This window comes from Achromobacter sp. ACM01 (assembly GCF_014851745.1).
Classification (GTDB): Bacteria; Pseudomonadota; Gammaproteobacteria; order Burkholderiales; family Burkholderiaceae_B; genus Achromobacter; species Achromobacter aegrifaciens.
Genome location: NZ_JACVAF010000006.1, coordinates 1 through 54534 on the forward strand (window position 1 = coordinate 1; position 54534 = coordinate 54534).

At 61.5% G+C, this 54534-nt stretch carries 61 protein-coding genes and 1 pseudogene; 41 read left to right on the forward strand and 21 right to left on the reverse strand.

From position 1 onward, the window contains the following. Positions 1-541: 541 nt before the first annotated feature. The 4 genes from IB268_RS24825 to IB268_RS24840 form a co-directional block, all read right to left on the reverse strand. On the reverse strand, positions 542-1408 hold the full coding sequence (locus tag IB268_RS24825) for a hypothetical protein (RefSeq protein WP_192354958.1): 867 nt from the start codon (positions 1406-1408) through the stop codon (positions 542-544). A gap of 23 nt (positions 1409-1431) precedes the next feature. Further along, positions 1432-1758 (reverse strand): hypothetical protein, encoded by a 327-nt coding sequence (locus IB268_RS24830; RefSeq protein ID WP_192354959.1) that lies wholly within the window; start codon positions 1756-1758, stop codon positions 1432-1434. Then, on the reverse strand, positions 1751-3091 hold the full coding sequence (locus tag IB268_RS24835) for a hypothetical protein (protein WP_192354960.1): 1341 nt from the start codon (positions 3089-3091) through the stop codon (positions 1751-1753). Before IB268_RS24835 ends, IB268_RS24830 begins: the two co-directional genes overlap by 8 nt. Positions 3092-3327: 236 nt before the next feature. Next, positions 3328-4011, reverse strand: coding sequence for a S24 family peptidase (locus tag IB268_RS24840; protein WP_192354961.1), 684 nt, complete (start codon positions 4009-4011; stop codon positions 3328-3330). Positions 4012-4040: 29 nt separating this feature from the next. Between IB268_RS24840 and IB268_RS24845 the strand changes: the two genes are divergently transcribed. Beyond that, positions 4041-4277: a carph-isopro domain-containing protein gene (locus IB268_RS24845; protein WP_192354962.1), complete on the forward strand. Its 237-nt coding sequence runs from the start codon at positions 4041-4043 to the stop codon at positions 4275-4277. 190 nt (positions 4278-4467) lie between these two features. On the opposite strand, the gene IB268_RS24850 is transcribed toward IB268_RS24845, so the two are convergent. Continuing rightward, entirely contained in the window at positions 4468-4953 is a 486-nt protein-coding gene (locus tag IB268_RS24850) for a hypothetical protein (protein ID WP_175214210.1), read from the reverse strand. A gap of 118 nt (positions 4954-5071) precedes the next feature. Continuing rightward, positions 5072-5554, reverse strand: coding sequence for a hypothetical protein (locus IB268_RS24855; protein ID WP_118934019.1), 483 nt, complete (start codon positions 5552-5554; stop codon positions 5072-5074). A 300-nt stretch (positions 5555-5854) separates the two neighbouring features. On the opposite strand from IB268_RS24855, the gene IB268_RS24860 reads away from it, so the two are divergent. The 8 genes from IB268_RS24860 to IB268_RS24895 all read left to right on the forward strand — a co-directional run bounded on the left by IB268_RS24860 (position 5855) and on the right by IB268_RS24895 (position 10284). After that, positions 5855-6298: a phage regulatory CII family protein gene (locus IB268_RS24860; RefSeq protein WP_118934020.1), complete on the forward strand. Its 444-nt coding sequence runs from the start codon at positions 5855-5857 to the stop codon at positions 6296-6298. Positions 6299-6592: 294 nt separating this feature from the next. Continuing rightward, positions 6593-6892: a hypothetical protein gene (locus IB268_RS24865; protein WP_118934022.1), complete on the forward strand. Its 300-nt coding sequence runs from the start codon at positions 6593-6595 to the stop codon at positions 6890-6892. Then, the gene (locus IB268_RS24870; protein WP_192354963.1) at positions 6889-7383 is read left to right on the forward strand and encodes a nuclease domain-containing protein; all 495 of its coding nucleotides are present in this window, start codon (positions 6889-6891) and stop codon (positions 7381-7383) included. Before IB268_RS24865 ends, IB268_RS24870 begins: the two co-directional genes overlap by 4 nt. Continuing rightward, positions 7380-8216, forward strand: a complete 837-nt coding sequence (locus IB268_RS24875; protein ID WP_118934024.1) for a helix-turn-helix domain-containing protein — start codon at positions 7380-7382, stop codon at positions 8214-8216. Before IB268_RS24870 ends, IB268_RS24875 begins: the two co-directional genes overlap by 4 nt. After that, on the forward strand, positions 8188-8946 hold the full coding sequence (locus tag IB268_RS24880; RefSeq protein ID WP_124260397.1) for a replication protein P: 759 nt from the start codon (positions 8188-8190) through the stop codon (positions 8944-8946). Before IB268_RS24875 ends, IB268_RS24880 begins: the two co-directional genes overlap by 29 nt. Further along, positions 8943-9392 carry a VRR-NUC domain-containing protein gene (locus tag IB268_RS24885; protein ID WP_118934026.1) on the forward strand — a complete coding sequence of 150 codons (450 nt, stop codon included), beginning with the start codon at positions 8943-8945 and terminating at the stop codon, positions 9390-9392. Before IB268_RS24880 ends, IB268_RS24885 begins: the two co-directional genes overlap by 4 nt. A gap of 44 nt (positions 9393-9436) precedes the next feature. Then, complete coding sequence (locus IB268_RS24890) at positions 9437-9910, forward strand: hypothetical protein (protein ID WP_156337365.1); 474 nt, start codon at positions 9437-9439, stop codon at positions 9908-9910. Positions 9911-9924: 14 nt separating this feature from the next. Then, positions 9925-10284 carry a hypothetical protein gene (locus tag IB268_RS24895; protein WP_054453617.1) on the forward strand — a complete coding sequence of 120 codons (360 nt, stop codon included), beginning with the start codon at positions 9925-9927 and terminating at the stop codon, positions 10282-10284. Between the two features lie 381 nt (positions 10285-10665). On the opposite strand, the gene IB268_RS31120 is transcribed toward IB268_RS24895, so the two are convergent. After that, complete coding sequence (locus IB268_RS31120; RefSeq protein ID WP_082400924.1) at positions 10666-11103, reverse strand: hypothetical protein; 438 nt, start codon at positions 11101-11103, stop codon at positions 10666-10668. Positions 11104-11543: 440 nt separating this feature from the next. On the opposite strand from IB268_RS31120, the gene IB268_RS24900 reads away from it, so the two are divergent. Then, positions 11544-11750, forward strand: a complete 207-nt coding sequence (locus IB268_RS24900) for a cold-shock protein (RefSeq protein ID WP_054453614.1) — start codon at positions 11544-11546, stop codon at positions 11748-11750. Positions 11751-11788: 38 nt separating this feature from the next. Further along, positions 11789-12046: a hypothetical protein gene (locus IB268_RS31125; RefSeq protein ID WP_082400922.1), complete on the forward strand. Its 258-nt coding sequence runs from the start codon at positions 11789-11791 to the stop codon at positions 12044-12046. Positions 12047-12487: 441 nt separating this feature from the next. Here the strand turns inward: IB268_RS31125 and IB268_RS24905 are convergent, their stop codons facing one another. Beyond that, the gene (locus tag IB268_RS24905; RefSeq protein WP_124260398.1) at positions 12488-12730 is read right to left on the reverse strand and encodes a hypothetical protein; all 243 of its coding nucleotides are present in this window, start codon (positions 12728-12730) and stop codon (positions 12488-12490) included. Positions 12731-13058: 328 nt separating this feature from the next. Continuing rightward, positions 13059-14501 carry a DUF1254 domain-containing protein gene (locus IB268_RS24910; RefSeq protein ID WP_118934027.1) on the reverse strand — a complete coding sequence of 481 codons (1443 nt, stop codon included), beginning with the start codon at positions 14499-14501 and terminating at the stop codon, positions 13059-13061. A 363-nt stretch (positions 14502-14864) separates the two neighbouring features. Here IB268_RS24910 and IB268_RS24915 point away from each other — a divergent pair, with 363 nt between their 5' ends. From IB268_RS24915 to IB268_RS25040, 26 genes are all read left to right on the forward strand, one after another. Next, positions 14865-15653, forward strand: a complete 789-nt coding sequence (locus IB268_RS24915; RefSeq protein ID WP_175214208.1) for a hypothetical protein — start codon at positions 14865-14867, stop codon at positions 15651-15653. Continuing rightward, positions 15650-16147: a terminase small subunit gene (locus IB268_RS24920; RefSeq protein WP_054453595.1), complete on the forward strand. Its 498-nt coding sequence runs from the start codon at positions 15650-15652 to the stop codon at positions 16145-16147. The genes IB268_RS24915 and IB268_RS24920 overlap by 4 nt, the downstream gene beginning before the upstream one ends. Then, the gene (locus IB268_RS24925; RefSeq protein WP_175214207.1) at positions 16147-18213 is read left to right on the forward strand and encodes a phage terminase large subunit family protein; all 2067 of its coding nucleotides are present in this window, start codon (positions 16147-16149) and stop codon (positions 18211-18213) included. The genes IB268_RS24920 and IB268_RS24925 overlap by 1 nt, the downstream gene beginning before the upstream one ends. Before the next feature lie 31 nt (positions 18214-18244). After that, complete coding sequence (locus tag IB268_RS24930) at positions 18245-18451, forward strand: phage head-tail joining protein (RefSeq protein WP_043544039.1); 207 nt, start codon at positions 18245-18247, stop codon at positions 18449-18451. Beyond that, a complete protein-coding gene (locus IB268_RS24935; protein ID WP_175214206.1) occupies positions 18448-19968 on the forward strand; it encodes a phage portal protein in 1521 nt (506 codons plus the stop codon). Before IB268_RS24930 ends, IB268_RS24935 begins: the two co-directional genes overlap by 4 nt. Positions 19969-19979: 11 nt before the next feature. Further along, positions 19980-21068 (forward strand): head maturation protease, ClpP-related, encoded by a 1089-nt coding sequence (locus tag IB268_RS24940; RefSeq protein WP_175214205.1) that lies wholly within the window; start codon positions 19980-19982, stop codon positions 21066-21068. Positions 21069-21079: 11 nt separating this feature from the next. Continuing rightward, positions 21080-21430, forward strand: coding sequence for a head decoration protein (locus tag IB268_RS24945; RefSeq protein ID WP_054453587.1), 351 nt, complete (start codon positions 21080-21082; stop codon positions 21428-21430). A 75-nt stretch (positions 21431-21505) separates the two neighbouring features. Then, positions 21506-22507, forward strand: a complete 1002-nt coding sequence (locus IB268_RS24950) for a major capsid protein (protein ID WP_054453580.1) — start codon at positions 21506-21508, stop codon at positions 22505-22507. Positions 22508-22529: 22 nt separating this feature from the next. Continuing rightward, positions 22530-22817 carry a hypothetical protein gene (locus IB268_RS24955; protein WP_124260411.1) on the forward strand — a complete coding sequence of 96 codons (288 nt, stop codon included), beginning with the start codon at positions 22530-22532 and terminating at the stop codon, positions 22815-22817. Then, positions 22814-23233, forward strand: a complete 420-nt coding sequence (locus IB268_RS24960; RefSeq protein WP_054453576.1) for a hypothetical protein — start codon at positions 22814-22816, stop codon at positions 23231-23233. The genes IB268_RS24955 and IB268_RS24960 overlap by 4 nt, the downstream gene beginning before the upstream one ends. A 257-nt stretch (positions 23234-23490) precedes the next feature. Beyond that, positions 23491-24429 (forward strand): phage tail tube protein, encoded by a 939-nt coding sequence (locus tag IB268_RS24965; RefSeq protein WP_225591490.1) that lies wholly within the window; start codon positions 23491-23493, stop codon positions 24427-24429. Between the two features lie 81 nt (positions 24430-24510). Continuing rightward, complete coding sequence (locus tag IB268_RS24970; protein WP_175214203.1) at positions 24511-24924, forward strand: hypothetical protein; 414 nt, start codon at positions 24511-24513, stop codon at positions 24922-24924. Positions 24925-24992: 68 nt separating this feature from the next. Next, positions 24993-25310, forward strand: a complete 318-nt coding sequence (locus IB268_RS31360) for a DUF1799 domain-containing protein (protein ID WP_370540037.1) — start codon at positions 24993-24995, stop codon at positions 25308-25310. 20 nt (positions 25311-25330) lie between these two features. Continuing rightward, positions 25331-28333, forward strand: a complete 3003-nt coding sequence (locus IB268_RS24980; RefSeq protein ID WP_175214201.1) for a phage tail tape measure protein — start codon at positions 25331-25333, stop codon at positions 28331-28333. 426 nt (positions 28334-28759) lie between these two features. Next, the gene (locus IB268_RS24985; RefSeq protein WP_175214200.1) at positions 28760-29296 is read left to right on the forward strand and encodes a DUF1833 family protein; all 537 of its coding nucleotides are present in this window, start codon (positions 28760-28762) and stop codon (positions 29294-29296) included. Continuing rightward, the gene (locus tag IB268_RS24990) at positions 29293-29682 is read left to right on the forward strand and encodes an NlpC/P60 family protein (RefSeq protein ID WP_175214199.1); all 390 of its coding nucleotides are present in this window, start codon (positions 29293-29295) and stop codon (positions 29680-29682) included. The genes IB268_RS24985 and IB268_RS24990 overlap by 4 nt, the downstream gene beginning before the upstream one ends. Next, positions 29675-33469, forward strand: coding sequence for a host specificity factor TipJ family phage tail protein (locus tag IB268_RS24995; protein ID WP_175214198.1), 3795 nt, complete (start codon positions 29675-29677; stop codon positions 33467-33469). Before IB268_RS24990 ends, IB268_RS24995 begins: the two co-directional genes overlap by 8 nt. After that, positions 33470-33754: a hypothetical protein gene (locus IB268_RS25000; protein WP_125471450.1), complete on the forward strand. Its 285-nt coding sequence runs from the start codon at positions 33470-33472 to the stop codon at positions 33752-33754. It abuts the gene before it with no gap. A 2-nt stretch (positions 33755-33756) separates the two neighbouring features. Continuing rightward, positions 33757-34419, forward strand: a complete 663-nt coding sequence (locus tag IB268_RS25005; RefSeq protein WP_175214197.1) for a hypothetical protein — start codon at positions 33757-33759, stop codon at positions 34417-34419. Between the two features lie 13 nt (positions 34420-34432). Beyond that, positions 34433-34600: a hypothetical protein gene (locus IB268_RS25010; RefSeq protein WP_175214196.1), complete on the forward strand. Its 168-nt coding sequence runs from the start codon at positions 34433-34435 to the stop codon at positions 34598-34600. 67 nt (positions 34601-34667) lie between these two features. Next, on the forward strand, positions 34668-35345 hold the full coding sequence (locus IB268_RS25015; RefSeq protein WP_175214195.1) for a hypothetical protein: 678 nt from the start codon (positions 34668-34670) through the stop codon (positions 35343-35345). Then, the gene (locus IB268_RS25020) at positions 35342-35662 is read left to right on the forward strand and encodes a hypothetical protein (protein WP_175214194.1); all 321 of its coding nucleotides are present in this window, start codon (positions 35342-35344) and stop codon (positions 35660-35662) included. Before IB268_RS25015 ends, IB268_RS25020 begins: the two co-directional genes overlap by 4 nt. 76 nt (positions 35663-35738) lie before the next feature. Next, a complete protein-coding gene (locus tag IB268_RS25025) occupies positions 35739-36182 on the forward strand; it encodes a hypothetical protein (protein WP_175214193.1) in 444 nt (147 codons plus the stop codon). Between the two features lie 2 nt (positions 36183-36184). After that, on the forward strand, positions 36185-36715 hold the full coding sequence (locus IB268_RS25030; RefSeq protein WP_175214192.1) for a hypothetical protein: 531 nt from the start codon (positions 36185-36187) through the stop codon (positions 36713-36715). Next, on the forward strand, positions 36712-37245 hold the full coding sequence (locus IB268_RS25035) for a DUF2514 family protein (RefSeq protein ID WP_225591492.1): 534 nt from the start codon (positions 36712-36714) through the stop codon (positions 37243-37245). Before IB268_RS25030 ends, IB268_RS25035 begins: the two co-directional genes overlap by 4 nt. Before the next feature lie 657 nt (positions 37246-37902). Continuing rightward, positions 37903-38139, forward strand: coding sequence for a hypothetical protein (locus IB268_RS25040; protein ID WP_054453741.1), 237 nt, complete (start codon positions 37903-37905; stop codon positions 38137-38139). A gap of 50 nt (positions 38140-38189) precedes the next feature. On the opposite strand, the gene IB268_RS31260 is transcribed toward IB268_RS25040, so the two are convergent. Continuing rightward, complete coding sequence (locus IB268_RS31260) at positions 38190-38414, reverse strand: CrpP-related protein (protein WP_082400914.1); 225 nt, start codon at positions 38412-38414, stop codon at positions 38190-38192. Between the two features lie 227 nt (positions 38415-38641). Continuing rightward, a pseudogene (locus IB268_RS31130) lies at positions 38642-39079 on the reverse strand (hypothetical protein). A 585-nt stretch (positions 39080-39664) separates the two neighbouring features. Here IB268_RS31130 and IB268_RS25045 point away from each other — a divergent pair. Both IB268_RS25045 and IB268_RS25050 read left to right on the forward strand, forming a co-directional pair. Next, positions 39665-39952 (forward strand): hypothetical protein, encoded by a 288-nt coding sequence (locus IB268_RS25045; protein WP_175214191.1) that lies wholly within the window; start codon positions 39665-39667, stop codon positions 39950-39952. After that, the gene (locus IB268_RS25050) at positions 39949-40227 is read left to right on the forward strand and encodes a hypothetical protein (protein ID WP_054453545.1); all 279 of its coding nucleotides are present in this window, start codon (positions 39949-39951) and stop codon (positions 40225-40227) included. Before IB268_RS25045 ends, IB268_RS25050 begins: the two co-directional genes overlap by 4 nt. A gap of 844 nt (positions 40228-41071) precedes the next feature. Here the strand turns inward: IB268_RS25050 and IB268_RS25055 are convergent. The 3 genes from IB268_RS25055 to IB268_RS25065 all read right to left on the reverse strand — a co-directional run bounded on the left by IB268_RS25055 (position 41072) and on the right by IB268_RS25065 (position 45037). After that, a complete protein-coding gene (locus tag IB268_RS25055; RefSeq protein ID WP_054453543.1) occupies positions 41072-42598 on the reverse strand; it encodes an FAD-binding oxidoreductase in 1527 nt (508 codons plus the stop codon). 7 nt (positions 42599-42605) lie between these two features. Further along, on the reverse strand, positions 42606-43973 hold the full coding sequence (gene glcF, locus IB268_RS25060) for a glycolate oxidase subunit GlcF (RefSeq protein ID WP_192354964.1): 1368 nt from the start codon (positions 43971-43973) through the stop codon (positions 42606-42608). Between the two features lie 107 nt (positions 43974-44080). Continuing rightward, positions 44081-45037: a helix-turn-helix domain-containing protein gene (locus IB268_RS25065; RefSeq protein WP_054453540.1), complete on the reverse strand. Its 957-nt coding sequence runs from the start codon at positions 45035-45037 to the stop codon at positions 44081-44083. A 147-nt stretch (positions 45038-45184) separates the two neighbouring features. On the opposite strand from IB268_RS25065, the gene IB268_RS25070 reads away from it, so the two are divergent. Then, complete coding sequence (locus tag IB268_RS25070; RefSeq protein WP_192354965.1) at positions 45185-46150, forward strand: tripartite tricarboxylate transporter substrate binding protein; 966 nt, start codon at positions 45185-45187, stop codon at positions 46148-46150. A 303-nt stretch (positions 46151-46453) separates the two neighbouring features. Here the strand turns inward: IB268_RS25070 and IB268_RS25075 are convergent, their stop codons facing one another. From IB268_RS25075 to IB268_RS25085, 3 genes are read right to left on the reverse strand one after another with little or no spacing between them, the layout of a single operon-like run. After that, positions 46454-47494, reverse strand: a complete 1041-nt coding sequence (locus IB268_RS25075; protein WP_192354966.1) for an XdhC family protein — start codon at positions 47492-47494, stop codon at positions 46454-46456. A 2-nt stretch (positions 47495-47496) separates the two neighbouring features. Further along, positions 47497-49788 carry a xanthine dehydrogenase family protein molybdopterin-binding subunit gene (locus IB268_RS25080; RefSeq protein WP_192354967.1) on the reverse strand — a complete coding sequence of 764 codons (2292 nt, stop codon included), beginning with the start codon at positions 49786-49788 and terminating at the stop codon, positions 47497-47499. Further along, on the reverse strand, positions 49785-50258 hold the full coding sequence (locus tag IB268_RS25085; RefSeq protein ID WP_054453532.1) for a (2Fe-2S)-binding protein: 474 nt from the start codon (positions 50256-50258) through the stop codon (positions 49785-49787). Before IB268_RS25085 ends, IB268_RS25080 begins: the two co-directional genes overlap by 4 nt. 396 nt (positions 50259-50654) lie before the next feature. Between IB268_RS25085 and IB268_RS25090 the strand changes: the two genes are divergently transcribed. Continuing rightward, positions 50655-51044, forward strand: coding sequence for an OsmC family protein (locus IB268_RS25090; protein WP_054453530.1), 390 nt, complete (start codon positions 50655-50657; stop codon positions 51042-51044). Positions 51045-51083: 39 nt separating this feature from the next. Here IB268_RS25090 and IB268_RS25095 read toward each other — a convergent pair whose 3' ends face one another. From IB268_RS25095 to IB268_RS25110, 4 genes are all read right to left on the reverse strand, one after another. Next, positions 51084-51689 (reverse strand): hypothetical protein, encoded by a 606-nt coding sequence (locus IB268_RS25095; protein WP_119449602.1) that lies wholly within the window; start codon positions 51687-51689, stop codon positions 51084-51086. Positions 51690-51753: 64 nt separating this feature from the next. Next, positions 51754-52872, reverse strand: a complete 1119-nt coding sequence (locus IB268_RS25100) for a glycosyltransferase family 4 protein (protein WP_125472932.1) — start codon at positions 52870-52872, stop codon at positions 51754-51756. Continuing rightward, positions 52847-53803, reverse strand: a complete 957-nt coding sequence (locus IB268_RS25105) for a glycosyltransferase family 9 protein (protein ID WP_125472931.1) — start codon at positions 53801-53803, stop codon at positions 52847-52849. The genes IB268_RS25100 and IB268_RS25105 overlap by 26 nt, the downstream gene beginning before the upstream one ends. A 183-nt stretch (positions 53804-53986) precedes the next feature. Beyond that, positions 53987-54337: a hypothetical protein gene (locus IB268_RS25110; protein WP_054453523.1), complete on the reverse strand. Its 351-nt coding sequence runs from the start codon at positions 54335-54337 to the stop codon at positions 53987-53989. Between the last annotated feature and the right edge of the window lie 197 nt (positions 54338-54534).

Here is a 54534-nt window from a genome sequence, read left to right on the forward strand (position 1 = left end):
AACACCGAACGCCCGCATAGCGCGCTGGGATACTTAACGCCGGAGCAGTTTGCTCAGGCGCATCGGCAACAACGGTTTTTAACCCTGGACTCTATGTCGGTGCCGTACTAAGTCTGGGGGCAGGTCATAGGTAGAGCGCGGCGCGCAACAAAAAGCCACCTGGAGGTGGCTTTGATTCAGAATTTGGTGGACGTAGGAAGCTTCTGGATCTCGCAGACGGCTTCGTCAGTGCATGTGCTGCGCGTGGACTCACTGTACGTTCGTCGATCGAACTTAAGATCGATTCTGCTGATGGTGTTTTTGAATGTGTACGCCGTGGTTTTGGAGGTCCACATAACTGCCTCCGAGCCGAACGCGGCTTTGTACTTACCAGAGTTGCCGCCGCCCCGAATCTCGGCCACTGTCCCATTCGCCTCGTCCATCGCAATCTCCCATGATGGCGAAACCTGGAAGATAGGACACTTCAGACGAATAACTTTCCCTTGGGCCCAGGTGTTGGCAGTCGCGAGGGCTCACTTCGATCCGTTTCTACCAGAATGCTCTACATGTTGTATTGCCAGGTCCGCAACGCTCCTACCATCGCTCCCCGCTGCACCTGCAATGCTGCAAGCATTGAACGGTAGTCCTCTCCAGACGCCTCATTCTCAGCCCGGGAAGCCAAGTAGGTAATCACCGCGTCCTCAATGGCGAACACGCACTCTTCAAATTCACTGTCAACACCCTTTTTTCTCGAGAGAGGCGCATGATCGTTGATCACCGAAGCGTTATCGGTAGTTCGCGCGGGCATCGCGCCTTGTAGTCGCGTACGACAGCGGGTCACAACGGCTTGCAGCACCCCCGGGGCTTCTGGCATCGACATCGCTTGTAGGGTGCCAATTCTATTCATCATGGCTCCCTTCTTTTCTCGAAATGTCGATCGAAGCGTGTCATTGTCTGGCCCTTGGGTGTTATCTGGCGGCGGTAGGGCGGTGCACCAGTCAATGAACTCCATGCCAGGTTGCAAGACGTACGGATATGCAACTTGCCGGATCCAAAACTCATCCTTCACCGAGCGTTCGCGCGCGCGGCGAAACTGAATTTGGCTGAGAAGTAAGGTTCCTAGCGAGACGATGATCGCCAGCACTGATCCCCAATGTTTTTCAAATGGTGATGACTCGGGTTGCGGCCTTTCCGTGACATTTATTACGACCGGCTCTTTGGACGAAACATCGAGTCTCGCGCCGTAACGGGCATAGTGCTCCGTCTTGCTCAGGTCCCACGCAGTGGCGTACCAGCGGGAGACCAGGCATTCACTGTGCACGGTCAGCGAAAGGAATTCGTTGCAGTAGCCTGATGGAAGCTGTTCGGGCGACAAGCGGGCGTTGGCCTCAGCGCTAAATTGCGACGCGAGTACGATGACGAGAATCAAACGTAAGCAAGACAAAGCCGCGCTCACCGCGATTGGTTGCGCCGTAGCTCGGTCTCAATGTACTCATCAATCTCTTCCATGATTGGCCTGGAAGCAATGATCTTGTACTTCTTTTGAAAAGCCTCTTTCGATCCAAAAAAGTTCAAGCTTGGGCCAAACAATCCGAGGAAGAACGAACTGGTCAACCCATACAACTTATCGGGCACTCGCACTTCCACGTCCACATTGGTCGCCGCATCCAGCCTATCTATGCCCAATTCGCGACGCGCGAGTTCGCCCCTAGGCCGGCCCGAATAGACCCTACCTTCATAGCCGCGCTGTTGGAAGTCGATGATCACTGTTTCACTCATTTCTTGTTTCCTCCTCCTGCACCATCGCGGTGGTTAGAGGAAATCTGATGCTAATGATTGTACCTGGGAAATGGCACTTTCCTAGGCTTCGAACGTAGTCGTTATCTGGTTGATCTGTAAGGGAATTTCGATCATTGAATGCTATTGTAGCCTCTTGCTCAGGGCTCTCAGATAGCAAGTGTTTGCCGTCGAAGCGGATGAATGTACTGCCCGTGACAAGAGCCATCTGAGCACCGAGAGCGGACCCGGTGCATGCTTGGTGGACCTTGCTGAAAAAGCGCAAAAGCTGAACCGTCCCATGTCCTCGACTGTGAGACGCATCGTGATTTTTGGAGCTAATGTGGGGCTGTAAGGCCATGACGGTCAATAGATCCTCGTCGCGGCAGCCCCCGAGGAGCTTGGACTTTGATGAGTGGCGGTCAACATAAGGACGGACAGAGTCCCATGAAAAGTGGTCGGCCTCGAGCTCTTGGAACGTCTCGGCGAATGAGCGCCCGAAGTTGATGATTGCGATCTCAACTTTAGGTTGCTCACAGTCGAGGTCAAGGTAGCCTAGAAGAGACCAGTCTGAGAATCGAGCGTGTTCTTCCGCGTTGTCCAGCAACTCGCCCAAACATCCAACCAAGCGGCTTGCGCCAGTCGGAGTGAGTTTTTTTTCTTGGGTGGCGAGGCAGTCGTTAAGATGAGAGACAAAGCCGCCAGCAGCGAGTTCCTTCCTAGTCGCCGTTTTCGCGCTCTTGGGTGGGTGGTAGTGTCTATTTCGTCGATCAAACACCCTGAGCTTCTGCATTTCGGTCCACGTTGGCATGTGGCCGCGAATGCCGAGATGCCTCACGATTCCAATCGCTTTAATGAACCTCGCTACGGGCCCGTACTTCTGGAAGGCGCCTTCAAATCGCCCAGGGCGATTGTTCAGTTGCAACTCCTTTTTTAGCTCGACCGCCGCTAGATCAAGCAGGGCACTCGCAGCTAAGTCGTAAGTTTCCATTGCGGTCTGGTCGATGTAGATCGAGGTCGGGCGCTTCCCAGATGCTTTGACTGCTGCAAATTTATTGATCGTGTCTACAACAACTTCGGGAGCGTCAAGAATGGAGAAGACCTTTGGAACGGTCACACGGATACCTTGCTCGACATTGATCTTTTTCGACGCACGCGCCTCAAGCAAGGTCAGGATCTTCGACTTCTGCCCAAAGTGGTGGGCTAAGGCAATTCGGCTGGATTGAAATCGCTGGAACTTTCGGCGAAATCGATTTGTGCGTCGAAGCGCGTGCTTAGCGCGCCGTAAACGCATTTGGTTCAATAGTCTCAGATCTGTCGAGGACAATCGTTTCATGTGTAAATGAAATTGGATATCGGACTTAAGGATGGGAATGCTTTAGCCTGCCGGATGGGGGAGTGTCGGCTTGGTCAACGCGCTAGCGGCGATGTGCGCCACGTGGATCAATCCCTCCTCAGCCGGAGCAGATAACGGCCGTCGCTCTAGCGCCTTGGTCTAGAGATATCACTATAGGCGAGTCCACTGCCTCGCCTTATCATCTCGCAGCCTGGCGCCAGCCCAGGAAGAGAGGATCACAGCCTGAACCCGACCCAAAAGACCCTGCCGATGATCTCGATCTCAGGGTCTTCGAAGTCCAGGTGTAGGTCAGGGTTCCCCACGAGGTTCTCCGACCTGGCGATAAAGCCGCCGTTGCCTTTGTGCAAACGCTTGACTCTGACCTCGTCACGCTGGCGAAAGGCATAGACCTTCCCGTTGACGATTGAAGTCGCCGCTCGGTTCACAAGGACCGTCGCCCCGTCGGGGATCAGCGGCTCCATGCTGGATCCCGTTACCGACACAGACACGGTTTGCTCCGGTGCAGCTCCAGCCGTGCGCAGAAAGTCCGCGCGGAACGAGAGGCGGCTCTTCTCATCTTCGGACAAGACGATCTCACCATGGCCGGCAGAGAGGCGTACGTCCAGGCGACGGACCGCAACGAACTCGTCGGTGTCTGGATCCGTGACGGGCCCCACGGCCAAATACTCTGGAGTCGTGTTCAAGGCTTTGGCGACGGCTTCCAGCCTAGCGCGCTTGGGAGCTGTCTTGCCGTTCTCCCACTGTTGAACCGTCTGCCAAGAAACGGGCACGCGCTCCGCGAGCTGTTCCATGGACAGCCCGAGCTTCTCTCTCAGGTCTTTGATTCGTTTGTGGATCGTTGGCATGCGCGCGAGATTACCCACAAGAAAGGCTTGTGTCATTGCAGGAATTTCTTGCATTGCTAGTTTTTCTTGTATAGAGTGGGCGAATGGACAAAAACCCTCATATCGCTCAAGCCATCGCCAACGCCGGCGGACCGGTGGCAACGGCTAGGAAGACCGGCGCGAACAACTACCAGACCGTCCAGCAATGGGAGAAGTCTGGAAATGTTCCTGCCGAGTACGCGACCGCTCTTGAGACGGCTTCCGGCATATCGAAGCGACTCTTGTGCAAGCAATGGGCGAAGGTATGGCCCGAGTTGGCCGAAGAGGCGAGGGCGGCATGACATCAACTCTCCGCCATCCGCGCTTTGGCTTTCACGTCCATCAGGAGCCCTCCCATGCATAGGTCGGTGCAGACGCTTGAGCTGCTTCCCACCTCCTTGGTTTTTCACAACGGCCAGTGCGTCATGGAGGTATCAACCGGCGTTGACGGATTCTGGGTCGAACTTGGCCCAGAAGCTGGATTCGCGCTGTTCATGAGGTCATCCCCAGCAGGGTTCCGACTGCAGCAAGTGCAGCCGGTCCCGACTCCAGGCCTTTATCAACGAGCTTCAGTACGAGGTGTTTTGTGGTCTCGGCGGGCAGCGATCGAAGCTGATCGAGCCATCTCTTCTTTTCTGGCTGCGGGAGGTCCGATTGCAGGATCGTAGATTCAATCATCGCCTTGATGGTGTCGTCATGGAGCCGCACGGTCACTACACCGAGGATCGCGCCGAGGCCTCCATCGTCGGCAAGGAAATCCATCCCTTGCGCGGTGATGCAGGCAGCAACGACCTGAGCAGGCCCGGACATGGGGCGCACGATGGTTGCGTTGATCAAGCCGTGTTCATGCAGGTACGCAAGGTTCACCGAGCAGTCAGGGAACTCGTTTTCCCAGGAATCTACATCAACCTCGTTCGGATACTCCGCGGCCAGGCGTTGAAGGCAAATCAGCTGAGTCTCGCGATTGAGCGTCGCCATGGCAATTCCTTTTCAGAGGGTGTGTGGATTGAGGGCGCAAGTCATAGCAGTCGGGAGCTGCTCACTCCGCTTCGGGAGCCCTCCTATGCGTAGCCACGACGCTAGCAGACGCGCTCAATCATTTGTCGAAGGCCCATCCCATATTGCAGCCGGCGCAGTGCCAGTACGAATTCCGGCCTCCGGTGCGGAACCGGCGTTGCAGGACAACCTTGTTCTTACCTGGGCCGTCAAAGCACTTCTGACAGATGTAGTGATCAGGCTCCGGGGAGCTTGGGTCGCTGGCCCCGCAAAGTGTTGGGGAGGGATTTATCCGATAAGTCAGCTGGCCGTTACTGATCTCGACAAGCGAGTAGCGGCCGCGCTCTGCGAGGGCTTCTCTAACTTCTCGGAGTTCTTGTGTGGCATGGAAGTTCTCATGTTGCAGCGCGTTGATGGCAGCGCTGAGTTCGAAAAGACGCTGTTGGGCATCGAGCAGCTTTTCGTTCATGGCCCGGACTATGTCCATCGCTTTGGCCTCGTCTCTGACGGACATAGCCCCCTTGCCGAGGTCGATGGCGCCATTGATGGCAGCGACTGCGCTAGTGATGAGAGAAAAGTCCAAGAAGGTTCCCCCAGGGTAGGAAACGGTGGCGTAGGAACCACTGATTCTACGTTGCGTGGAACCGAGAAGATCCCGAACACAGAGCACTCGCCGTTGCCGGTGCCTCCGCCCGATTCTCGCGCGAGGCCCGGTGAGTAGCGTGCCGGTGCAGATATCGCTGACACCTGAACCAACAGGTCCCAAAAGAGCGTGGGGCGACGTCCAGCCAGTGGCGATTGATGGGCGGGGCGAGATTCTTGTTTCCATGCTGCGAAGCGTAAGGCCGCTGCGCAGCAATTAATACGTTCAGGAATTCATGAGATGAACATCACTACTGCGGCCGATCTGACGGTGCATGAATACAAGGGTGGGAGTGAGTCCCTGGGGCCGCTGGTTGGCATCTCAGCGGCCGTCCTGCGCAACAAGGTCAACCCCAACAACACCACGCACCACCTGACCCTTACCGAGGCGGATCGCATCGTCCGCATGACGGGCGATCCTCGGATCTTGGCCGCATTCGCGCACAGCAACGGGTATCTGCTGGTGAAGGCCCCAGAATCCTGCGGTGAAAGCGACATCTCCGTGCTGGAACAGGTCGCCGGCCTGATGGTCGCCCATGGCAAGTTTGGCCATGAGGTGTACGACGCCCTGGCCGACGGCGGCGTGGACCAGCAGGAGGTTGCACGCGTCACCGCGGCTGGACGCGTGGTCATGGAGGCTGTGGCGAGTGTTGCGAACCGTCTGAGCGGGATGGCCGAAGAATGATGCAGCGCGGAACATCGGGTGTACCCGTGCGGGCGCGTGTCCCGTCCGCGGAGCGTAAGGGGGCGGCGCTGTCGCGCACGGCTGCAATGATGTGCAGCAGCGCGAAGTTCCAGCGGTGGGTTGTTTCCCGCATCGGTGCCGCCCCTGTGGGCGTGTCCCCGAGCCAGCATGCAGCGCAGTACGTGCGCGACATGTGCGGGGTCATCAGTCGCGCGGAGTTGGACCACAACGCTACGGCAGCAGGGCTGTTTCATACGGCCATCCGCAAGCCGTTCGTGGCATGGAGCGGCATCTATGGCTGACTGCCTGCACATGTTCAGGGGCTACTGCGTGCCGCTGGCGACGGTGGAAGCTGTCCGCCAGGCCATTATCGAAACGCCGCGCCGTGTGGATGTGGGGGCGCTGCGAGCCATCGTTGAGCCCGCGTTGTTGCCGGTAGATCCCTGGTTCAGCACATCACGCGCCATGGCCGCCAGCTGCGCAGTCAATGCCTTCCTGTTCGATGCCGTTCGAGATGGGCTGGTCAAGCAACGCGTGAATGCGTGGCATCTGCCGGCATGGTGGCGTGTTCGAAAGCAAGCGGGGGCTGCATGACGCTGCAACGCAAGACGCCGCTTCGCCAGAAGACGCCGATGAAGCGTGGCGCGCCGCTGAAGGCCAAGGCCCCGATGATGCGCGCAAAGGCGCTGCCGCCGCCCCGCGCTTCCATGAAGGCGCGCAAGAAGGGCAAGAAGCCGCCCAAGACCGTCTATCGCAACCCGGCGCTGCTGGACCTTGCCAAGGGCGAGGAATGCTTGCTGCGCGTGCCCAAGTACTGCCAGGGCGGTACAGACACGACAGTGGCATGCCATTCCAACCAGATACGCGACGGGAAAGGAAAGGGGATCAAGGCCCATGACTGGGCGATCGCCTTTGGCTGCGGCGGATGCCATTACTTCCTCGATCAATCAACCGCGCCGTGGGAAATGAAGCTGAGCTACTTCGTTCCTGGGCTGCGTCTTACGCGCTTGCGCATCATCGCCTTGGGCAAATGGCCCGAGGACGCCGAGCGCGGGTACCAACGTTTGTATGGAGAGTCGCCATGAGCGTGAAAGTCATGGGGATGGTGTTCGAGCGGTATCCGAACGGCGGTGGGGAGATGATTCTCGCGCTGGCGCTCGCGGACCATTCGAGCGATCAAGGTACGGGCATCTATCCGTCCATCGCGTCCCTGGCCGAGAAGACCCGCCAGTCGGTGCGCGCCGTTCAGTACCAACTGCGCGGCATGGAAAAGGCCGGCTGGTTGATCCTGGTGAATGCTGGCAACGGCGGCCGCAATCAGCGCCGTGAGTACCGGATTTCTGAGGCTTGGATAAAGGGTGCAGATTTTGCATCCCTCAAACCGACGGACCCGGAGCAGGAAAACGGTGCAGATTTTGCACCACCTGAACCGGCGGAAAAGGGTGCAAACCACGACACAAAGGGTGCAACTGACGACGCAAAGGGTGCAAACGGCGACATGAAAGGGTGCAACGGGTTGCACCCGCATATAACCGTCATAGAACCGTCAGAACCATCAAGAACCGTCACAGGCGCGCGCAAGCGCTCGCCGGGGTTCGATCCGATGTGCGTGGAATTGCCGGATTGGCTGGATGCGGAACTGTGGGGGCGCTGGGTGCGTCACCGCGTGCAGATTCGGAAGCCATTGACCGAAGAGGCTGCCAAGCAGCAGGTGAAAGACCTGGCCGGGTTCCGGCACCAGGGCCACACGCCGGAAGCGGTCATTGCCCATGCCATCGGCAAAAGCTGGCAAGGGCTGTTCGCCCCAGGTGGGCAACCATCCGGCCGGGGCGGCAAGTTCAACCCCACGGAATACGTGAATCGCAATCGAGCCTCAGGAGGCAACGACTATGACGACGGTCGCACGATCAACGTCTGAGGGAAACGGCTGGCTCGTGCCCCGTGAAAAGCTGGATGGCATCACGCCGATTGACCATCTGTGGAACCGGCTGTCGGGCACGTACGGGGGGCGCTGGCTGAAGGACTTCCCGGACATGCAGAGTATCGAGAACTGGAAAGAGGCCTGGGCCGAAGCGCTGGACGAGGACCGCGTGACGCCTCAGGAAGTGGCCGAGGGGCTGCGGACCTGCCGCCGCATGTTCCCCGACTGGCCGCCCGCCGTAGGCGAGTTCATCCGCGCGTGCCGGCCAGGCCTGATCCCGGAGAACGCATTCCATGACGCTGTTGCGGGGATGACGGCGCGCCGCCGCGGCGAGGTGGGGCAATGGAGCCATCCCGCCGTGTACTGGGCTGCGGTGCGCGTCGGCTCCCATGACCTGCTGAACTGCGGCTACTCGGTGATGCAGTCACGTTGGGAGCGGGCACTGTCGGATGAACTGGGCCGGGGCGAATGGGCAGCCATCCCCGTGCCCGCTGTCGCATTGCCTCCGCCTGGGGCGACTCATGCGACGCCGGCAGAGGCCGCCAAGGCGCTGGAGGCAACGGGAGTGGGTGCGATCCTGAACCAGTCGGGCCGTGATCCGTTGCGCGGGTGGAAGCGGGTGATCGCTGAAACCGAAAACCCCAATGGCAAGCGCTACTCGCCAGGGATTGTCGCCATGGCGCGCAATGCGCTGCGCATGGGCACGGACCAGGGGGCGCAGGCATGAAGCGATGGCCCAACACTGCTGCTACTCGCACGCATTGCACGACCAGTCGCGTGGCGGTTCTCGCTAGACCCAGCGAAGACACCATTCAAGCCCAGGTTATACGTTGGGCCAACCTTCAGGCCGGTGTGTACCCGGAGCTATCGCGCCTCTTCCATGTTCCCAACGGCGGTCAGCGGCACGCGGCTGTAGCGGCAAAGCTGAAGGGGCAGGGCGTGAAGCCTGGGGTGCCAGATCTTTGTTTGCCGGTGCCGCGCTTCGGATGCCCGGGGCTGTGGATCGAAATGAAGACCAGCGACGGCCGGGTCAGCACAAGCCAGAAAGACTGGATTGCATACCTCAAGGGCGCGGGATATCGCGTCGAGGTGTGCCGCAGCTTTGATCAAGCGCGATCCGTCCTGCTGGAATACCTGAATCCGAAAGTGACTTATTCCCCGGGGGTGATTTGATGACCCCGGGACGAAATGCGGCCTTGCTGGCAGGACAGACGGCGTTGGCTCAGAAGATCTATGCGGTCTTGCCGGCCGAGCGCACCACCGCCTTTACCGCGTTGCGGATTGCTCAGGCCATGAAGGACACCACGGGCGCATCCCCGGATATCCACACTATGCGCGGATGCTTGAGGAGGCTGAGGGAGGCGGGGTTGATCAAAGAGGTTGTGCCGGGGTCGTTCCGGCGCATTGAGGTGAAGGAAAAATTGACGATGACGAATCAGGGGCAGCAGATGATGAGCAACACCTTCCACGGCAAGGAACCCGTTGATGTACTCGGGGGCACAAAGCAAGCGGCGCCCATGGACGTGCTGGCGATCATCGCCGAAAAGGTTCGGACGGTTATGGCTGGGCTGGGGACGTTGGCCGAAGAGATCGACCAGGCCGCAATCATGATCGAGGAGCGCGCGGCAGCGGATGCGAAAGAGTTGGCCAAGGTCAAGCAGATTGCCACGCTCCTTAAGGAGCTGGGCTAAGGCTCGGGGGCGCAATGGCTGACCGATTCGACGCTAACGCCGTTTTGTGGAACTGGGCGCGCTGGTGCTGGTCCGGTGCATCAGTTGGAAACATGGTGTGGTACGAGCCGGCGACTGAGGATTACCACCCGATCGAGGTGGACCATGCGATGGCGGTTGAGCGTCTGCATCAGGCGCTACCTCTCCTTGAACGCATGATCATCATCGCCGAGTATCCGCAGCGTCATGAACGGTTCGCAGGGCTGGAGGCGCACCAGCGGCGCGCGGCAGCCCTGCGCTGGATTGCCCAGGTGACGGGCAAGGCAATTTCGGCCACCGAATACAGGCTGTATCTGGGGCTTTTCAAAGACAAGGTGAAACGTGAAGTTTGCTAAGGAAATCATCGGGTTGATGGCCCCGTATCCCGGTCGAGAATTCAAGATGGCGGATCTCGTGAGAGCCGCGACGGGGGCGCGGGAACTGACAATCAAGGAGCGCACGGCGGCGCGGCAAGGCGTACTGCGCGCGGTCACCGCACTTATCGATCACGGGCAAGTGTTGCGCCGGCCCAGCCGCCCCGGTGTTCGCAACGCTGCTGTGTATCGGTGGAAAAGTGCGACATGAAGTAGTTGATTAGTGCGACAGGAACCGCGACAATTTCTCCGTCCACAGGTGCGCCCGCATGTAATGCACCCGAAAACCCGCCAGGCGAAAGCAGGCGGGTTTTTTCATGTGTCCTTTTGGCAATCCTCGCTGGGCGTTAACTCGCTAGTGCTTCAACGCTTAACCCTCATGGACACGTCCACATGCGTGCCCCGATCTAGATCTGCTCCGGGTGTTTTTTCCCACTGAGGGAGAGAAAGCAGTTCCTTGCCAACTTCGCCAGCTTGGAAGCGGCGAGCTACATCATCGAGCAATTGGGTGCGATTCGCGAAGTTTCTGCCGCTCAATCCACCGATGAAAAGTCGATAGGTGAGGTTGGGTACTTGGCCCTTCATGACCCCCAGATCGAGTACTTGACCTTGCTCGTTTCGAATTAGCAAATGGCCTGGGCGGGCGTAGATGCGGTAGATACGCCATGGCGACGAAATGACGGGATGTGAAGGTTTTGTTCTTATGCTCGATTCTCTCCCCGCATTTTGGGGTGATGCAGGAGGGAAAAGCTTAACAAAGGTGTGCGCGAGTCTAGCAATGGACCTTCTGATAGCGTTCACGTTATCGCCGATGATCGTGCGGACGTGAACGCCGTCCTCTGCCTTTCAAGTTGCAAGGATGGATCGTGCTGGCATTGGACTTGTTGCATGTTTGTACTCCCACATGGCGATACGGCGAGGTGACGCACGTTCAAACTCCATGTGTTCAGCATACGCGACCTGCGACTGGCCCATCGCAATAAAGGGAAGTCGTTACACAAGACTTAGCGAGCGTGTTGCACTCTGCCCGACACCCTGCGGCCAAGGTCTAAATTGCGGTTTGATGCTAATTAGAAACGTAGGTTGACTTTCGAAAGTTATGCGCCCATAGTGGGTTAGCGGCTTTTCGAGCATCGCGATTTCCGTCCGGTTTTGTACCCTTCAGGGTGCCTCATTGTTCGCAGTCCTTTCCTTGATTAGCTCCCTTTTCGGGCTTCGCCCGCTATGCAAGGAGTTGAAAAATGGAAACCGGAATAGTTAAGTGGTTCAACGACGCCAAGGGCTTTGGGTTCATCATGCCAGAGGATGGCGGCAAGGACCTATTTGCTCATTTCTCTGAAATCGTCAGTGGCGATGGCCACAAAGTATTGGTCGAGAATCAACGCGTGAGCTACGTCACCGCGCAAGGGGCTAAAGGCCCGCATGCAACGCAAATTCGTGCATTGTGAACAACGGTCCTGGACTGATGAATAGACAGGGAGGACTAATGTTCCCCAACAACGTGGTCTATAAAGGTTATCGACTAACGGCTAGTGTCTCTCGCATATCGGTTGGAGGCAGTCAGCGGCCCGCTTTTGTCGCAACTGTGGCATTGGGTGCCGTTTCGGACCAGCATGAGTTGAACGAGCCACAGGAGGTGCCACTCTTTGCCTCTGGAGGGTTTGTTTCAAGCCCTGTAATCGCGGTGGATGCGGCAATAAATCATGGGCGTCATTTGGTCGACGCTCATGTTCGACCTTTCTGATAGACGTCCGCTAGATTTCCTGCGCATGAAGCTGATGGGCTTTTTCAGATGTGTAGGAAGGTGGCACGATGCTGGCTCAGAAAATGACAAAGTACGAGCGGGCAAGTCGGCTGCGTGAGATGGCAGACGCCATAGAGCGAAACATGTTCATCGCAGTGGGCGACGCTTGAGATGAGTGCGGTATCTGCTGGGGCGTCTGCTTCGGATGAATGCCCCGCGGCCGATCAGCGAACGCAATGCCCGACAGTCGATGAGAGACTGTCGAGCAGACTCTCACGATCAGGCTGACATGTGAAAGCTGAGAGCGGGCCTATGCCTTACGCCATGCTCGACTCGAAACCGCCTTGCGAAAGGCGGTTTTCACATTTCTGCGGACTTCCCCATGGTAGGCAGCGGTATTTCAAGCAACGCAGTAAAAGGGCGATTCACTCCGCTTTCCCTTCAACTACTGCCGGCGACGATTAAGCGAGACGATATTGCCTGGACGGCCGTGCCGTCGGGCAACCGATAGCGGTTTGCGCCGAGCCATGAAACCACACGTCCGTCGGCGAGGCTGCTGTAGAAGTATGCATATTCGCCGTCATCTCCCGCCAGAACCTTGCAGCGTCGTTGGATGACGTATTTAGTACCGTCCAATGCCACAGCGATAACTTCAATTGTTCGTTTTGTGTAGTGTGGTTGCATAGTCCTCTCCGTTGAGGCATACCTTCCTGCAACCATTGATTCACTGTGCCGTTGGTTGGTCAATACAACTTCAGCTCACATCCAGCAGCCATGCGCGCTATGGTCGAAGTTTGTTTCAATTCTGTGGGCTTGGCAGAGTGCTCAGGCAGGGACCTTCCAAGCCTCTTACGTGGGTTCGTTCCCCGTAGCCCGCTACACTTCAGGGTACCCCCACACCAAAAAGCCCCGATATATAGACTCCGGTCAGAGCTCTTGCGTTTCAGCAGGCATGCGCATGGTGTGCCGTCGGCCTTACACGCCACACAGCGAGGATTCACGCGGTCTGTGACTAGGAGACACGTTCTATTCCGGGGGGGGACCATGTCCCTTCCCCTACTGGCAGGATCGAAGGTGGCGTCGTCTTTGGCCAGTAGAGCCGCATTACCAAGTAAATTGGCCCGTTCGGAGCGGGCAGCCAGTTAGCTTCTTTGTCTGCGCCCGGGGACTTGTTTTGTATGTAGAGCGTTCGGGACCCGTCTGCATTCGTGGCCATGGTGGGTAACATGGGTGAATTAATTAGATAGCGGTGGATCGGATTTTCGATAAGAAGTTGGGACTTTCCGTCATACATCGTGAGCGACCAGAACGAATTCACAGGTGGCAACTGCCCCGCCGGGAAGGTTAGCGTGTAACTATGCTTGCTGCCGTCTAACGTTTGCCCATCTTTGTCAACGCGTGTGAAAGGATAGGTAGCCTCTGCCGGATCATTGCCATAAATGCCGGCCTGAGCAGCGACGGCTCGCTTTAACCAGTCGCCATCGTAGTGAGCGCTATCGCCTGGAAGACCACTAACCCGCCAGCCGTTTATCGTCTTACCAACGTTGGCGACCGCCTCGTCGACCTTTCGCTGGCCCTCTTTCATGCCGAGACCAAGTTCCAGCTTTTGCTCCAGAGGAAGATCCTTAAAGTTCAAGGCCTTGCCAGGGCCAATGCCAATGCGTGCGAGCTGAGAGCGGATTCCCATCTCGTTGGATTCCGGCGGTGCGAACTGCAACGCAAAGTCGAGAAACTCGAAGAAGTTCGTCTTCACAAGTTCCTTGTCGATCTTGGGGAAGTCGATGGATGGTGCGGCTGGCGGCGGAGTTTGTTTCAGGTAGGCCGAGAGCATCTGCACTTTGTAGCCGGCCTGTACCTTCTTAACGTTATCGAGATCATCCGGCCCGAAAAGCTGAGTGCGATAGCCCGCAAGGGAGAATTGTGTGCTCGAACGGAACACCCGCTTGATGCCCGGTGGGGTATCGCCCTTCCAGGCAGGGCCGACCACCATGTAGTCGCCAGCCTCGCTTCCTGTGGCACGCGTGCCGATGTAGCCATAGTTGTAAGTATTGCCGTCGCAGAGCATGACCGAGTAATAGCGCTCGGGTTCGACCTCCGGAACGGAGAGCACCACGGGCTCCGCTCGCAGATCCATCCAAACAAAGGAATATGGGGTGTCACTGTTTGGTGTGACGATTGCCGTATCTTTATAGGTGAAGACGTTCGGTTCGTTCTTGATGTGATTGAACGGGGCCTTGAACTGCCCCGAATTGCGATCTACGGCGTACTCGTACATCACCGCATAGTTCATCACGATAGGCAAGCCGTAGATGAACCCTGCCTCAGCAATGTCCTTGGCGCTGAAGAATCCAGGTCGATCAGCGCTTGTCTGTGCGCTAGCCGGGCCGGACACTATTGTTGCGCCAGCGAGTGCTACGAGTGCACCCGAGCCTAGGAACTCGCGTCTTGTGGTCATTGAACGCCTCATCTAGTTGGAACAAGCTATGGGATGCTTCAATAGAACATAGGCAGTACAGGATCGGTCATAGAGATAACACTCTTATCGGAAAGTGAACAAGCAGATATTTGGGTGAGCGTGGGCCATCCGAGCCACTTAGACGCTGTGTTGATGGGCTCAACGAGGCCCGTTGCCAGATCGAAGACGGATGACTAAGGTTCTAGGGAAACCCCGGGGGCCCCTGCGGAAATCAGTCCGGTAAGGGTAATTCGAACCCCGAACGCTCGCTAGTCACGGGCGCGCTAAGGGGGGGTAATAATAATTTCGCCCACTTATCCATCGCGCGGGTTCGGCGGTGAGGGGCACAAATCTGAGACCGTCATGAAGCTGCGCCACCACTCTACGATTCGTGAGGGCGTGGATTTCTACGGCCAGGTTCAGAGGCAGCTGCCATATGCGACAGCCTTGGCCTTGAATCGGGTCGGGCAACACGTCCTCGATGCGCTGGCGCAGGTCACCGCAGAGGTCTTTGATCGCCCGACCCCGTACACGATGCGGGCGTTGCGACTTGTCCGGGCCACCAAAGACAATCTGGTGGCCACGGTCGATTACCGCGACGCCGCCGGCAAGGGAATTTCCGCCGACAAGTATCTGCCGCCCCAGGTTCTAGGCGGTGGGCGCAGGCTGAAGCGGTCCGAGCGCGCACTTGCCAGAGTAGGGCTTCCGACGGGGGCGTTTACGGTGCCGGCCGCAGCGGCGGAAATGGATGCCTACGGCAACATGTCGCGCGGCCAGGTCGTGCGCCTGTTGTCGTATCTGCAGGCGTTCGGCGAGCAAGGCTACAGGGCGAACTCCACGCCGCGCAGCCGCGCACGCACTGCGAAGGTGGGGCGGTCGCCTGAAGGCTACAGGCGCATCAACGGCGTGCAGTACTTCGTTTCCCGCGGCAAGGGGTCCATGTCCGGAAATCGTGAGCAGCATCTGTCTGCTGGTGTATGGCGGAAGACCGGAACGCACGGAGCGGACGTAAAGCCGGTCCTGCTTGCGGTGGCCCAGCCGACCTATACGCAGCGATTCCCCTTCTACGAAACGGCAGAAGCGGTCTATGGCGAACGCTACGACGCCGAATTTTCCACCGCCTTAGATCTGGCCCTGTCCACCGCAAGATGATCGACCTTGACAAGAAGACGACCCAGGCCCGGTTCGGGCAACTGGTCGGGATCACGCAGCCTGCCGTCAGCGGCTTGCTCATGCGTGGCGTCATGGTCGCGGGCGATACGCTGGGAAACTGGCTGCTGTCCTACTGTGGGCACATTCGAGACATAGCGGCAGGGCGCCAGGCCGGCGAGGAAACAAGAACGCTCGATCCTGCGGAGGAAAAGGCGCGGCTATATGCGGCACAGGCCGACAGGATCGAGATGGAGAACTCGGTTGCCCGCGGCGAGCTTGCGCCCGTCAGCGTGCTGGAGGAGGTCTTGACTCGGGCGGGCACGAAGGTAAGCGCGGCTATGGATGCTATTCCCACGGCACTGAAGCGCCGGCTGCCGAATCTGACTGATGCGGATCTGACGATTGTGCGCCGCGAGCTTGCAAGGGCTCGCAACGCAATTGCATCCCTGTCGCTGGAGGATCTGGAGGCTGACGAAGAGAACGAGGGTGAGTAATGCTCATAGAGTCCAATCGCGCCGCGGTCGCGCGCGCGCTGCGACGTGGGCTTGCAACCTTCGCCACTCCCGAGCCAATGACGTTGCGGGAGTGGGCCGAGCGCAACTTTTATCTTTCGGCCGAATCGTCGTATGTCGAACAGCGTTGGGAGGCTTGGCCGTTTCAGCGTGCCATCCTTGCCTGCGTTGGTAGCGACGATGTGCACGAGGTTGACGTAATCAAGTCGGCCCGCGTTGGTTACACGAAGATCCTGCTGGCGGCCATTGGGTACTTCGCGGAGCATAAGCGGCGCAACCAGGCGCTTTGGCAGCCCACGGACAGCGCCCGCGACGAATTCGTCAAGACCGAACTGGAACCGATGCTGCGCGACGTGACGGCGATGCATCCGATCTTTCCGACTCGCCTGGCGCGTCACAAGGACAACACGCTCCTGGTTAAGAAATTCCGTGGCAGCGTGCTGCACCTTCGCGGCGGTCGTTCGGGCGACAACTACCGACGGCTGTCTATCGGTGTCGCATTCTTGGACGAGTTCAGTTCGTTCGATTCGAACATTGACGGTGAGGGCGACCCCGGCCAGCTGGCGGCCAAGCGTCTTGAGGGCGCCACGTTCCCGAAGATGGTGGTTGGGTCCACGCCCAAGCTGAAAGAGACCTGCCTGATGGATAAGCGCGCAGCCGGCGCCGATGCGCGATATGACTATCACATCACGTGCCCTCACTGCGACGGGCATCATGCGCTGACCTGGGGAGGTAAGGACGAACCGCACGGGTTCAAGTGGATCGACGGCGATCCAGAATCGGTGAAGCACTTATGCCCGCACTGTGGTTGCCTTATCACCCAGGGCGAGTACCTGGAGGCATCGGAATCTGGATTCTGGTGCGGTTCGGACGGCACCACCATCGACCGCGACGGAGTTTTCCGTAGCGCGGCTGGCGAGGTAATACCGGCTCATCGGCGCGTCGCTTTCCACGTGTGGACTGCGTACAGCCCAATGGTTAGCTGGGCCAAGCTGGTCCGTGAGTTCCTGGAGGCCTACGCCAAGGCAAAGCTGGGCGATGACGAGCCGCTGAAGACCTTCTGGAACACCACCCTGGGCCAGGCCTGGGAGGGCGAGGTCGAGAAGATCGAGGCGGACGAGCTGAAGCGGCGCGCCGAGATCGAGGCCTATCGCCTTCCAGGCTTGGCCGAGAACCTCGTTCCTATGGGCGGTTCGTTGTTGCTCGCAGGTTGCGACACCCAGGGCAATCGGGTGGAGGTTGGCGTCTGGGGATTCGGTCGCGGCGGAGAAATGTGGACCGTCGATCACCAGATATTCCACGGGAACCCGGCGGAGGACGAGGTCTGGTCCAACGTGGCGGCTTACCTGTTCGAGCGGCGCTTCCAGCATGAAGGCGGCCAGCAGATGAGTATCTACGCCACGGCCATTGACAGCGGCGGCCACCATTCGAATGCGGTCTACGATTTCGCGCGCCGCAACAAGGCGCGCCGGGTCTTTGCCGTCCGCGGTCGCCCCTTCGGTGAGAAGGCCATCAAGGATGGCGCCGGCCAGGTGGATATCGACTGGCGAGGGAAGCGGATCAAGAAGGGCGTGATCCTGTGGCACGTCGGCACGAACCTGGCCAAGGATCTGCTGCACAGTCGCCTGGCTATCGAGACGCCGGGCCCGGGCTATGTCCACCTTTCGGAGGACTTGTCGGACGAATGGTTCCGGCAGTTCTCAGGCGAAGCGCGGGTGTCGCGCAAGACGGCGACCGGAGTTCGTACGCTGTGGACGGCGCTGCGCAAGCGCGTCGAAGCACTGGACTGCGCGGTGTATGCGCTATGGGTGGCGGAGCATCTTGGCCTTTCTCGCAAGTCGGACGCTTGGTGGGATGCCATGGCGGAAAAGCTTGATGCGTTGCCGCCACCGCGGGACGAGGAGGCTGAGGCGCCGCCGCCGTCAACCACGCGGCCGGCCGCCCCGGCGAAGGCCGCGCCAGTGGCGCCAGCGGCGCGTGCCGGGCCGGCCGTCAAGCCGGCGCGCCGGCGAGTGGCGGCTTCCAGCTACCTCCGGGGGCGCAGGTAGGCCGCAGAACAGAAACCAATAAGGCAAGGTCATGGCATACACCCAGGCGGACCTGGAACGGCTGGATCGCGCGATAGCGAACAGCCAATTGGAGGTCCAGTACGACGGCAAGCGCGTGCGTTTCCGCAGCACGGACGAATTGATGCGCGCCCGCGCCCATGTGGAGCGGGAACTCAGCAAAGGAAAGGGGCGCTCGCGGCAGTTCAGGCTGCGCAACGCCGGCAAGGGGATCCGATGAGCTATCTGAAACATCGTGGTTCCAGTCTGCTTGTGCCTCGTCGCCTTAGCGCGCAGATGAGCAGCAGCTACGAAAGCGGAAGCGCCACGGGCAGCAGGGCCCGAAATTGGAATCCCTCGGGGTCGGGGCCGAACGCCGCGGCGACGCAGAACCTGGGTCTGCAGCGTCGCCGCGCGCGCGACGCCGTGCGCAATGATCCATGGGCATTGACTGCGACCACACGCTGGGTATCCAACGTGGTCGGCACGGGGATCCAGCCGTACCCCAAGCACCCGGACCCCAACGTCCGACGGGCGCTGAAGGAACTGTGGGCCGACTGGGTGCAGGAGGCCGATGCCGACGGCAGGCTGGACTTCTACGGAATGCAGGCCCTGGCTGTGCGCAGCATCTTCCAGGATGGTGAGACCTTGTTCCGTTTGCGCGCTCGGCGACCTCAGGACGGATTGTCCGTACCTCTGCAATTGCAGCAGATGGAGGGGGACCAGCTGCCGGTCGAGCGGTCGCTTACCCTGCCGAACGGCGGCGAGATCGTGAATGGCGTGGAGTTCGATGCTATCGGGCGGCGCACTGCCTATCACATGTGGCGTCATCATCCTGGCGAATTCGGCCGAAACGCGGCTGGGCAGGATACGGTCAGGGTGCCAGCCGAGCAGGTCATCCACGCCTATCCAATGTTGCGGCCCGGGCAGGTACGGGGGGTGACTGCTCTGGCTACCGTCCTGCTCCGCTTGAAGTCCATCGACAACTTGGACGACGCTGTCATGTACCGGCAGGAGGTGGCAAACCTCTTCGCGGGCTTCATCACCAAACCGGATCCCGATGCCGATCCGAATAACCCTCTTACGGGCGAGGCGGACGGTTATGAGTTCGATGACGACGGCACGCCGCTCGTCTCCATGGAGCCGGGCACGATGCAGGAGCTGGCACCAGGTGAAGAGGTGACATTCTCCAGTCCGCCAGATGCCGGCAACAACTACGAGGGATTTATGCGGCAGCAGTTGATGGGGGCGTTTGCCTCTGTCGGCGTGCCTTATGAAATCGCAACAGGCGACCTGCGCGGTATCAGCGATCGAACGCTGCGAGTGGTGGTCAACGAGTTTCACCGGCTCATCGAGCAATACCAATGGCACTGCGTGATCCATCAGCTCTGCCGCCCCGTCTGGAATGCCTGGATCGACGCCCTGGCGCTTTCCGGCACCTTCCCCATGCCGGATTTCCACCGCCGCCGCCGTGAATGGTTGCGCGTGCTGTGGGTGCCCCAGGGATGGCCGTACTTCAACCCCGTGCAGGACGCGCAGGCCGACAAGGAGTCGGTGCGAAGCGGCTTTTCCAGCCGGTCGTCAATCATCCTCAAGAAGGGCGACGATCCAGACCACATTGCGGCGGAGATTCGCGCCGACAACGAAACAGCCGACGCCGAGGGCTTTGTGTTCGATAGCGATCCTCGGCATACGACCAGCGCCGGTAAGGCGACGGGATCAGAAGGGGGCGGCAGCCCCGACCCTCTCAATCAATGAATGGAGCCAATATGGCAAAGAAGGCTTGGTATTCGATCAGCGTCATTGCGCAGGCGGATAAGCCCGTGGTCGAGATTCGCATTTATGGCGAAATTGGGTTCTGGGGAACTACGGCCGAAGCGTTCGTCGCAGAACTGGACGCAGCAGCGGCAGGTGGTGCCGACATCTTGGTGTCGCTGAACAGCCCTGGGGGCGACGTTTTCGACGCGTTTGCAATCTACAACGCGCTTCATCGGTACGCCGGTCGGGTAACCACGCGAGTGGACGGCGTTGCCGCCTCCGCGGCCTCATTGATCGCGATGGCCGGCAAGCCAACGATCATGCCCGAGAATACGCAGATGATGATCCACAACGCTTGGATCATCACTGGCGGTACGGCCGAGGATCTGCGCACCACTGCAGAAATGATGGATCGGATCCGAGACGGCGTGGTGGCAGCCTACTCCCGTAAGAGTGGACTGGACAGTGACAAGATCATCGAAATGATGGACGCGACCACGTGGATGTCTGCGCTCGAAGCGCAGGCGTTGGGATTTTGCGACCTGATCGAGGAGCCCGTGCGTCTGCAGATGTCGGATAGTGCGGCTGCTGTGCTGCAAAAGCACAAGAATCTGCCTGACGACGTGAAAGCTATGCTCAAGTCCCTGGAAGAGAGCGACCCCGAGCCCGCGCCCAATCCGAAGCCCGAGCCCGAGCCCGAGCCCGAGCCGTCCCCGGCTCCTCCGGCGGATGCGCCGACGGCATCTGCGCTGGCCGCCCGTGTCTATGCGTCCTGCCGGCAAGAGGGGATTGCGGATCTGGCGGAAGGTGTGCTGCTCAGCGGTGCGCTGGATAGTCTTGAACTGGCGGATCAACGGGTCACGCAAGCCAAAGAGATCGCCGGCATCTGCTTGGCAGCAAAGCTGCCTGAGAAGGCTGCCGCTTTCGTGTCTGCGGGCCTCACGGTAGACCAGGCGCGTGCGCGCCTGTTCGAGCATGTCGTGGCCGATGCGGGCGACTCTATCAATAACCGACCTCCCACCAATTCATCGGCCCAGAAGCAGAGCGGGCCGAATCCCCAGGCGATCTACGCCAAACGAAAAGCCCTCTCTGCCCACTAGGAGTCAGCACCATGCCTTTCATCCATCAACAGGCCAGAACGGCCGATTTCATCCTCTCCGAAGCCAACGGCCAGCGTTCGCGCGAAAACGCAATCTTGGCTGCCACCCTCGTCGCCCTGGCTGCAGGGCAATTGCTCACGCTGGGCGACGACGGCAAATATGCCGCCTACGCCGGCCCGGGGGCGGACCCCGGCGCGCCGATCACCGCCGACGCCGTGCTGTACGGCAATGCCCCGGTGTCCGACGATGATCAGCAGATCGTCGTCATCGCGCGTGACGCGGAACTGGCGGGCGTGCTGCTTGTCGGCTTGGATGCGCCGGCGCGCGTTGCCCTGCAGTCGGCTGGCATCATCGTCCGCTGATCCCACCAACACAACTCCATCTATCCAACATTCGCGGTTGCCTCCGGGCGGCCGTTTCTATTTCTGGAGCCTGACATGGCCGATATCAATATCTTCCAAGACGAGAAATTCACGGTTTCCGCCTTGACCGCCGCCATCAACGAGCTGGAGAGCATCCCGGGCCGCATCGGCAAGCTCGGCCTTTACTCGGAAGAGGGCGTTTCCTCCACCGTGGTGCAAATCGAATACGACGGCCAGACACTGGGTCTGGTGTCCGCCAAGCCCCGTGGTGGTGTCGGTCAATCGGTCGTCCTGACCGGCCGCAAGCTGATTCCGTTCAACACCGTGCACTTGCCGCAACGTTCCACGATGCTGGCCGACGAAATCCAGGGCATCCGCGCGTTCGGGAGCCAATCGGAGCTGGAATCGGCCGAGGCGCGGGTTGCCAAGTACCAGAGGAAGCATCGCCAGCAACTCGATCTGACGCACGAATATCAGCGCGTGGGCGGCATCAAGGGGCAGATCCTGGATGCCGACGGCACTTCGGTGTTGCTCGACGTTTACCATTCCTTCGGCATCGTCCAGCAGGAATTCCCGATGGAACTCACGAGCGCAACCACCCTCGTTCGCCAGAAATCGGACGACGTCGTGGATCTGGTCGAGGATGCCCTGGGCGCCACCCCAGCCAGCGGCGTTCGCGCGCTGTGCGGCAAGGACTTCTGGAAGACGCTGATCAACCACAAGAGCGTACGCGAGACGTACCTGAATACCGCGCAAGCAGCCGAACTGCGGGGCAAACCGGCCGACTCCTTCGAGATCGGCGGCATTACCTACGAACGCTACCGCGGCAAGCTAGGGGGCGCTCCCTTCATCGGCGACGAGGAGGCTTACGCCTTTCCCGATGGCGTGTCCGATTTCTTCATCACGCGCTTCGCGCCGGCCGACTATATGGAAACGGTCAACACCGATGGCCTGCCGTATTACACGCGGGTCGAGCCGTTGCCGTTCGGGAAGGGGCTTGAGATCGAAAGCCAGTCCAATCCGCTGCATCTGCCGACGCGGCCCAAGGCCATCATCAAACTGAAGATGGGCACCTGAAGCCATGGAATGGGATAACTCCGTGTTCGACGAAGCCTTCGATGCGGTGGGTCTGCGCGAGCCGGCGTTGCTGCTGGATACGGAGCCTCCCGTCCCATTCAAGGTTCGGTTCGACCGCCCGCAGGTCATCGACGAAGGGGACCTGGTGCACTCGACCGACTACGAGATCGAGTACACCACCGCCGACGTCCCCGACCTTGCGTACCAAAGTCAGGTGGAAATCGGGGGCGTCCGGTACCGAGTCCGCCAGGAGCCGACCGCGGTAGGCGACGGCTTCTGGTCGCGCGCGATGCTGGAGCAGCTTCCATGACCACGCTGGCAATGCAATACGTGGTGGACCTCCGTGCCGCCCTCAAGGCGGCGCCCGGATTCCCCGCCGAAGTCGAGGCATCGCCTGTACGGGCAATCGCCAGAGAGGATCCGATGGTGATCTCCGTGCAGTTGGGCGGGGAGTCGGTGGAGAGCATTCACCCGCCGCGCGCCACCCGCGTACGTGAAATCCATGTCCTCGTTCACACAGCAGGCGATGACCATCAGGCCTTCGCAGAGGCGGTGTTCGAGCAGGCCCACCCCGTCGTTATGGCATACGCCGGCCCCAACGTGGTCGAGGTTGCCGAGTTCGGGACCGATGAGCCCAAGTACGTCAATGGCGACCTGCGGCGGCAGATTGTGAACAAGCGCTACCGCATCACCTACCAAACCGATGAGCACTCCCTAAGCGCCTGAACTATCGGAGAAGCATGAACAAAGAAAGGAAATCAGTCGCCGACGATCCGGTGAGTACCGATATCGCCCAGCCTGCGCAGGCGGTGACCGGGCCCCAGATCGATGAACACCATGGCCGCGGCGGGAGCTATCTCCGTGATTCGGCTACCGGCGAGCGAATTCTGATCGAGCGGACCGAACCCTGCTCAGGCTGCCAGGCCCGATAGGGCCGTCTCGCTATCAATCTGGCCCTTATTGGGCCTTCATTCTTGGAGCCCATGATGGCAAAGAAAACTCGCAATTCCGTCGTGTTGGCGAAACTGCAGACCACGGCCGGCACTGCCGCTCAGCCTGCCGCGGCCACGGACGCGGTGCTGGTCCGAAGCCTGACGGCGACGCCTCTGTCGGCAGAGTTCGTGGAACGCGAACTCCTGCGGCCCTACATGGGGAATTCCGGGCAAATCGCGACCACGCAGTATGCCCAGCTCGAATTCGAAGTGGAACTCGCAGGAGCAGGCACCGCGGGCAAGGCGCCTGCGTGGGGGCCTCTTCTGCGCGCCAGCGGCTTCGCTGAGACGGTCACGGTAGGAACAGACGCACGGTATTTGCCGGTGTCGACCGATTTTGAACTGATCACCCTGCATTACTTCCTGGACGGCCTGTTCCACAAGATCGTGGATGCCCGGGGGACGGTCGCTTTCGATCTGACGGCCAAGAGCATCCCGGTTCTGCGTTATCGATTCATGGGCGCCTATGTGCCGATCACGGACGGCGCCATGCCCGCAGGCGTGGATTTCAGCTCGTTCCAGATCCCGAAGGCGGTAAACAAGGAGAACACGCCGGCGTGGTCGCTCGGCGCCTTTTCGGGCTGCTTGCAGTCCATGACCTTCGACGTGGCGAACCAGTTGGTCTGGCGCTCGCTCATCGGCTGCGAGGGAGCGGAGATCACGGACCGCAAGCCGACAGGGAAACTCGTTCTGGAACTGCCGCGGATCGCGGATTTGGACTGGCCGACCATGGTGTTGTCCGGCGCCGGCACAGCACTGTCGATCACCCATGGGGTGACTGCCGGCCACATCATCGAAATCAAGGCCAGCACAGCCCAGATGACCAATCCGACGTACTCGGACCAGGAAGGCGTGGCGATGCTGAACCTGGATACGAACATCAACCCCGGCGCCGCCGGCAACGACGAGCTGGAAATCATCGTCAAGTAGTGCCGTAGGCACACCTTCTACTTTCCACACGACCTAGATATGCCCGGACCCGTCCGGGCATTTTTCATTTTGGAGCCACACATGTCTTTTGTCGTCACCAAGCGCCCGGTTGCCGCCATGCCCATTGATGTCATCGTCAACGGTGCCAATGGCAACCCGATGGAAATCAAATTCATCGCCCAGTACCACCGTCATACGCCTCAGCAGCTGGCAGATTTGCGTGACGGGATGACCGATCAGGTGCGCGCCGGTCAAGGGCTGAAGCCGTTGCAGCGTCCGGACGGTACCCGTGCCCCCGTTTACCAGTATGCGAGCGATATCGACTTCTTGAAGGACAAGATGGCCAGCTGGCTGGGCGTTCAAGGCGGGGGTGGTGAGTCCATCACCTACAGCGTTGATCAGCTTGAAGCTTTGCTCGACGACTGGCCGGAGCTGGTCATCCCGTTGTTCAACGGATTTTTCGGCGCCCACGAGGGAGCGAAGAAAAAAAACTGATCGAGGCCGCCAGGTACTGGGCCGGAGGAGGCAAGTCGTCAAGCGGCGGGTTTGTGGCCGACGACCAGGTGCTGGCGGCATTGAGGGCGGCGGGGGCGCCGTCGGAGGTCTTGGACGCTGCGAGTCCAAATTCACCGTCTGAAGACGAAGTATTCGAGGTATGGCCTGAGAACTGGCCAACAGTAGAGGCATTCCTGGCACTCGGGCGCAGCTGGATGTGGGTCGCACCCGGGATGGGCACGCCTGTACGAGTCGGCATCCCAGCGACCGAGGTGGAATCCACGCTCAGGCTGTTGGATGTCGGGCGGCCAGGGCGTCGCGAAATGTTCTTGGAACTCAGGGCGATGGAGCAAGCCGCCCTTGAGGTCTTTGAAGGCAACGAGTAGGCGCAACGCCGGAAAAATATATGAACGAGAAGATCCTTGCCGTACGGTTGACCGGCGACGAGGCGGACTTGTTGCGTTCGTACGGAGCTGGCAGTGCTGCGTCGGCGCAGTTTGCCGCGGCCACCGAAGCTTCGCTGACTCGCGCGGCTGCCGCGGCGGATAGGGTGGGGACGTCGTCCAGCCAGATGTCCCTGGCGGTCAATGCTGCGTCCGCTGGTGCCCAGGCATATGCGACCGCTGGTGATAGGTTCCTGCAGAGTCTGGAGCGCCAAGCGCAGGCCGCGGGCAAGACCCGGTCCCAGTTGCTGGAGTTACGTGCGGCGGAACTTGGGGTCGCGGCACAGGCCGCACCGATGATCGGCCAACTGAAAGCGCAGGAAACAGCGCTCAATGCGGGCTCGGCGGCCCTGAACAAGCATGGAATGTCGGCCGCCCAGACGGCAGCGGCGCTGCGCGGTGTGCCCGCACAGATTACGGACATCGTAGTTTCGCTGCAAAGCGGTCAGCAGCCCATGACAGTGATGCTGCAGCAGGGTGGCCAGCTGAAAGATATGTTTGGTGGGATCGCTCCCGCTGCGCGTGCGCTTGGCTCCACCCTGATGGGTATGGTTAACCCCTGGACGCTTCTTGCTGGCGCCGCCGTGGCCTTTGGCGTCGCGGCGTATCAGGGAAGTCAGGAGACTGAGAAGCTAAACCGGACCATACGGCTTACCGGCAACTACGCGGGCGTTACGGCCGGGAATGTCCGCGAGATGTCTGCGGCAGTGGCGGGCGTTTCAGGCGGTGGCCTAGGTAAGGCGCGTCAGGCGGTGGAGGCTCTCGTTGCCACCGGGCAGGTATCCAAGGACACGATTTCTAGCCTGAGCGCCACGATGGTGGAGCTGCAGCGCGCTTCCGGTCAGTCCATGGACGAGATCTCCAAGGACTTTGCGCGGATGCCGGATGGCGTCACGAAATGGGCGGAAGAGCACAACCGCTCGATGAACTTCATGTCGCTCGCCCAGTGGGACTACATCCGCACGCTGGAGGAAAGTGGCAACCGTGAAGCTGCCATGCAGGCGACGTCGAGGGCGCTGCATGACTATCTCGGCACCGAGGCTACCCAGAAAGTGGGCGCCTTGGAACGCGCCTGGAAGGGGCTGAAGGGAGAAATATCGGGCGCCTGGGAGGCAATGAAGGCGTTTGACCGAGACGCGTCGCTCGACGAGAAAATTAAGGCGGTCGAGGAACGAATTCGGCAGCGTGAGCAGCGGTTGGAACGGGGCGCCCTCTCCGATGTTAACCGCCGCCGCACCGAGATCAACCTAACTGCAGATCGCTCAGAGCTCTCGTCGCTCCAGGGTCAAAAGGGTGTGGAGGACGCGACAGCTCAAGTCAGAGGGCTCAATGCTGCCGCCAATGCTGCCTCGATAGCGGCCGCCAAAGCGCTTGATTCTCTAGACGACGCGGCGAACAAGTCGCGCCAGCTGAAAAAGGCTCTTGAAGAAAACGCGCGAAACGAGGCGAGCATCCGCGCGACCAACCCGAACGATGATCGGGTGTCCGCCACCGCTATCCGCGCTCGAGAAGCTGCCACCAGAAAGCGATTCGAAGACAAAGACGCCTCGGCGGCAGGGCAGAACGGCATATCTGCTCAGTTGGCCGCGATGCAAGCGCAGGCGCGCTTGCGCGAGGAAGAGCTTCGACGGGAAACCACGCGCCTGGAGGGCGAGCGTGCCCGTGGCCTGCTATCGGAAGAGCAATTCATCCACCGGCGCGGTGAAGCACAGCGCGCAGCCCTGCAGGATGAGCTGGAGGTAGTTCGCAAGCAGGCGGAGATCGCCGGAGGCAAGAAGCAGCTTGCAGAGCGGGAACGATACCTTGGCCGCGTAAAGGAGCTTGAGGCCCAGATCGTTCGCTCCCAGGAGCAAGAGGCCACCGATATCGAGAAGTACCAGGAGAAGATCCGCGGAGCGTTGCGGGCTACTCAGCTCGATATCGAGAACTATCAGGGGACGCGTGACCAGCAGGCCAGTCGTCAGATAAACGCGATGACGCTGGGGGCGAACGATCGCGCTCTGGTCGATTCGATCAACCAGGCGCAGGATCGTTTTCGCCGACTCCGAGACGGCTTTACCGACAAGGTGCTGCGCGAAGGCGGTGCGCGCGCTCTGGATTCCTCGCAGTATCAGGAGGGCCTCGCCAAGATCGATGCGGCCATGCTGGCCCAGGTCGAGCGTGAGCGCGCCTACATGCAGCAGCGTGTCGCCATCCAGGCTGATTGGAAGAATGGTGCGCTCTTGGCCGTCAACGACTGGGTGGACGGTGCTGCCAACATGATGGGCCAAGCACATCAGGCGTTCACAGGGCTCTTCGGCGGACTGTCTGATGGATTGGCGAAGTTTGTCCAGAAGGGAAAGATCGATATCGGCAATCTGGCGGACACATTCATCTACGAAGTCCTGCGGATGCAAATGCGAGCCAGCTTGTCACCGGTATTCGGGGCCCTTTCGGGGATGTTGGGTTCGGGATTTGGCGCGGCGGCAGGTACCGAAAACTATGCCAGTGGTGTTCAGGCCGCCGGAGGCGATGGTATAGGCGCGCTGATTTCATCGAATGGGTGGGCGGTTCCACACGCCAAAGGAGGTGCCTATGAGTCACCTAGTTTGTCGGCCTATTCGAGCGGGGTCTACAACTCTCCGCAGCTATTCGCATTTGCGAAAGGGGCGGGGGTATTTGCTGAGGCCGGCCCTGAAGCAATCATGCCCCTGCAGCGTGCTTCTGATGGCAGTCTCGGCGTTCGCGCGGTTTCTCCTAGGTTTCAGCAAGACCGAGCTGCGGGTGACGTCAATATTGACGTGCGAGTAGTGGGAGCACCATCCACCCCGGAGGTACAGGCGCGCCAGGATGCCGGCGGAGGTATTTCTATGGACATCATCTTCAAGCAAATTCGGCGGCAGGTCGCTGATGACATTTCATCCGGCCAGGGGGTCGTTGGCCGATCGATCGAAAAGCGATTTGGACTACGGCCAAAATTGGGATGAGCAAATGGCACTTCTTGAATGGCCTGCGGGTCTCCCGCAGGCAGATATATCCCTTGCGCCGCAATCTCCTTTCCAGCGGACGCAGATGGATAGCGGGCTCGCGCGGCACAGAAGGCGATTTCGCGTGTATCCGGTACAAGTGACGGCAAATCTCCTTCTTGATGGATCCCAGTATGCGGCTTACTGCGAATTCTGTGAGCGATCTCTAAATGGTTGGACGTCTTGGTTTCTCATGACCATTGCCGATGAGCGGGGTATCCGGAAAGCGCGGGTGCGCTTTGTGAGCGCTCCTAAGGCTGATCGAATTTCGAATAGGCCGCTGTGGAAGCTGTCCGCAACCCTTGAGAAGCTCAACACCGACTAGCAATTCACTAAGCCAGTTTCAGGGCCCGCTTCGGCGGGCCTTTTCTATTTCAAGGCGTTCAGATGAGTTTTGATCAGGCTGTGAAGGAAGCCTACGCCAGCGCGCCGCAGGACCGAGTGGTGTTCGACACGCTGGAGGTGCTGCATTCGAAGTTCGTGAACGATGAGGGGCTGCCCACGGCGATACGGGTGGTGCTTGGTTACGAGAACATCTCGGCCCGGCTAGAGGGCGATGCCCCTTTGCACGGTGGCCAATACGTGGAGTTCATCAAGGCCGCATTTGGCCTTTCGCTGCCTGGGTTCGAAGAAGATCAGGACCCCCAGATGAAGCTCACGTTGGACGGCGTTGCGCAAGAAGTGATTGCGCACCTGGAGGCAGCCGTCAGTACGCCGAGCGAGCCGATCGTAATGATCTATCGGCCTTTCGTGTCCACGGATCTATCCAAGCCTGGCATGGACCCTCCCATCATGATGGAACTCACGAACGTCAATGTCGCCGGCCTGCGGATCACTGGCACGGCCACGCTGGATGACGTGCATAACGCAGCCTTCCCGGGCCTCAAGTACCTGGCCAGCCGCTTTCCGGGGCTGGTTCGATGAGGGCCGATCAAGTTGCCGAGTACCTGTGGAAGCCGTGGGAGGCGGGTGCTACGGGGCCGGAGGCCTACGATTGCTGGGGATTGCTGCGAGCGGTACGCCTGACCCATTTCGGCGGCGGCATCCCGGCTTGTGTGCTGGGCGATGAGGCGCGCGCCTTACATGCTGAGAAGCTGCGTTCGGGCGAATGGGAAATCGTCTCGACGCCGGCGCATGGCGATGGCGTGCTGATGCGCGAGGGCAGTGAGCCACACGTTGGCATCTACCTGGACATCGATGGCGGTGGCGTGCTGCATGCCATGCGAGGCCGCGGCGTCATCTTCACTCATATGCGCGAACTCCGAATCATGGGGTTCGGGCGATGTCAGTTTTACCGGATCTATGCCTAAAGTTCTCTTCTGCGAAAACCCCTTCCGGCCGCAATTGAGCCGTGAGTTGGTTGCGGTTCGCGCCGGCACGCGCATCGACACGATGCTGAGGGCGCGCGGCGCGGTGACCGGCCGTGGCGAAAAGCTGGTGCGCAACCACGTCTTCGTGGTGCAGGTGAATGGGGAGTACGTGCTGCAAGCGCAATGGGCGCGGCGCATCGGCTCGTCCGACGTCGTTGCGGTCTTCTACCTGCCTGGTGATGGGGGCAATGGCGGCTCAAATCCCATGCGGACGCTGTTGCAGGTGGCTTTGGTCGTGGCTTCCATGTGGGTGCCGGGAGCGATAGGGTTGCAGGCGGGAGCCGCGACGGCGATGTCGGCGGGCATCATGATTGGTGGCAACCTGCTGCTCAATGCTGTGTTGCCACCGCCAACGGCCAATCTCGCTTCCGGCCGGGAGCAGGCCAGTCCGACCTATGGCATTAACGCCCAGGGGAATCGTGCGCGCCTGCTTGAGGCGATCCCCGTGCTGTACGGACGTTTCCGTGTGTATCCCGACTTCGCCGCCGAGCCATACACCGAGCTGGATGGAAACCAGCAATATCTTTACCAGCTCCTGGCTATCAGCCAGGGGGAGATTGAGATAGAGCAGCGGCTTATCGAAGATACCCCGATGGATAACTTCGGTGAGGTGCGGTACGAGGTTATCCCTCCTGGTGGCAAGGTAACGCTTTTCCCGGATAACGTGGTCACGTCCAACGCCGTTCAAGGCTTGGAGCTGAAGGGGCCGAATGAGACCGGCGGCGGTGCGGTCGGACCGTTCGTCGCCAATCCGGCAGATTCACTTGCCAACAGGATTGCCATAGATATCGCCTTCCCGGCAGGTTTGTATCGGGCCGACGACAAGGGGGACTTGGATCCTTTCACCGTGACCTGGGATGTTCAGGCGCAGGCGATCGACAACGCTGGCAGTCCGGTGGGCGAGTGGTTCCTATTGGGCATGGAGTCCTATCGCGCGTCCACGGCTACACCTCAGGCCAAGACCTATCGCTATGACGTGCCCGAGGGGCGCTACCAGGTGCGTGCCCAGCGCACGAGTAACAAGCAGACGGACACCCGGTATGGGAACGTACTGCAATGGTCCGGCATGCGTGCCTATCTGCCGCCGAGGCAGTCCTACGGCAATCTGACCATGCTGGCGGTGGTCATGCGGGCGACCAACAACCTGAACCAGTCGACGGCGCGTCGCGTCAACGTGATCGCAACGCGCAAGCTCAAGAGCTGGAATCCGGTAGATGGTTGGTCGCTTTCCACTAAGGCAACGCGTAATCCCGCCTGGGCGATTGCTGATGCGTGCACGAACAAGGAGTATGGGCGAGGGCTGGCGGACAGCCGCATCAACTTGTACGAGCTCTACCGCTTGGCGCAGGTGTGGGAAAGCCGCGGCGATGAGTTCAATGGTGTGTTCGACACGACCACCACGTTCTGGGATGCGTTGACCAAGATCGCGCGGGTGGGTCGTGCCAAGCCCATGTACTACGCCGGTGTGATCGACATCGTGCGCAATGAGCCGCGCAGTGTGCCGACGGCGATGTTCACGCCCATGAATATCGTGGCCGAGTCGTTTTCCGTGGACTATAAGTTCATGAAATCGGACAGCCCCGATCATGTGGTGGTGTCCTATATCGATGAGGAGACATGGCAGCCAGTGGATGTGCCATGTGTCCTGCCTGGAGGCACGCAGGAACGCCCCTTCACTGTCGAGCTGTTCGGCTGCACCAAACGAAAGCAGGCGTGGCAGGAAGGCATCAGCATGGCCGCAGCCAATCGCGACCAGCGGCGGTTCCCCAATCTCTCCTCTGAGCTGGATGGTCTGCTGCCGAAGTATCTTGATCTGGTGGCCATCACGCACGACGTGCCGAAGTGGGGGCTATCAGGGTTCGTGCGGGGCCACAATCCTTTTGCGCGCATTCTCACGATGTCTGAGCCATTGGAGTGGTGGGCCGGCGAGAACCACTACCTGAGCTTGCGCATGCTGGACGGCACTGTTCGCGGGCCGTTCTTGGTGACGCAGGGAGAGGATGAGTTTTCGGCGGTGTTGGCCAGCGCTCTGCCGGTGGACGTCGAAATTGCCTCCGGTGATACCGAGGAGCCGACGTATTACCAGTTTGGCCCAGGAGAAAAGCGGGCACTCAACACGCTCGCGCTGTCTGCCACGCCGGATGAGAACGGAAGGGTAGCGCTGACGTTCGTCAACTACGCCGACTCGGTGCATACGGCCGAGCTCGGCGGCGATGTGCCGCCACCGCCGCCGCCGTCGCTCCTGCCCAACAAGCCTGGCGCGCCGGTGGTGAACGAGGTGACCGTGTTCGCCACGGCCGTTACCGGCGTTCAGCAGATTTCGTGCACGCCGGCGCGTGGCGCCACGGCCTACGAGTTCCAGGCGAGCAACGATCAGGGCACGACCTGGATGCAGCTGGGTACGGTAGCTGAACCGAGCTTGAAGGCTCAGCTGTCAATGGGCGTCTGGTGGGTTCGGGCGAGAGGCATTGGTACGCTGCCTGGGCCATGGAAGACGTGGCAAGGGCAGATCAGCGCCACCATGCTGCCGCCGCCCAAGCTTACCTCGCTCACTGCGAGCGGCCAGGTGATGGGTATTGACCTGCACTGGGTATGGCCGTCTGGTATCAATCTGCGCGCGATTGAAATCTATCGGTCGTTGACCAATGACTTCACCGCGGCGTCTCCTCTCGGTACGTTCAGCCACCCGCAAACCTCCCATTCGCTCACAGGGTTGCGCAACAGCCAGGAAATGTACTTCTGGGCACGCGTCCGCGATGACGCGGATCAGCCTGGCCCCTGGTATCCCGGTGAGTTAGGCGTGCGGGGGCAATCCACTTCCGATCCGTCCGTACTGCTGAGCTACATGGAGGGCCAGATTGGTGCGGGCCAACTCGCCCCTGGGCTGATTGAGGAAATCAAGGCAGGGGTGACCGATGACGTTCTAGAGGACATCATCGGCGATCTGTCCGGCGACGACGTGCTGGACCAGAAGTGGTTCGCCGGGGATGACGATCGCAGCTTTGTCGGCACCGCTTCGACTACGTCTGTCATCAACGAGGGCGACTACCGCGAGGCCCGGCGCACGACCGCGCTCGCTGCGCAGGTTAACGGCAATCTGGCCGTGATCCGTGAGGACTTGGTTGTCACTGCGAACCTGAGTGCCGTAACGGCGCAGCAGATGCTGGTGCTGAGTGGCCGGGTGGGCACGAACGAGGCGACCTTGCAGGAAACGCGGGGTATCGCGGTCAATGCGCAGGATTCTGCAAATAGCGCTGGCCTGCTGGCCGAGACCACGAAGCTTGCGCTCAGCTCGAACTGGATGCTCAAGGCCCAAGTGCGGCAGGATGGGCGTGTTGTGCAGGCGGGTGTTGCGCTGGGCGCGGCGATTGGCGAGAACGGCCAAAGCCGCAGCGAATTCCTGGTGATGGCTGACACCGTGGCATTTCTCACGTCGTTGAATGGCAGGCTGCATACGCCTTTCGTTTTTGACGTGGTGAATGACACGGCCTATTTCGATACCGCCTACATCAAGAATGGGACGCTCGGTTCGGCGAAGTTCGTCGACAACCTCCAGTCGGACGCTGTGAATCCATGGGGGGTGCCCGTGTTGAACATCAACATGAGAACGGGGTTGATGTCATTCAACGGCACGGAGGCCGACGGCTCGCGTACAGAGGTTTCCAACAAGGGGATGCGCTACTACTACCCAAACGGGCAGCTTGGAGCAAGGTTTGGAGGGGTATAGATGGCGGTTGTCCCTTTAGAAATCTGGGATCAGAACGGCATCCCACTCTTCCAGTTTGGAACGAAGGTGGCTCGCCAATTCGGGAGCTTCGATACAGGCACCGTGGATAGCTACAACAGCATCCCAACCCTTGGACTGCCGAAATCCTGGTACGTATGCTCGGCAATTCATGGTGGCCTCAACCTTCCGATCATCAAGAGAAACGGCGCCGTGATTTCGTGGGAATTTATGGAGAATCCGAATGAAGCGAGGGCTTCCGTTCGCGTCTATTACGGGCTGGAGTGATTATGGCTGACGCCGCGATTGTGCTCTATGACGAGGTGGGAAATCTGATCGTGGATAGCAAGAACGTGAACATGTTTCTGCGCCATATGGGCGTGGGGACCAGCATCACGTTCGCTGCCGCCGAGCCGGTAGTGTTCTTTCGGCCCTTGGGGGAGTTCGGCACGCTTCGGCACTTGCTGATGAATGGCAATGGTACTTACACAGCCGTGTTTGTTGGCGGTCCCTGTGAATACTACGTGTTCGATAGGCCCTGGGTAACCGGTGGGCCGATTGACATCTGGTCGGAGGATGGAAGGCACATTTTCATGAGTACGGCCCGCCCGATGAATGTGTACACCACGTTCACCATCCCGCGGTACTGGAATTCAGATGGGACTGGTGTCGGCTACCGAGACGGCTACACCTATACCGGCTTGCCCAGCCGGAAATGGGCTTACAGCGCCGCGTACAACCGTCGAGGGTATCAATGCTACGCGCAAGCGGGTGGCGGGTGGAGCAGCTTCTTGTGGGGCGAGCACTACTCGGCCAGGGTGAACGGGATCTACTCGCGGATCCAAGACAACCTGGGTACGTATCTCGGTTGGGCGCCGTTGCGCAACAACGTTTTTTATTCAAAGGCCGAAGGGAACGACATTGCAGTAATTGACGTCACCGGCTGGCAATAGGAAGAAACAAGGCATGCAGAAAGAGATTCATGATGTGCTTATCCAGAACTTGGGCAATCGGCTGACGCCTGAGCTCATCAACGGCCTGGCCGCGACAATCCTCAGAATCGTCCGGAACGCGGGCGCGGACGCGATGAAACCGCAAGAGACGGGCGTGCAGGAGGGGCCCAAGGATGCCTGATATCTCGCTCCTCAAAGTGGATCTGACCACGCCACAGCCGGGTGGTAGGCGGGGGGAGTCGCCGCTCATGTCGTTCACCAAGTACAACCATTTGATTGACGTGCTGATGGCTCTGGTTCACGACTCCGGAACGATCGGCGCCGCCGTCAGGTTCGGTGATCTTGAGACAGGGGGGATCGTGCCCGCGGCATCGACTACTCGGGATTGCTTCACTATTCCGAGCCTGATGACCGGTCGCGGGATGTGGCGAGAACTCGTTGCGGGATCGGCGCCCAACGCGCCGGGCGGCGACGGCTACTGGCTGATCGAGATGATTCCCTATTCGGGCAGTGGCGGCCGCGATCTGTGCCTTATGGCTTACCCGCTATATCACTCGGGGAACGTAGGGCCTCGAGTGTGCCGTCGGGAGGCAGGCACCTGGCGCCCCTGGATAGCGACAACGGACACCGTCACGACCTCCGCAAACGGAACCGTATTCAGGACGCCAGGCGGCTGGCAGTCTTGCCAGCATTCCCTGCCCGTGGTGGCCGGTGTGGCGACAATGGTGGAATGGACTTTGCCGGCATCGTTTCTCTCAGGTGAGTTCTGGGCAGATGGCCGGCTGATTGGAGCGGCTGGTTACGATCCGGCTGCGGAAGGTGTGCAGCTGGTGGTGGGCGGGATCGTGTCGAGCTACGTCGCCTTCCGCGTGACTTCTCCCATTTCGACAACGCTGCGTGTCATTGCATCAGGAAGGTACAAATGATCATCAGCCTTTCGCCGCAGATATGCGATCTGCGCGTACCCGACATTGAGCGCGACGGCGATGCGCTGATCATCGACGGAACGCGATTCGACTTCAGCCAGTTGGCAGAAGGGGACGCACTGGCTCGCGAAGCGACGGCTTCGCCATACTTCGCTGGCGAGGTGCGGCGCCAGGATGGTCAGGTGCTTGTGCCCATTCTCTTCCCCATCGATGAACTTGCATCCGACGAGATGCGGTTTCCGGTTCCGTTCGTAGATCCGCCGAATGGGCGGCTTGAACTGCCTCGGGTCAAACCGAGAGAAATACCGACCCAGTGATACGCCCGCTTCAGCGGGCTTTTTTTCGTCCATACGGGAGGCAATCATGCGAACCGTCTACAGGAGCAGTGCAACTATGGAACCGAGTTCTACGGGGCTGGGAGGCCTCGCGGCCTTGAAGGTCGCAATGGCATACGGCATTCCAGCGGCGATTGCCGCGATTCTCGGGCTACTGATCATGCCGCCAAGGACGGCCCGGGAATTCACGGTCCGAACGGTATCGACCGTGGCGTGTTCGTTCCTGTTCGGCCCCGGTTTGGCTGCGGCCGTGATCGCCTGGAAGCCCAGCCTGATGGAGGCTATGACGTGGCTCGCCCAGCACGGGGCCGGCAGTGACGACGCGCTGCTGGCGAAGTTCTATGTCTTGGGTCCGAGCATGTTGATTGCGGGCCTGCCGGCCTGGTGGGTCTTGGGCGCCTACATGCGGTGGATGGCGACGATGCGCCAGAAGGGCCTGCTGGAATGGGTGGCCGAAGCACGCGCAAAGCTCTTTGGTGCGCGGCCTGGTGGGGAGGGCTGATCGTGGACCTGAAGACGATTGTTCGGACGGCGGTTAATCCCGCGCTGGCACTGTTGCCGGCCAAGATGGACACGCCTGCGGCGCGCGTCCAGATGCTGGCTATCGGCCTGCAAGAAAGTCGCTTTGTGGACCGCCGTCAACTGGTCGGAAGCCCGCCGCGGCCGGTTGGTCCCGCCAAGAGCTTCTGGCAAGCGGAGCGGGGCGGCGGCATGGTGCACGGCGTCCGGCTGCATGCGGCAACGAGCGCCGCGGCTGCCCACCTCTACCAGGCCCGAGGCGTGCTCGCGCGCGATGGCGCGATCTGGGACGCCATCGAGCATGACGACGTGCTGGCGGCCGGCCTGGCCCGTCTGCTGTTGTGGAGCGACCCAGGCCGGCTGCCGCTTATGGGTGACATAGAGGGCGCCTGGCGGTTGTATCTGCGCACCTGGAGGCCCGGCGCTTACGACCACGGCACACCCGCCCAGCGCGCAGAGCTTCGCGCCAAGTGGGGCCGCAACTACGCCCAGGCAGTTGCAGAGGTGGCTCCATGACCGCCTTGACGCGCGCGGCCGACGTGCTGGCAGGGTGGAGGGGCTACGCGGTCGTCGCGCTGCTGGTGGCTGGCGTGGTAGGTGGTTCGGCGTGGACGGCTCGCGGCTGGCTGGCCGACGCGTCCGAGGCCAAGGCCGCCTCGGATCGCGACAAGGAGCGGCTGGCCGAAGCCCAAGCCAAAATGACCGCCATCGAGGCGGCACGAGAGGAAGGAAGACGGCGCACCGCCGAAGTGGAGAAAGCCCGAGATGATGCCAAGAAACAAGCCGCTGCCGCGGTTGCTAGTGCTGCTAGCGCTCGTACTGAGCACAACAGGTTGCGCGACCGCGCCGACGCACTGGCTCGCGCCGCAAGCGGCCGAGATCCCGCCGCTGCCGGCGGAAGCCCGCCAGGGGCCGACGGCGTCGACCTGCTCGCCTACATGCTCAGACGCGTTAGCGACCGAGCTACGCAGTTTGCGGACATTGCAGACGGTGCCCGTGTCGCGGGACTGACCTGCGAGCGGATATATGACGCACTGCGTCAATAGTGATGTAACTGAATCGAGAGGTCGGCGAAGCAAACTGCGCAAATAGTCGTGGAGCGAAGGCGTGACAACAATACCTACGCCGCCGTCCCGATATTGTGATAGCGTCACGAAACCCCTATAGCAATTGGTTACATCATATGGGAGAAGGCGATGTTTCGTGCGAGCGATTGGACTAAAGCCGGAGAAGCATGGGAGGGTTGGGGAGAGGTCGCATTCCTCACAGTGGCATATTTGCTTGTCGGCCATCAGGTCTTAGTGGGGGCGGATGCCTATGAGCTGATCCGAATCCTTGTAATTCAGCATGAGCACTCTCAACTCGCTGAGGTCTTGCTTCTTTCAGCAATGGCGTTTCCCGTCGCCTGTATTGTGCTCTTCATCCAGCTGCGCCGCCTACAGCTAGAAACTCGGCGCCGAAGGGCGCTAGACGCGCGCATCACTGAGCTCTTTAAGCGGGTGCGGGATGCGAGGCTCGGCGAAATCAGCCGTAGCAACCCCTAGCGCGGCGCCATCCCCTTGCGCAGCTTGCGCGGCGAGTCCAAGTCTTGGCCCATGTCAGACGTAGCGGATGGTGACACCCGACCCTTAGCTCGATTGTATGCCCAGTGGTACCCTGGGTATGAATCTTGCTGCGCTCAGCAAGAACTCTTGGGGATCGATGTGAATACGGACGAGTTTGTTTCTAAGATGATCGTGACCGCCGGCCCTGAGAATTTGGGATTCGGAGACTGGACGGAGGTGCTCTACGCCTACGCCGCAGTGTTGGAGCGGATAGAAGCGCGGTTGACCGTGGAGGAGACTCACGAACTGGTTGGCGTGGGCGGCCAGTTCTATCGGACTCTCGCGCGTGCTGAAGACTATCGCCGCACGTTTACGCGTCATTCTTCCGCGGAGTGAACCTCGCGGCGATTCAGGTACGCGCCCCGTAATGGGCGCGTGCTTGAGACTTACACCGCATGTAGGCCTGCAAATTGAACGGGGCTCGGCGGCGGTCTTGTCACTTCCTTTTCCTTCGCCCATCCTGCTTCCCACGCATCGACCTTGGCCTGCCAAACTCTGGGTGATTCTCCCGTGTGCCCGGGCATCGCCTGGGCCTTGAGGTAGGGGCAGTCCCAAAGGGGCGATCCTTGGCGGGCGGCGGCTCCTCCCTGCTTTCGGATGTCGTCATACATTCCTGAACCCTCCAAAAGTAGATGGTCGAATGGAAAGTATGAAATGAGTTGGGATGCGAGTGCAATGGTGTTTCCGTACCAGAGTACGACGTCAACACGTACTAGGGCTGCACCAACCCTTTGCGCAGCTTGGTTGTTAGGGAGCGATACACTGCCTCCACCATCGCTATCTTTTCGAAGCGCACGTTCGCTATGCCGCAACTTCGACTTGGGGTACGCGCTCGAGCCTATCCAGCCAATTTCATAGCGACGTCTATGTGCGTGCCGCGATCCAGATCGACTCCTGACCCAGCAGCACACTCGTGAAGGTCAAGCTGTTCGCTCGTAATTTCACCGGCCTCAATTCGACTGGTAATGTCATCGAGCAACAGCTAGCGCGAAGCAAACCCCTGGCCAGTGAGACCTCGCATGGACAGCCGATAGGCTAACGTGGGCTCAGGTCCTTTCATAACGCCGAAGTCAAAGATTCTGCCTTGCTCATTCCGGAGAAACAGACGCCTAGGGCGAGCATAGATTATGTACACACGCCAGGGCGACAAGGTCGCCGCGTGGGGAGAGGGCCGATGTTCTCGGTGGCCGCCGTAGTGATTGAACGATGTCGTTGCAGGGAGGAATTTTCGGCAAGCAGTAGTGAGGCGCGCAAATGACTTGCTAAAAGGCTTCATGATGGGTAGCGGTCTGAATGAATCGCAGCGCGGCGTATACGCGAAAGAGTGAATCAGCTGATCGGGTCCGAGTTTTTGTTTTCTGGGCCGATTGGCCTCTGTCGTGGCCTTTGAACCGGTGCAGAAGTATCGTGTCGGGACGGATACACGACAACGCTGGCCCTCGCAATCATGCGATGAGTCAGCGTCTGCTCACAAGCTTTCAGTCATCCATCACCGGCCAAGCAGCTGCACTTTCCGTGACGGGAAGGGGCCGAAAGCGTGCGATTCGCTACTGAGGGGTACGCTGTTTCAGCGGGTCGTTCTGTGCTTGCTTACGAGCTGCCTCTTCTTTTTGTTCCTGGCTTTGCTGTTCTTGCTGCTTGTTAGGCACGTCTGATTGACCAGGCTGGGTGGGGGGACCTGCGGCGCTGAAGCGGGTAGGAAATGTCATGATGTTTACCTTTTTGGTTGTCGTGGCGAGTACCACATCCCCACAGTACGCTCTGTGGTAGGTCTGGCCTAAGACTAAATTGAAACAGGCGTAAGGCGTCGAGCAGTGCCTGCCCTACACTGGCTGTATGAAACCCTGTGGGAGGCTGCAGCATGTCACAGACAACCGGTACTAAAGCGCTAGAGCGATGGGACGATGAGGGGGGCTCGCAACTGGCTTCTCTGGCTCAGTCGTTCGCTATTGAGGAATTCGAGGTGTCTGAACGTCGAATTCTGGCTTTTCTCGGGGCGTCGGTACTGAGCCTCTGGGATGAGCTCCCGCTCAATGCGCGTCGGCGGGTATTGAATCGCGAAATCGCTCAAGCAGCATTCGACAGGTCTGCACTCAAGGCGAGGATTGCGCGCATCGCTGAAGGGGATTTTTCGGGGCAGCAAATATGATTCACGATCCTGATGACGCGGACATTGAGCGCTGGCTAAATGACGGCGGCATCCGATTGCCCACGTCAGTTGAAATGTTAGACACTGGCGTGCTTGACGAAGGCGAGCGGCGAGTCATTGCCTGCCTTGGGGCAGCGATCTTGAGCGTCTGGCGTGAAATGCCGACTGAAGTCCGGAGAAAGGTGCTACAGAGTGCTCTCAGCAACTCTACCTATGATGCCTCGCTGCTAAAAGCAAGGGTTGCAGTGTTCCTCAGAGGAAACAAGGATTCTTAATGAACGTGCCAGCTACCGCGCGATTGACGGCCGTGGCTGCACCTAGGGCTCTCGGGCTCGAAAGCCACTCGACGGGGCGGTGTGCTTGGCCTTGTCGCCTGGAATTGGTCAAGGAGATCAAGCCGGCGATCTAACGCATCAATGTGCATGATCGCTTTTGGGGATGAATCGTCCTTAATATCCTCTGCTCAATGGCTACGCGACATGGTTGAGCGGTGACAGCAGGCCGTGTGCGGATGTGATGTTCGAGAAGTTCGTGAGTAGTTATCGCGCTGCTTTGTGGCGTATCGCTGCTCATACACGGGGCGCCGATCGGGCTCGAAGATGGCCTCCATGGTAATGATGTAGCGCTGGCCGTTGGCCAACATTAGGCGAAATATCCAAAGTGTGTGTGCGGTCTCGCTCTGGACTTTGAAAGTCGCGATCTTCTCCACCTTCACCAACTTATCGACGGAGTACTCGGTGCAATCATGCCCCAGCGGCCGATGACGGCTTCTCGGCCCGGTACCGCGTCGTCTCAGGCATCGTGCTCTGGAGGCCAACGGATGAGCGGCCCCAGGTATCCGGGCCACAATCTGACTTGGCCGGCAATGGGATGCCCCGGGCCCGGAAGCACTTCTCCATCTGTTCCAGCTTCTTGAGCGCGGTGTGGCGGCTGCACGTTGATGGACCTTTGCGTTAGAACAGACGGTCTATGAACCGCATAAAACCGTAGCAGAAAAAAGAGAGCTGTTCTAACGCAAATATTAGAGACCCGCGAAAAATCAACGCGTTAGGTCGATTTTCCACGGGCCTTCTAAGCCTGAGGTCGGGGGTTCGAGCCCCTCCTGCCGCGCCAATATCTTCATTCGATCCCGTACTTCCCCGGCGCAATCACCCCATTCGGATCCAGGGCCGCCTTGATCGATGCGCAAGCTCGCACCAGCTCCGGCATGCGCTGCGCCTGGTGGAACTCGTGATACATCGTCGGCGCACGCCCCACGAAAATGCCTCGATCGGCGAACAGCTTGGCCAGTGTCCGGTAGCAGGCATCGGCGCGGGCGGTTTCGTCGGCGTCCTCGCGGTTGTAGATGATCGCGTGGATGGCGCGGGCGAATCGAGCGCCGCAAACGTTTGACAGCAGGTATTCCAGCCCGTGGTCGCGGCAGATGCGGCGTGCATCTGCCTGCAGGCTATTGACGATGTCACCCGCAACCGGGGAACCCGCCGACAGCCAGATCGCGCCGCCGCCCGGCCGCCAGCCCAGCATCTTCAATTCGCTGTCGGTCGGCACGCCGGTGTTGGAGTTGATGGCGATGTGCAGGGGGCCGATGTCCTCGGCTTCCTCCAGGGGAATCTGGCGTCCCTTGCCCGAGGCCAGGAAATGCTGGGCGATGCGGTCGATCTGGGGCTGTACGGCGGCGCGACTCGCGCCGTACACGGCGCCTGATACGGTCCAGGATCCCAGGTCATACTGCCTGCGCAGCGCGGCGCGGCCCTCGTCGGACAGCGCGTGTTTGCCGCCGCTGGCCGCGTATTCGGGGTTGGTGGCCGCCGAGGACAGCAGATACAGGTCGTTGGTGGCGCGGATCAGCGTCGGCACGAAATTGCTGAGCTTCAGCGGACGGATGCGTTCGACGATCTCCCCCAGATCTTCGTCGTCGGGGAAGGTGAAAAAGAAGGGTTCGATATGCGGCGGCCGGGGCATGAGCCACATGCCTACGCGGGTGACGATGCCGAAATTGGATTGGGAGAACAGGCCGTCCAGCGTGGGGCCGAAGCTGTATTTGGAGACGTGCCAGTTGGGATGCGAGGAACCGGCCAGGCTGCCGTCGCCGGTGCGGATCACGTCGCCATTGCCGAGCACAACTTCCATGCCGCAACTCATGCCGAAGTGATCGGCGTAGGCGCCGCTGCCGCCGCCCTTGTCCAGGGCGTTGGCGAGGATGCTGCCCTGCGATGGACCTGCGGTCGGCGAGATCATCAGCTTGCTTTCCCGGCGCTGCAGCTCGTCGTGCATGGCGCGGAAGCTCACGCCGGGTTCGAGCACGCAATAGCCCAGCGTCTCGTTGACTTCCAGGATGCGATTCATGCGCCGGCCCAGGTCCACCACTACCTGGCCGGGACGGATGGGCGAGCGGGTGCCCAGACCGATGTTCTGACCATTGCTGATGGGATAGAGCTGAACGCGGAAGCGATTGGCCAGGCGCACCAGCGTTTGCACCGCCTCGGTCGAGTCGGGGTAGGCGACCGCGCCGGGGCGCACGTCGGCGCAGGGCAGGGTATGTTCGCCATAGCGTCCGAGGACGTCGTCACTCAGCGAGATCGCGTCCGCGCCAAGCTCGGCCGCCGCCGCATGGGCGAAATCTACGATAGGGTCATTGGAAGGCATACGTCTTTCACCACAGAAGATCGCCGCTGCCGGCGGTTGTCGGAACCGGCGTGGCCGCCGGCGTTGGAGTGTCGGCCGCCGCCTGCGGCGGCTTGGGCCGGAAGTCTTCAAGACCGCGTGGGGGTGGCCCGCCGGTGGCCCAGTCCAGCAGCTGGACCGTGTGCGCCACGGGCACCGGCGTGAAGCGCGAGATCTGCACCAGGCATCCCATGTTGCCGGCGGCGATCACGTCCGGTTGGCCGGCCGAGGCGTGGGCCGCCTTGCGTTGTCCCAGCCGGTCCGAGATGGCCGGCTCGAGGATGTTGTAGGTCCCCGCCGAGCCACAGCACAGATGCGATTCGGCGATATCGCGCACCTCCATGTCCAGCTTGCCCAGCGCGCGGCGCGGCGGCCGTTCGATTTTCAGGCCGTGCTTGAGTGAACAGGAGTCGTGATACGAAACGGCCAGGCCTAGCGCCGAGCCGCTGGCGGTCAGCGACAGACTGGCGGCGATTTGCGAGATGTCCTGAGTGGCCTCGACCACCAGGCGCACCTGCGTCGACAGTTCGGGGCGGTCAGACAGTAGCTCTTCATAGCGTTTGATGACGGAGCCGCAGCCCGATGTGGTGCTGATGATGGCGTCGATCTGCCCCGCCAGCAGCGCGGTCGACCAGCTGCGGACGGCCTGTTCCATGTGCCGAGTGGCGGCCTCGCGTCGTCCCATGTGCAGTTCGAGCGCGCCGCAGCATTGCACGCCGGGCACGTTGACGACGGCGATGCCGGCGCGTGTGAGCAGCCGTTTGGCCGAGGCGTTGATCTCGGCGCCGAGCACCGATTGGGCGCAGCCGTCCAGCAGCGCGACGCGGCGCGTCGGGTTGGCGGGCGGCTGCGGAGCGGCTTCGGTGCGTGGCGCAAAAGCCGCGAGTGCGGGGGCGCTGGATAGGGAGGCCAACGCGCCCAACGGGCCGCCGAGGCGGCCGGCGGCGCCGCGCAGCAACCGGCCCGCGGCCGCGGCCGGACGCAGCAGCGCGGGGGTCGTCAGTACCCGGGCCAGCGCTGAGCGCAGCAAGCGCTGCGTCAGCGGGCGGGCCTTGCTTTTTTCGATGTGCTCACGCGCGCCGTCGATAATGGCGTGATACGAAACGCCGGCCGCGCAGGTGGTTTCGCACGACAGGCACGACAGGCAGCGGTCCAGGTGGCGCACGGCGGCCGGGCTGGGCGCTGCGCCGCTGTCCAGCATCTCGCGCGCCAGGGCGATCCGGCCGCGCGGTGAATCCAGCTCTTCGCCATCGAGCACGTAGGTGGGACAGACTGCGGTGCAGAAGCCGAAATGCACGCAACTCTCGGCGGCAGCGCGGACCGCGTCGGGGCGGTGAATGGTGATGATCTTGGGCATGGTGCGACGGAAGCTTGCCGGCCAGGGCCGGGATGAAGCTCATTCTGCCGTCGGGCCGTGCGCGGGGCTGTGCCCAGCGCGTCAGTGGACGCCGCCCAGGGCGTCAGTCAGCCGCGGGTCTGCCCTTGCTTGAGCAGATTTACAGGCAATTCGCCGTATCGCTCGGAGAAGCGCCGCGTGAAGTGGGAGAGATTGTTGAAGCCGCAGGCGAAGGCGGCCTCGCTGACCGTGCGGGTCTTGCCGGCCGCCAGCAGCTCATGCGCGAGCGTCAGGCGGGCCTGCACCACGTAGGCTTCGAACGACAAGGCGGCATGCCGCGCAAACAGGCGGTGTAGGGTGCGGACCGATATGCGGCAGGCTGCGGCCACCGTTGCGGGCGACAGGTCCGGGTTGGCGATCGCCGTATCGATATGGCGCTTCACGCCGACGAAGCTCAGTTCGGTGGAAGGGGGCGCCGCGGCGTCCGCCAGGGATGCGCAATGCAGCGCCACGATTTCGATGACGGCATCCAGCAGCGTGTCGACGGTGCGGTCCTGCAGTTTCACCGTCGTATCGGTCAGCAGGCGCATGGCTTCGGTAAGCACGGGCGCGAACGGCATATCGGCCGGCAGGCTGGCCGGCGCGCGTAGCCGCCGCATGCCCGGGGCGCGCGCGCTCAAGGCGTGGCGTGGCAACAGCACCAGCCGGCGCGAGGTTGTTTCCGGGAACGTGATGTCGAACGCGGATCCGGTGTCGAGCAGCCCGAATTCTCCGGGCCGCAGGCACAACTGCTCGTCACCCTGGGACATCAAGGCGCTGCCCTGCAATTGCAGGCTGAGCATGATGTGATCGCCATTGAGACGGCTGACTTGCCGCTGGGAGCGGCGGATCATGTGCGGGGAGCTCGCGAAGTTCACGAGCCGGACTCCCGCGCGGTTCTGGCTGGACATGGTGCCGGCGAATCCGGCGTCGGGTTCGGCGCGGAATTCAGAATCCAGCACACCGGCGCAGACCGCATCCTGCCAGAACGCCAAGGCGTGCTGGCCGTGATCGTGGGTGCTCCAGTTGTGCCATTCAGGCGCCATTTCGGCTCCGGGGTCCGTTGCGTGCTGTCGCTGCCAGCGGCATCGGCTGGCACGTTGGGTCGTGCCCAATGTAGCGAGGCAGTGGAGAATGGGCCATCCGTGCATTCCCCAGTAACGGCGTACTGTGTTCAACGAATGGAGCGTGGCATGAAACGGTTTCTATCTTTGTGGGCAGGTGCAGTGCTCGCGTTGTCGGCTTTCTGTGTCGCGGCGCAAGAGTATCCGGCACGGCCCGTGCGCATGATCGTGGGCTTCGCGCCGGGCGGCGGCAACGATATCCTGGCCCGCCTGATGGCCGAGCAGTTGCAGCGCCGCCTGGGCCAGCCCTTCATCGTGGAGAACCGGCCGGGCGCCAGCGGCGCCATTGCGATCGGCGCCGTCAAGCGGGCCGAGGCCGACGGCTATACCTTGCTGGTGGGGCCGAGCAGCGGCATGACCGTCAATCCGGCCATCTACAACAACCTGGACTACGATCCGGTCGCCGATTTCGCGCCGATCTCCCTTGTGGGGGATATTCCGATGATCCTGACCGTCAAGGCTGGAAGCTCGGCGCGCTCGGTGGCCGATCTGGTCGGCCAGGGCAAGAAGAGCGGCAAGCCTCTGTTTGCAGGCTCGGGCGCCAACTCCTTCCAGCTCGCGACCGGACTCTTCGCCAAGCGCGTCGGCCTGGAAGCGGAGGTGGTCAACTACAAAGGGAACTCTGCCGTGGTCGCGGCCTTGTTGGCCAACGAGATCGACTTTGCGCTGATCGACACTGCGGCCGTATTGCCCCAGATTCGCAGCGGCCGGCTGAAAGCGCTGGCCGTCACGGGGGCGAAGCGCTTTACCTTGTTGCCCGACGTGCCTACCGTCGCGGAGTCTGGCGTGCCGGATTTCGCAATGTCATTCTGGTCGTCCCTGTACGCCCCTGCGGGCACGCCGCAAGCCGTCATCGAGAAGCTGCAGAACGCCGTATCCGCAGCCGTGCGAGAGCCCGCCGTGGCCGATCGCCTGCTGGAACTGGGCATCGATCCTGTAGGTAGCGCACCGCAGGTCCTGGCCGATACCATGGCCCGGGAGATTCCGATGTATGCCGCGGCCGCCAAGGAGGCGAACCTGTCGCCAGTGCAGTAGGCGCGTGGAGCCGACCTGTCCGAATTTGTCCTTTGCTTTACTGCAACTGTCGACAGGCGGAAGCTGGCCGTCCGCCGGCTATGAGTGATAGGTGCTGACTCGATGACCTACATAATTCCGCAAGATATACAGGGGCACTTACGGGGACTGCTGGTGCTGACCTCCTCCCAGTTTCCACTCGGACCGCTCTAGCTATTTGATCAGTTCCTTGCTGTCCAGGTGTGTATGGCACACACCTGAGTGCTCCGAGCCATGTCTTGCACGGGCTTTGTATTTACCCTTTCACTACCCAGGGCGCGATGCTCATGGCGTCAGGGGTTGGGTCATCGCCACGGGACGGTGTGCTGTAGGTAGCTCCCGGCAAGAACCATCGACGATGGCGGGCAATACAACCCCGTTCTTCACGGCAAGTATCTCCGCCATGATGCTCACCGCGATTTCCGCGGGCGTCCTGCTGCCGATATTGATGCCGACTGGCGCATGCAGCCGTTCCAGGGATGCGGCGGTTTCGCCGAAATGCTCCATGAAGCGTTGCCTGCGGATGCCCGTATTGCGGCGTGAACCGATGGCGCCCACGTAAAACGCCGGGCTGTGCAGCGCTTCCAGGAGCGCGAGGTCGTCCAGCTTGGGATCGTGGCTCAAGGCGACGATGCAGGTGCGCGTGTCGGGAGCGAGGGCCAGCACGGCGTCATCGGGCATTTCCCGGGTGATGTGCACGCCGGGCACGGACCAGCTGCCCACTTGTTCTCCGCGCGGATCGCAGACGGTCACCGCAAAGTCGTTGAACAAGGCCATGGTGGCCAGGTATTCCGCCAATGCGCCTGCGCCGATGAGCAGCATCCGGTACTGCGGCCCCAGCGTGGAACAAAGCGTCGCGCCGTCGAATTGCACTGTGGCGGGCGTCGAGGCCGGCGCCAATGTCACCGCTCCGGTGGCTACGTCAACGGTGCGCTGGACCAACTGGCCGGATTCGAGCCGCCGGACCAGGGCGTCCAGCGTTTCGTAGTCCGGCTGGAACTCCAGCAGCAGCTCCAGCGTGCCGCCGCAAGGCAGTCCGAACCGGCGCGCTTCGTCGGCTTCGATCCCGTAGCGCACCAGTTCAGGCGCGCCTTGCGCGATGGCGCCTGTGCCATGGGCGCGGGTGTATCGATGAATCAGGTCGTCTTCGATGCACCCGCCCGAAACAGAGCCGACGCAGCGCCCGTCTTCGCGTAGCGCCATCATGGAGCCGACGGGGCGCGGGGAGGAGCCCCAGGTCTTGACCACCGTGGCCAGCAGCAGCCTGTGCCCGTCCGCCAGCCAGGCGCGGGCTTCGCGCAACACGCGGACGTCGACCGTCTCCATGCCTAGGCTACCCTGCGCACCGGCAGGCTGCGGATCCGCTTGCCGGTGGCGGCAAAGATGGCATTGCACAGGGCGGGCGCCACGGGCGGCACCGGGGGCTCGCCCACGCCGCCAGGAGGCAGGGTGTGATCGTCGTTGACCAGATGCGTGCGGATCACGCGCGGCGAGGCATTGTGGCGCAGCACTTCATAGTCGTGGAAGTTGCTCTGCTTCACGCGGCCGCGTTCGAACGTGATCTCGCTGGCAAGGGCAAGGCCCAGGCCCATGATGGCGCCGCCTTCCATCTGCGCGCGGATGCGTTCGGGGTTGATTTGCGGACCGCAGTCCATCGCCATGTCCACGGCCACCACGCGCACCTCGCCCTTTGCATCCACGGCCACCTCGACCACGGTGGCGGTGTAGCTCATGAAGCTGTAGCAGAATGCCAGCCCAAGGCCGTGGCCCTGGGGCAGTGTTCTGCCCCATTCCGCGCCTTTGCAGGCCGCTTCGATCACGCCGCGCAGGCGGCCCGTGTCGTAGGGATAGAGCTCGGGGGATTCTGAGTAGTTCCAGGTGTCGGCCATTGTGCCCGGGTCGATCCTGCGCGCCGGGCCGATGAGGTCGAGCGCGAAATCCTTGGGGTCCTTGCCCGCGCGGTGGGCCAACTCGGCGATGAAGCACTGGGCAGCGTAAGCGTGCGGAATGTTGGCTACCGAGCGGAACCAGCCAATACGGGCATGGGCCTCCACTTCGGCCGTTTCCACCCGGACGTTGGGAATGCGGTACGGCATGTTGATGGCCGACATGGCCGATTCGAAGAGCTGCTGGCCCTTGGCGCCTTCCGAAAAGAGGGAGGCGATGGTGGGGGCGGCACTGCGGTGCAGCCAGGACTGGACCTGGCCGTTCTTGTCCAGAACGGCCTCCAGGCGTTCGACCGACACGGTATGCAGATAGTCATGATGAATGTCGTCCTCGCGAGTCCACACCAGCTTGACTGGCGTGCCTTCGGGCATGGCGCGGGCGACGATGGCTGCCTCGTCCACGAAATCGGGCTTGGACTTGCGGCCGAACCCGCCGCCCAGCAGCAAGACATTGACCGTGACGTCGGCGGGCTCCAGTTTCAGCCGGGCGGCGACGGCATCGCGCGCGGCGATGGGGTTCTGGATCGACGTCCAGACCTCGGCGCGGCCATCCTTGATCCGGACGGTGGCCGCTGGCGGTTCCATCGAGGCATGGGCCAGATGGGGAACGTAGTACTCCGCGGCGACGCGCTCGGCTTCGGGCGCCTTGGCCCAGGCTTGCGCGGCATCGCCCTGGCTGCGCATGGTCTTGCCGGGCTTGCGCGCTGCCGATTCCAGCGTCTGGCGGTAGGCGCTTGAGTCGTAGCTGCCGTTGGGGCCGTCGTCCCATTCGATTTGCAGCGCGTCGCGGCCTTGGCGGGCCGCCCAGGTGTTGCGCGCGACGATTGCGACGCCGCCCAGGGGCTGGAATGCGGGGGCCCCTTGCATTGGCGGAATCTCCACGACCTTCAGCACGCCGGGCACGGCCATCGCCTTGGCGCTGTCGAGACGGCGCAGCTTGCCGCCGACGACAGGGGGACGTGCGACGACGGCATAGACCATGCCTGGCAGGCGCATATCCATGCCGTAGCTGGCCTGGCCCTTGCCGATGGCCTCCAGGTCCACCAGGCGCACGTGCTCCTTTCCGATATAGCGGAACTCGGCCCGATCCTTGAGCTTGAGGGCATCGCCCGCGGGAACCGGCTGTTTGGCCGCGTCCGCCGCCAACTCGCCATAAGTCAACCGGCGCCCGGAGGGCTGGTGCAGCACCTCGTGTTGCACCGCTTTGACCTCGGCCACAGGAACCGACCAGCGCGCTGCCGCCGCTGCTTCGAGCATCTGGCGGGCGGCCGCACCGACGCGTCGCATGGGCATCAGGAAGTGCCGCACGCTGCGCGAGCCATCCACGTTCTGGTTGCCATAGCGCGCTTCATCGGCCTGCGCCTGCATGACCTTGACGCGGTCCCAGCGCGCTTCCATTTCGTCGGCCACCACCATGGGCAGGCTGGTGCGCACGCCCGTGCCCATTTCGGCGCGGTGCGCGACGATGGTGACGGTGCCGTCCGCGGCGATGCTGACGAAAACCAGCGGGTCGTCGACGGTGCCGCCGGGCATGCTGTCAGCGCCGTACTTCTGGGCGGGGGACTCGGCGGCCCAGGCTGCCGTGATCAAACCCCTGGCCGTGACCGTCAGGGTGAGCGCGCCCAAGGCGCCCTGCAGAAAGCCGCGCCGGGAAAGTTGAGCGATGTGCGTCATTGCTTGCCTCCCTGGGCGAGGAGCCTGGCCGCCTGCTGGATGGCTGCGCGGATGCGAGGATAGGTGCCGCAACGGCAGATATTGCCGCTCATGGCGTCCTCGATGTCTTGGTCGGTCGGCTGCGCCGAGACCTTGAGCAGGCTTACCGCCGTCATGATCTGGCCCGCCTGGCAGTAGCCGCATTGGGCAACGTTCTGTTCTATCCAGGCCTGTTGCACCGCCCGGCCGACCGCATCCGCCTCTATCCCTTCGATGGTCGTGATGCTGTGGCCTGCCACGGCGGAGAGCGGGGTGACACAGGACCGGATGGGCGCGCCGTCCATGTGCACGGTACAGGCGCCGCACAACGCCATGCCGCACCCGAATTTGGTGCCGGTCATGCCGAGTTCATCCCGTAAAGTCCAGAGCAAGGGCGTTTCGCCCGGGACGTCGATATCCTTGGCCTGGCCATTGATTTGAAGTTGGGTCATGGAGGAATCCTTGGTGGGCGGGCATGGCAGGCGAAAGCTTGCCTGAACCGTGAGTGAATCACTTTTTCAAATCGGAATTCTGCCTAAAAATTCAAAAAATCTGCCTAATTGTTCCAGACAGAACTTAAGGGCGACGAGCCAGAGCTGGCGCCTGGAGCCCACGCGAACGGCTCCTTCGGATCGTCGAGGGTCAGCCCCGAGGATGTTACGCCTTCGGCCGGCCCGTCGGTGAGCACGGTGTATCCGTGCTGCCAGGTCGCGTGCAGGCCCATTTTTTCGGTTGCGCTGCAATGACGTCCACCCTGTCACATCCCATACCAGCATCTCCGCTGGCCTTCCCCGGTCCCCGATCCAGGCCTAGCCTGTCGGCTCTTTCATCTTCGACAGGAGACCCGCATGGTGAAGGCGAAACGGGTGGGCGTGCCCTATGGCGTGGAAGTAACGAACGGCCAAAACGTCCTGCTCTCCGACACGCAAAAAGACGGCAAGGGAGGAACCGCGGGCATGCGGCCGCACGAACTTCTTGAAAGCGCGCTAGCGGCCTGTGTCTGCATGTCCATCGGCATGGCCGCGGACCGCGCCGGCGTTGCGTTGCCCGAGGCGACGGTGCAGGTGGACATCGATAGGCTGGATGACGAAACCGGATTCGAGGTGAGTTTGCGCTTCGCCGCGGCGCTGACGGCGGCGCAGCAGGATCTGGTTCGCGACGCGGCGCAGGCATCGCCGGTTGCGCGCACGTTGGGCAAGACGGTGCGGGTGCGGCCAGCTGTGTTCCTGGTGGCCTGAAGAGGATGCGGGCAGAACGCGCTTCTGCCCGCGGCTCACCTACTGCCCGAACTCATAAACATAACTATTCGCCGACCCTGCCGCTTGGTTGTACAGCGGGCACCAGCCGTTGACCGGGGCCACTTCGCAATACCGGTTGCGGCCATACACCTGGGCGATCTTCCAGTCCTGGGTCTTGTCGGCGCGTTCCAGCAGGTACTGCATGCGCACGCCGCGCTCCTTGCGGTCGCGTTCGTCGTTGTCCACCGGAAAGCCGGGCGTGGAGGGCGTGGTGTTGCGGATCTGCGCGACGACGAAGGCGCGCGTGTCGGATTGGACATCGACGTTGACGACACTGCGCTCGTAGATCTCGACGCTGCATTTTTGGTCGCCGTTCTGCCGGGCCTGCAGCTGTGCGGTGCTCAGCGAGTCTTCGGCGGCGCTGAAGGGACGGTAGAGTTCGGCCAGTTCCTTGCAGGCGGTGGCGGTATAGCGGTCGTGCGCGTCGCGCACCTGCCACCAGGATTTCACCGCCGCTTCCGGCGTGTTGGCGGCCAGCTGCAGTTGCGGCGTGGCGGCTTGAAGCCGTTCCCAGGGGGTCTCTTCCTGCTTGGAGCAACCCGTCAAGGCGATTGCCAGAACGAGCAGTAGGGCGGGCTTGGTCACGGTACTGAATCGGGTAAACAAATCGGGGGCACCATGATACCCCTTCCACCGTGGCGCCCGCCCTTCAGGCGGGACGCAATGCCCGCTTGTACGCTTCCAATGTGCTGAACATCTTGCCCGCAAGCCGGAAATTGGCTTCGGCGTAGGCCCGGGCGTTACCGATCATGGCTTCGGTTTGTCCCGGATCGCTGCGGATTTGCATGATGCGGTCCGCGTAGCCGGCGACGTCGCCGGGCGCAGCCAGCCAACCGGTCTGGCCCGGCGTGACGATTTCCGGCAATCCGCCCACGTCGCTGGCGACCACGGGGCGGCGCGCGGCGAACGACTCGGGTACCACGCGCGACCAGGCTTCGGTGGCCGAAGGCACCAGCACCACGTCGGCGGCGCGGATCATCTCCGCAATATTGTTGCGATGACCGGCGAACACCACATGTTCGGAAATGCCCAGATCCACGGTCAGCTGGTGCAGCGCATAGGCATAGGGCTTGGTGCTGGCGGTGGGCATGCCGACCACCAGCGCGATGGCGGGCAGGCCCTGGCGGCGCAGCCGGTGCACCACGCGCAACAGATCGGCCTGGCCCTTCTCGGGACGCAGCATGCCTATGGTGGCAATGACGCAGGCGCTGTCGGGGGCACGGATGCCCAGTGCTTGCCGGGTGCGCAGGCGTGACTGCGGCGTGTCGCCGGATTGGAAGAATTCGTCCGCGGCCCATTCTCCGACCACGCTGATCCGCTGCGCGGGCGCCAGGCGCGCCGCGACGAGTTCCTGCTTGCCCAGCAGGCTGGTCGCGATGACGTGGTCGCAGCCGATTTTCCATTCCAGCCGGCGACGCGGCGAGGAAGGCATGGGCTTGGCGAAGTGGCGCGTCCTGACGACCGAGCACAGGTCGCGGCACAGCGCGGCGGTCTTGCCGTCGGCGCGACTGTGGCTGTCGATCAGGTCGATGCGCAGCGTCTTGACCGCGCGCCGCAGCTTCAGGACCGTGGCCGGCGAGTAGGCGGCGTCGAAGTCTATGTCCACGGCGCGCAGGCCGCGCTGCCGGGCTTCGCGCCCGATTTCGCTGTCCGCCGGAGCCGCGATCGCCACTTCGTAGCCATGGCGCTGCAGCCAGGAGGATTGCTCGAGGACGCGGAATTCCAGCCCGCCCAGGCTGCGCTCAGCCAGCGTATGCAGGATGCGCATGATGCTCCAGGACTTTGCGGCAGGCGCCCAGCACATCGTCGGGCGTGATGGAATTGATGCCGTCGCGGGGATGGCGGGGAACGACCGCGGCGGAGTAGGGGCGATCCCAGAACCACTCCGGGTTGGACTCGTTGAACACGCCCACGTAGGGCACGCAAGCGCCTTGGGCGATATGCGACGGGCCGCAATCGTTGGCCACGATCAGGCGCGCACGCAGCATGAGAGCGCTGAGCTCCGGCACCGAGCGGCAGTAGGCGATGGAAAATTCAGGACGCCGCATGGCTTCCAGCTTGTCGCGTTCGATGACCTCTTGTTCTCCCAGCACGAACAGGTAGCGGGTGTCCGGGCCCAGCAGCAGCTTTAGCCTCTCGGCCAGGCGCAGGTAGTTCAGCAGGCTCCAGCGCTTGAACGCGCCAGACCCGCCGCCCGGGATCAGGACCACGTCGGCCCCCTGCTCGGCATGCTGGTGCGGGTGGGCCAGCGTCTGGAAGCAGCGGCGCGCCACGGCCTCGGCGTCGAATTGCCGGTACGACGCCAACAGCCGGAGATTGGCCAAGCCGATGTATTCGGCAACGCTCTTGCGATGGGAGTGCGTCCAGGCCAGGTCGCTCATCCGCGCGTTGTGAAAGCCGAAGCGCATGGTTGGCCGGCGCAGCAGGTTGATCAGGCCGAAGCGTTCGCTGCTGTGATGCAGGCTGACGCAAACCGGGGTGTGCTTTTTGAGCGTGCGCAGATAGTCACCGAACGTGGCGGCCCGGACGAACTCGTCGACCCAGGGCACGCCGCGGTAGAAGCCGGCCAGGTCGTCGCGGGCCACCACCCGGATCCGCCTGGAAGCCCACCAGGTTTTCAGTTGATAGAGCGCCGGCAGGGCGACGATCTGGTCGCCCAGCCGGGGCTGGCTTCTGACATAGACGACGACTTCCGACATGGGCAACCTCGTTTGCACGGCAGTTTTTTGGAGGTCCGCAGACCGCTGCTGCGCAATGTATCGATCCAGTCGAATGAATCTTTCCGAGGTCTTTTAAGGAGTGTGAAGAACCTGCCGGACGTGCTTTACACAACTAAACAACTACGCCCGTATGCGGTTCGCGTTCACGTCGTCGTTGCGCGCTTACTTGGAACCGCCCGAGTTCGGGTAGCCCGGAGGCGGCGCCGCGCCACCGCCCTTGGTGCTGGGCACGTTGTCGTTGGCTTCGCGGTGGCGGCCCTGCTTGTCGGTCTTGTGCATGTCCGACCGGGTGTGGTCGCTCTTGTTCAGGTTGGGCGGGTTGGTCGGCGTGTTCGGCGTCGCATTTGGCGCGGGCGGCTTCTGTCCGGGCGGCACGGGCTGGTTGGGGGGGACGGCGGTGCTGTCGTTGGGCGTGTTGGACGGCGAGGTGGGCATGGCTGACTGCGCCAGCGCACCGGCCGAAGCCAGTCCGGCGGACAGGGCCAGCGCGTAGGTGAAGGCTCGGATTTTCATGAGTACGCTCCTATGTGGGAAATGCTGGAACCTATCCGCAAGCGTCATGCCCGGCTGCGCACGGCTCTCGGTGATCCTGAAAGGAAAGGTGCTTTGCCCTGTGAACGCCTCGCGTCGCTAGCGGGCGTTCCATCCCAAGCTCGAACGCACCGGAAAAATATACCGATTCGCGCCGCTTCCTCGCCGGTCGTGCGCAT

Coding starts and splice junctions, on each gene's coding strand:
- IB268_RS24880 (WP_124260397.1), top strand. CDS start 8,188: ATGACGACGGTCGCACGATCAACGTCTGAGGGAAACGGCTGGCTCGTG.
- IB268_RS24910 (WP_118934027.1), bottom strand. CDS start 14,501: ATGACCACAAGACGCGAGTTCCTAGGCTCGGGTGCACTCGTAGCACTC.
- IB268_RS25010 (WP_175214196.1), top strand. CDS start 34,433: ATGCAGAAAGAGATTCATGATGTGCTTATCCAGAACTTGGGCAATCGG.
- IB268_RS24950 (WP_054453580.1), top strand. CDS start 21,506: ATGGCCGATATCAATATCTTCCAAGACGAGAAATTCACGGTTTCCGCC.
- IB268_RS24885 (WP_118934026.1), top strand. CDS start 8,943: ATGAAGCGATGGCCCAACACTGCTGCTACTCGCACGCATTGCACGACC.
- IB268_RS24845 (WP_192354962.1), top strand. CDS start 4,041: ATGGACAAAAACCCTCATATCGCTCAAGCCATCGCCAACGCCGGCGGA.
- IB268_RS31260 (WP_082400914.1), bottom strand. CDS start 38,414: ATGTATGACGACATCCGAAAGCAGGGAGGAGCCGCCGCCCGCCAAGGA.
- IB268_RS25005 (WP_175214197.1), top strand. CDS start 33,757: ATGGCTGACGCCGCGATTGTGCTCTATGACGAGGTGGGAAATCTGATC.
- IB268_RS24850 (WP_175214210.1), bottom strand. CDS start 4,953: ATGGCGACGCTCAATCGCGAGACTCAGCTGATTTGCCTTCAACGCCTG.
- IB268_RS25085 (WP_054453532.1), bottom strand. CDS start 50,258: ATGACCCAACTTCAAATCAATGGCCAGGCCAAGGATATCGACGTCCCG.
- IB268_RS25020 (WP_175214194.1), top strand. CDS start 35,342: ATGATCATCAGCCTTTCGCCGCAGATATGCGATCTGCGCGTACCCGAC.
- IB268_RS25065 (WP_054453540.1), bottom strand. CDS start 45,037: ATGGCGCCTGAATGGCACAACTGGAGCACCCACGATCACGGCCAGCAC.
- IB268_RS24860 (WP_118934020.1), top strand. CDS start 5,855: ATGAACATCACTACTGCGGCCGATCTGACGGTGCATGAATACAAGGGT.
- IB268_RS24905 (WP_124260398.1), bottom strand. CDS start 12,730: ATGCAACCACACTACACAAAACGAACAATTGAAGTTATCGCTGTGGCA.
- IB268_RS24995 (WP_175214198.1), top strand. CDS start 29,675: ATGCCTAAAGTTCTCTTCTGCGAAAACCCCTTCCGGCCGCAATTGAGC.
- glcF (WP_192354964.1), bottom strand. CDS start 43,973: ATGCCCAAGATCATCACCATTCACCGCCCCGACGCGGTCCGCGCTGCC.
- IB268_RS25035 (WP_225591492.1), top strand. CDS start 36,712: ATGACCGCCTTGACGCGCGCGGCCGACGTGCTGGCAGGGTGGAGGGGC.
- IB268_RS24835 (WP_192354960.1), bottom strand. CDS start 3,091: ATGAAACGATTGTCCTCGACAGATCTGAGACTATTGAACCAAATGCGT.
- IB268_RS24915 (WP_175214208.1), top strand. CDS start 14,865: ATGAAGCTGCGCCACCACTCTACGATTCGTGAGGGCGTGGATTTCTAC.
- IB268_RS24875 (WP_118934024.1), top strand. CDS start 7,380: ATGAGCGTGAAAGTCATGGGGATGGTGTTCGAGCGGTATCCGAACGGC.
- IB268_RS24920 (WP_054453595.1), top strand. CDS start 15,650: ATGATCGACCTTGACAAGAAGACGACCCAGGCCCGGTTCGGGCAACTG.
- IB268_RS24870 (WP_192354963.1), top strand. CDS start 6,889: ATGACGCTGCAACGCAAGACGCCGCTTCGCCAGAAGACGCCGATGAAG.
- IB268_RS25080 (WP_192354967.1), bottom strand. CDS start 49,788: ATGACGCACATCGCTCAACTTTCCCGGCGCGGCTTTCTGCAGGGCGCC.
- IB268_RS31125 (WP_082400922.1), top strand. CDS start 11,789: ATGTTCCCCAACAACGTGGTCTATAAAGGTTATCGACTAACGGCTAGT.
- IB268_RS24940 (WP_175214205.1), top strand. CDS start 19,980: ATGGCAAAGAAGGCTTGGTATTCGATCAGCGTCATTGCGCAGGCGGAT.
- IB268_RS25015 (WP_175214195.1), top strand. CDS start 34,668: ATGTCGTTCACCAAGTACAACCATTTGATTGACGTGCTGATGGCTCTG.
- IB268_RS24865 (WP_118934022.1), top strand. CDS start 6,593: ATGGCTGACTGCCTGCACATGTTCAGGGGCTACTGCGTGCCGCTGGCG.
- IB268_RS25105 (WP_125472931.1), bottom strand. CDS start 53,803: ATGTCGGAAGTCGTCGTCTATGTCAGAAGCCAGCCCCGGCTGGGCGAC.
- IB268_RS24960 (WP_054453576.1), top strand. CDS start 22,814: ATGACCACGCTGGCAATGCAATACGTGGTGGACCTCCGTGCCGCCCTC.
- IB268_RS24945 (WP_054453587.1), top strand. CDS start 21,080: ATGCCTTTCATCCATCAACAGGCCAGAACGGCCGATTTCATCCTCTCC.
- IB268_RS24900 (WP_054453614.1), top strand. CDS start 11,544: ATGGAAACCGGAATAGTTAAGTGGTTCAACGACGCCAAGGGCTTTGGG.
- IB268_RS25000 (WP_125471450.1), top strand. CDS start 33,470: ATGGCGGTTGTCCCTTTAGAAATCTGGGATCAGAACGGCATCCCACTC.
- IB268_RS24965 (WP_225591490.1), top strand. CDS start 23,491: ATGATGGCAAAGAAAACTCGCAATTCCGTCGTGTTGGCGAAACTGCAG.
- IB268_RS25110 (WP_054453523.1), bottom strand. CDS start 54,337: ATGAAAATCCGAGCCTTCACCTACGCGCTGGCCCTGTCCGCCGGACTG.
- IB268_RS25055 (WP_054453543.1), bottom strand. CDS start 42,598: ATGCCTTCCAATGACCCTATCGTAGATTTCGCCCATGCGGCGGCGGCC.
- IB268_RS24970 (WP_175214203.1), top strand. CDS start 24,511: ATGTCTTTTGTCGTCACCAAGCGCCCGGTTGCCGCCATGCCCATTGAT.
- IB268_RS24980 (WP_175214201.1), top strand. CDS start 25,331: ATGAACGAGAAGATCCTTGCCGTACGGTTGACCGGCGACGAGGCGGAC.
- IB268_RS25100 (WP_125472932.1), bottom strand. CDS start 52,872: ATGCGCATCCTGCATACGCTGGCTGAGCGCAGCCTGGGCGGGCTGGAA.
- IB268_RS25090 (WP_054453530.1), top strand. CDS start 50,655: ATGGTGAAGGCGAAACGGGTGGGCGTGCCCTATGGCGTGGAAGTAACG.
- IB268_RS24930 (WP_043544039.1), top strand. CDS start 18,245: ATGGCATACACCCAGGCGGACCTGGAACGGCTGGATCGCGCGATAGCG.
- IB268_RS24985 (WP_175214200.1), top strand. CDS start 28,760: ATGAGTTTTGATCAGGCTGTGAAGGAAGCCTACGCCAGCGCGCCGCAG.
- IB268_RS25070 (WP_192354965.1), top strand. CDS start 45,185: ATGAAACGGTTTCTATCTTTGTGGGCAGGTGCAGTGCTCGCGTTGTCG.
- IB268_RS24990 (WP_175214199.1), top strand. CDS start 29,293: ATGAGGGCCGATCAAGTTGCCGAGTACCTGTGGAAGCCGTGGGAGGCG.
- IB268_RS25050 (WP_054453545.1), top strand. CDS start 39,949: ATGATTCACGATCCTGATGACGCGGACATTGAGCGCTGGCTAAATGAC.
- IB268_RS24840 (WP_192354961.1), bottom strand. CDS start 4,011: ATGCAAGAAATTCCTGCAATGACACAAGCCTTTCTTGTGGGTAATCTC.
- IB268_RS24925 (WP_175214207.1), top strand. CDS start 16,147: ATGCTCATAGAGTCCAATCGCGCCGCGGTCGCGCGCGCGCTGCGACGT.
- IB268_RS24895 (WP_054453617.1), top strand. CDS start 9,925: ATGGCTGACCGATTCGACGCTAACGCCGTTTTGTGGAACTGGGCGCGC.
- IB268_RS25025 (WP_175214193.1), top strand. CDS start 35,739: ATGGAACCGAGTTCTACGGGGCTGGGAGGCCTCGCGGCCTTGAAGGTC.
- IB268_RS25045 (WP_175214191.1), top strand. CDS start 39,665: ATGTCACAGACAACCGGTACTAAAGCGCTAGAGCGATGGGACGATGAG.
- IB268_RS24935 (WP_175214206.1), top strand. CDS start 18,448: ATGAGCTATCTGAAACATCGTGGTTCCAGTCTGCTTGTGCCTCGTCGC.
- IB268_RS25075 (WP_192354966.1), bottom strand. CDS start 47,494: ATGGAGACGGTCGACGTCCGCGTGTTGCGCGAAGCCCGCGCCTGGCTG.
- IB268_RS24830 (WP_192354959.1), bottom strand. CDS start 1,758: ATGAGTGAAACAGTGATCATCGACTTCCAACAGCGCGGCTATGAAGGT.